Here is a 57,671-nt window from a genome sequence, read left to right as displayed (position 1 = left end):
GCTGCGGCACGGCAAGACCGGTCCCATGCAGTACGACCGACAAGCGTTCGCGACCGCGCCCGATGGCACCCGCTTGTTCTACGGGGTGCGCGGGCCGCGGCCCGACGTGCTGGAGTCCGGCGCGGCCGGTCCCACGTGGATCCTGAGCGACGGCATCGGCTGCGACGGGTTCGCGTGGCGTTATCTCCAGCCGCACCTCGCCGAGCGGCATCGCGTGGTGCACTGGCACTACCGCGCGCACGGGCGCAGTGGGTTGCCCGTCGATGCGGCGCGCATCGACATCCCCGCGCACGCGCGTGATCTGCTCGCGGTGATGGACGCAGCGGGGATCGAGAGCGCGATCCTCGCGGGCCACTCGATGGGCACGCAGGTGTCGCTCGAGGCGTATCGCCTGGCGCCCGATCGCGTGCGCGGGCTGGCGCTGCTGTGCGGCTCGTACGGGAAGATCACGACGACCTTCCACGGCAGCGACGTGCTGAAGACCGTCCTGCCGTCGATCATCGACGTCGTCGAGAGGAACCAGGGCCTCGCGCGCGCGGTGTGGGGGCGCATCCCGCCGGCGCTGGCGTTCCGCTTCGCGCAGCTGGCGCGCGAGGTGGACGCGCTCGCGATCCGCGAGGAGGACTTCCGGTTCTACATGGAGCACGTCGCGTCGATGGAGCCGGGCATCTTCTTCGCGATGCTGCGCCTGGCGGGCGAGCACACCGCGGAGGACGTGCTCGAGCGCATCCACGTGCCGGCGCTGGTCGTCGCGGCGGAGCGCGACACGTTCACGCCGAACGCGCTCGCGCAGCACATGGCGGACGTGATCCCGGGCGCCGAGTTCTTCCTGCTGCGTGGCGCGAGCCACGCGGCGCCGGTCGAGCAGCCCGTCGCGGTCGAGGTGCGGATCGCGAAGTGGCTCGCGGATCGGTTCGCGCCCCAGGCGAGCTCTCGGCGCGAAGTGGGCTGAGGCTCGAGGCCAGAAAGCACGAAACGGCGGCCGCGGGATGCGGCCGCCGTTTCTCGTTGGTGCGGTCGGGCGCTCAGAACTCGACGCGGAAGAGCTGCTGACCCATCAGGAGCAGCGAGCCGCTCGGCACCGGTGCGCTCCCGGTGATCCGCAGGAACGTGCCGTTCGAGCTGCCGACGTCGGTGATCAGCATCCGGCCGCCCTCCTCGTGGAGGCGGCAGTGCAGGCCCGAGACGTAGCCGTCGTCGGGGAACAGGATGTCGCCGCGCTCACGGCCCAGGTGCAGACCGCTCGTGGGGATCGCGTAGCAGTTGCCGGTCGTCTCGCGGCCGATGACGAGGCAGATGCGGCCGACGAGGCCGGCGCTCGGGCTGCCCATCACCTCGACGCCCTGCTGCGGCGGCGACGCCTTCAGGCGCTCGAAGCGGATGATCTCCTGGCCGATGCGGAAGACGGCGCCGTCGCGCAGCTCGCTCGGCGTGTCCGCGGCGATGCGGATGTAGACGCCGTTCAGGCTGCTCTCGTCGCGCACCGTGAGGCCGCTGGCGCCGAACGAGAACGTCGCGTGGCGCGGCGAGAGGTACGAGTCGCTCGCGAAGAGCCCGCCCGCTTCACGGCCGACGACCGTGATGTCGGAGAGCGGGAACGAGTCGCCCTCGCTGCCGTCGGGGCGGATGAGCACGAGCGAGCCGCGCTTCGGGCCCGACGAGACCGCGGGCGCGGCGGCGGGCGCGGCCATCGGCGGCGGCGCGGCCGACGCGCCCTGCAGCGGGTGGCCACAGGTCCCGCAGAACTTGAAGTTCTTGTTGTTCGAGCTGCCGCACTTCGGGCAGGTCACGGTGTCGGCGGCCGCAGCCGGCGCAGGCGCGGCTGCGGGCATCGGCGGCGCGGCCATCGCGGGCGCGGGCGCAGGCGAGATCGCGGGCGGCGGACCGAAGCCTCCGCTCGGAGGCGCGCCCACCGGCGCACCGAAGCCCGACGACGGAGCCGGCGACGCGACCGGCGGCGGCGGACCGAACCCACCCCCCGGCGGCGGACCGAACCCGCCCGGACGCGGCGCAGGCGAAGCCTGCGGCGCACCGAAGCCCCCGCTCGCGCCCCCCGATCCACCCTGGAAACCCGCCGGCGGCGTCGCCGCCGTGAAGCTCTTCGGCGCGTGCGCGGCGTCTCGCGGCAGCTCGGCACCACAGCCGAGGCAGAACTTGTAATGGTCCTGGTTCTCCTTGCCGCAACGGGGGCAGACGATCACCTCGGGCTCCTCGCGAAGAAAGAGGGCGTTTTCCACCCTCTTGGCCGCGTGCACGATAGCCGCGGTGCCTTTGTGGGGTCAAGCAAGCAGGAGCCTGGCGCGTCCTTGGCCCGCGCCCATGAAGCTCGTACACTCCTCGGCTCGAGGCGCGAGACCCGCAGCTCATGAGCAGCGCCCCCGCACACGAAGACGACGCCGCGCGCGGCGCGTCGTCCGTCAGCCACACGGGGGCGGACGCGAAGGTGCGCTCGCGGGCGCGTCGCGAGTCGCTGCGTCCGGACCCGGTGCTCGGCGCGACGCTCGCCGGGAAGTACCAGGTGCTCGAGCTCCTCGGCGAGGGCGCGATGGGGCGCGTGTACCGCGCCAAGCAGATCGCGCTCGACAAGGAGATCGCGGTGAAGGTGCTGCACCGGCACCTCACGGGCACCGAGCGCATCGAGATGCGCTTCCATCGCGAGGCGCGCGCGGCGAGCCGGCTCTCGCACCCGAACTCGCTGCACATCCACGACTTCGGGACGACCGACGACGGCACGCTCTACATCGCGATGGAGCTGCTCGACGGCGAGGATCTGCAGACGATCCTCGACCACGATCATCCGCTCTCGCCGGCGCGCATCGCGGCGCTGCTGGTGCCTGTGCTGCGCGCGCTCGAGGAGGCGCACCGCGCGGGGATCATCCACCGCGATCTGAAGCCCGAGAACGTCGTGGTGCAGCCCGATCGCAGCGGGCGCGAGCACGTGAAGGTGTGCGACTTCGGGATCGCGAAGATCCTCGATCAGGACGAAGGGCACGCGATCACCGTCGACGGGTTCGTGTGCGGGACGCCGCAGTACATGGCGCCCGAGCAGAGCCGCGGAGACGTGATCGATCACCGCAGCGACCTCTACGCGGCGGGCGTGGTGCTGTACCAGATGATCTGCGGGGTCGTTCCGTTCGCCGGCGAGAACGCGCTCGGCGTGCTGACGCGGCACCTCGTCGAGGCGCCGATCCCGCCGAGCGAGCGACGCCACGAGCTGGGCGTGCCGCCGGCGCTCGAGGCGATCTGTCTGCGCGCGCTGCAGAAGGACCCGGGTGATCGGTGGCAGAGCGCCGCCGACATGGCCGACGCGGTGGAGCGCGCGGTGCGCGAGCTCGGGACCGATGCGGACGCGCGGCTCGGCGAGGGGCCGTTCCGCCCGACCGCCGCGAAGCCCGCGCCGAAGAAGTCGGAGGCGCCGCCGCCGAACGAGCCCGTCGCGACGCGCGCGAGCGCGCTGCCGCGCACGTGGATGATGATGGCGCCCGCGTTGATCGCGGCGATCGCGCTCGTCGCGGTGCTGGGCTCGAGAGGATCGGAGGACGCGCCGAGGGCGCCCCGCGAGGCTGCAGCCACGCCCGCGCAGGTGAGCGTCGCAGCGCCGCCCACGACGGCGATCGAGGCGCCGTCGATCGAGCCCGCGCGCACCGACGACCCGCGGCTCGACGAGACGACGCACGAGACCCCGGCGCCGGTCTCGCCCCCTCCCCCGCGCGCCCGGCGCGAGCGCGCGACGACGAGCGCGATCGTCGACACCGGCGAGCCGGCCGCGGCGAGCGTCGAGGTCGCGCCGGCCGAGCCGTCGCGCACCATCGCGGAGATCGCGTTCGAGGAAGGGCGCCGCCGCTTCCTCGCGAACGACGTCCCGGGCGCGATCGCGCGCTTCGAAGAGGCCGCGCGCGCGGCGCCGAGCGACGCCGACGTGCAGAAGCAGCTCGGTCGCGTGTACATGCGCGCGGGCGACGTCGCGCGCAGCATCGCCGCGTATCGCCGCTATCTGGAGCTCGCGCCCGACGCCGCGGATCGCGCGGTCGTCGAGCGCATCATCGCCCAGCAGGGCGGCTGAGCTTCACGCGGTCTGTTCGACGCGCAGCAGCTGCTGGCCGAGGAACAGGTAGTCGCCGTGCGCGAGCTCGCGCTCGCCGCGCATCCGCACGTAGGTGCCGTTGCGCGATCCGAGATCGTGCAGCGCGTACGTGCCGTCCGGCGAGAGCTCGACCTTCGCGTGGCGCCCCGACATGTAGATGTCGTCGGGGAAGTTCATCTCGTTGTCCTCGCGGCCGATCTGCACCGAGGTGTCGCGCGCGCAGTAGACCATCCCGTCACCGCCGCCGCGCAGCACCTGCACGATGCGGAACGGGCTCGGGCGCTTCGGCGACGAGTAGAAGTACGTCTGATCGGGATCGGGGCCCGACGTGTCCTTCGGCGTCGCGTCGAGGCGGAAGACCTGCTCGCCGCAGAGGAACTGATCGCCCGGCGCGATCGGCACCGGCTGGCGCACGCGCACGAAGACGCCGTTGAGGCTGCCCTCGTCGCGCACGACGAGCTTGTCGCCGCGGTAGATGAAGTTCGCGTGGCGATCGCTCACGAACGGATCGTTCGGGAACGGGATCTGCGCGTTCGTGCGGCCGGTGACGTGCTCGGTGCCCTGCAGCAGGTACGAGAGGCCGTCGGCGCCGTCGGTGCCGCGGATCAGGATCAAGCGCGCCTTGCCCGGCGCCTGCATCGTCCCGAAGAACTCGACCTTCTTGTCGAGCAGCTCGTCGGGGACTGTCGCACCGCACGCGCCGCAGAACTTGTGCCCCGGCGGCACCGGCGACGAGCACTCCTTGCACACGTAGTAACGGTTCTGCTCCATCGGATCCTCCGACACGCCCGCAGCCGGGCTCGCCGCCTTGGCACTCGCACGGAACGAGAGATCGTTCCCACAGGAGGAGCAGAACGCCGCCCCCATCGGGTTGAACGTGTCGCAGCGGCCACACGCGATCCCGATGTCGTGCTCCATCGACTGCTCGCTCGCTCCCTCGGAACCCGAACGTTGTAGGCCGGATGCAGCGGCGGCGTCAACGAACACGGGGATCGCAGGAGCCGCCCAGCGCCTCGATCGCGCGGGCCGCGCCTGCCCGGACGCGGGGCTCGTCGTCGCGCGCGCACGCGTCGCTGAGCGCGACGTCGGCGCCCTCCCCGCCGAGGCGTCCGAGGGCGAGCGCGGCCTCCTCGCGCACGAACGCGAACGCGTCGTCGCGCAGGGCGGTGATCAGCGCGGCGCGTGCGGCGTCGCCGCCGAGCGTGCCGAGCGCGCGGGCGGCGCGGGTGCGCATCGCCCAGTCGTCGCTCGACGCGAGCAAGGACGCGGTGCGCGCGCGGAGGGTCTCGGTGGGGTCGAGCTCGGCCTCGGCGAGCGCGTCGAGCGCGGCGCGTCGGACCGTGGCGGCGCCGTCGTCGAGCGCGTCGGCGAGCACGGTCGCGGCGGTCGTGTCGTCGGCGTGCGCGAGCACGCGCGCGGCCTCGGCGCGCACGCTGGCGTCGTCGGCGCGCGCGCAGGTCGAGAGATCGGGGACCAGCTGCGCGAGCAGGCGCTCGAGCGAGCGCGCCGCGGAGGCGCGCGCGGCCTCGGGCCAGGTGTCGAGGTCGCGCGTGAGCTCCCCGAGCCCGAGCGGAGCGGGGCCCGCGGCGAGCACCGAGAGCGTCGCGGCGACGCGCGGCGCGGGCCCGCTCGAGAGCGCCTCGCGCAGCACGGAGACGAGCGTGGGCGCGAGCGCGTCCAGATCGGGCGGCGGGAGCGTCTCGTCGGCGCGCGCGAGGCGCAGCGCGAGATCGGCGGGGCCTTCTCCGGGAGCCGGCAGCGGGAGCGCGTCGGGCGCGCGCGCGGAGGTGCGCAGCGAGGCCGCCGCGGCGCGACGCACGCGGCCGTCCCCCGGGAAGAGCGCGGTCACGCGCGCCGCGCGTGCGACCGGCGTGTCGTGCGCGGCGAGCGCAGCGAGCGCGGCGGGCGCGACCCCGGGGTGCGCTTCGCGCGCGAGCGCGACGAGCGGCGCGATCGCGTCACGATCCCCGAGCCAGCCGAGCGCGAGCGCGGCGCTGGCGCGGGGCTGCCGCGGATCTTCGACGATGCGGCGCAGCGCCGGTGCGCTCGCGACGTCGCGCGTCGCGCCGAGGCCCAGCGCGGCCCAGCCGCGGACCTGGGAATCGTCGTCGGCGAGCCGCGCGCGCAGGACCTCGATCGCGGCGCGTCCTCCGGTCCGCGCGAGCGCGAGCGTCGCGGCAGCGCGGATCGCGGGCGCCTCGGCGGTGGCGAGGGTCGCGAGGCGGGGCACCAGCGCGGCCGACGGAATCGCGGCGACGCCGAGCAGCGCCTGCACGCGCACGTCGAGCGACTCGGCGGTCTCGGCGACCCCGAGCAGCGGCGCAGCCGCTGCGGGGTTGCCCAGCGGACCGAGGATCGCGAGCGCGATGCGACGCTGCGACGGATCGGCGTCGGCGAGCGCCTCGAGGAGCGGCTTGATCGCGCGCGCGCCCCAGCGACGAAGCGAGGCGCGCGCCTCGTCTCCCTCGGGACCGCTGCGGCGCGCGCGCACGACGAGCGGGCCGGTCATCGCGTCGTAGAGCTCGACGACCACGCGCCGGTAGATCGGGCGCTCCGGGTGCGCGAGCGCGAGCGGCAGGAGCTCTCGCTCGAGCGCCTCGAGCGTGCCGACGCCCACGTGGATCTGCAGTGACGCGCGGGCCGCGCGCGCGACGAGATCGTCGTCCGGCGCGCGCGCGAGCACGTCGCGGTACACGCGGTCCGCGTCCTCGTGCTCGCCGCGCGCGAGGTGCATCTCCGCGAGATCGAACGCGGTGTCGAAGAGCCGCGGATCGCGCTCGAGCGCGCGGCGGTAGCTCGCGATCGCACCATCGACGTCCTGTCCCGCGCGCAGCAGATCGCCGAGCCGACGGTGCGCGCTCGCGTCCTCGGGGCTGAGCTCGACCGCCTCCGCGGCGTACGCGCGCGCGTCGTCGTCGCGATAGAGCGCGAGCGCGTGCTCGGCCATGCGCGACAGGTGCGTCGCCGCGCGTCGCGGATCGATCTCGACGAGCCGGCGGAGCACCTCGATCGCGCCCGCGCGATCACCCGCCTGCGAGCGCACGCGCTCGAGCGCGGTGAGCGTCTCGATGTCGCCCGGCTCGAGCTCGGCGAGCCGCGCGAGCACACGCTGCGAGCCCTCGAGATCGCGACGCCGGCGATGGATCTCCGCGAGCATCCGACCGGCCTCGAGATCGGGCGGGTCACCCTGGAACGCGCGCCCGAGCGACTGCGCCATCGCGTCGACCTGACGGGTGCGCACCCAGAGCCCGACGATGCGCTCGCGCGCCTCGCGACGCGCGGCGCGATCGTCTCCCGCGAGCGCGAGCACGCGCTGCCAGTGGGGCAGCGCTTCGGCGTCGCGCCCCGCGCGCTCCAGCGTCGTCGCGAGGCCGCGCACGATCTCGAGCCGATCGGGCGCGAGCCGCGCCGCCTCCGTGTGCTCGTCGATCGCGTCGGAGAGCAGATCGTGATCGGCCAGGATCCCGCCGAGCGTCGCGTGCGCGTCCGCGCGATCGCCGCCGAGCGTCAGGATGCGCCGCCACGTCGTCATCGCGCCTTCGCGATCACCGGCGTCGAACTGCTGCGAGCCGAGCGCGATCAGGTGGAGCGCGTCGCTGGGATCGAGGCGCACCAGCGCGGCGAGCTCGGCCTCGGCGCGCTGACGCTCACCCCAGCGCGCGTAGAGCTCCGCGAGCCGCTGGTGCAGCGCGGGATCGCGCGAGCGCCGCGATGCGGCCTCGAGCGTCGCGAGGGCCTCGTCGCGCCGCCCCGTCTCGCGCAGGAGCTCGGCGAGCTGCACGACGTGGCGCGGCTCGTCGGGCGCGCTGCGCACGAGCGCGCGGTACTCTTCGATGAGCTCGTCGATGCGCCCGGCGCGCGCGAGCACCTGCACGATACGCAGGCGCAGATCGACGTCGCGCGGACGCGCGCGCAGCGCGCGGCGGTACGCATCGAGCGCCTCGCCGTCGTGACCGAGCTCGTCGTGCACGCGTCCGAGCAGCGCGGCCGCTTCGGGGCCGCTGCGACGCGCGAGCGACGTCGCGAGCTCGTCGAGGCGATCGGCTCGGCGATACGCCTCGAGCCGCAGCTCGTCGGCCTCGGCGCGCGTGCCCGAAGCGCCGCCCGCGCTCGCCACGGCGCGATCGAGCGTCGCGATCGCGTCCGCGTCGCGCCCCGCGCCGAGCTGTGCGCGCGCGAGCTCGATCAGCACCGGCGCGCTCGCCCGTGCATCGCCGCGAAGGCCGCCCGCGACGCGCTCGTACTCGGCGATCGCGCGCTCGTGATCACCCCGCGCGAGCAGCGCGCGGGCGAGCTCCGTGCGCAGATAGAGGCTCCCTCCGGCGCCGCCCGCGAGCTGATCGAAGCGCCGCCGGGCCTCGTCGACGTCGCCGCGATCGAGCGCGAGCGTCGCGAGCTCGCGCGTGACGTCGTCGCGCGCAGGGCCGCGCGGCGTGCGCTCGAGCGCCGCTTCGTAGCGGGTCCGCGCGCCCTCGGTGTCGCCCGACTCCCGCAGCACGCGCGCGATCGCGATCGTCGCGAGCGGCTCGTCGGGGCGCAGCGTGGCGGCCTGCTCGTACTGCGCGCGCGCTTCGTCGAGGCGATGCGCACGGCGCGCGAGATGACCGAGCAGCATGCGCGCCCACCAGCCGTTCTCGCCGGTGGCGCGCGCCTCGAGCAGCTCGCGCAGCGCGCGATCGTTCCCGTCGCGCTCGCGGTGCAGCTCGATCAGGCGATCGAGCGCGAACCCGTCCGAGGGCTCCGACTCGAGCACGCGCAGATATCGCTCGAGCATCACCGCGCTGCGATCGCTCGGCGGCGCCACCTCGGGCGTGCGCGGCTCCGCGCGCGGGCGTCGCGCGCCGCCTCCGCCGCGCGGCCGCGTGGTCGTGCTCCCGCCGCCGCCGCGCTCGCGGATGAGCCCCCAGTCGTCCTGCGCGCGAGAGGACGCCGGGACCGTCAGCAGGAGGATCGCGAGGAGGAACGAGAACGGCCGACGCCGGCGCACCACGCGCTCAGTATGCGGCAGCGCACCCGGCGGTCGAAGCGCGAACGCTCGGTCGAGCCGGAGCGCTGCCCGCGCTTGGACGCTCTCTCAGCGGCAGAACCCGGTCATGCACGTCCCTGCCGGGCAGTCCGCGTCGACGCCACACGGCACGTGGCAGGTGAGCCCGGGACGCACGCCGTCCTCGGAGCAGCTCCCGGTGAAGAGCCCGTCGGCGGCGCTCGCCCCGACCGGCGCGCACTCCGCGTCGCTCGCGCACGCGCGCGCTGCGAGCGACGCCCGGAACCCCGTGCACGAGTAGTTGAAGCGGGGCACGCAGCGCAGCGTCTCGGCGTCGCACTCCAGGCCCGCGGGGCACGCGGCGCCGCCCTCGCAGCTCGGTACGCAGACGCGCTCGGTGGGCTCGGGGAACGAGCGCGTCAGGCAGCGCAGGCTCGGATCCACCGACGTGCAGTCCGCGTCCATGTTGCACGCCGTGCAGATCGCCCCGCCGCCGCCGTCGAACGCGACGCAGCTGCCGCGCGCGAGATCGCAGACGGGCGCCGGGGCGGGACAGATCCCGGTCGCCTCGAGGCACGCGAGGCAGCTGCCGGCGCGGCAGAACGGCGTCGGATCGCTGCAGGTCGTGGTCTCGCAGGGATCGGGCGGACCGCCGTCGACGGGCGGGCCCGCGTCCGTGGTGCTCGCGACGCAGACGCCCTGCGCAGAGCACATCTCGAGCGGCCCGCACGGGCGCGTCTCGCTGCACTGCGCGTAGCAGAAGCCCTGGAGGCAGACCTCGCCGGAGGGGCAGGCGACCGACCCGCCGTCGGCGTCTCCGCACTCGTAGCCCGCGTCTCGCGTCACGGGTGGAAACGAAGGAACCGACGACTCACAGCCCGCGAGCGCGGCGCACGCAGCGAGCATCCACGACCAAGAGCGCATCGCGCGCGAGCCTATCATGGCGACCCTCGCCGCCGAGCGGTGGCTCGCGTGCGCAATCCCGCGCCGACGCTCCCGAGCCGAGGAAAGGTGCGACGCATCCGCTGCTGCACTACCTTACTCGGCCCATGTCCGAGCACCTGATCGGCGCCGTCGTAGAGCGCTCCCCTGGTCCCCGATACTTCGAGTCGCTCCGCTTCGCCGAGATCGCGCCGCGCCGGCCGCTGCCGAAGCCCAGCGTGCTCGCGAAATGGCGCGCCGGCGCGCCCGAGCAGGCGCGCTTCACGCTGCGCCCGCCACCCGAGACGTGGCGCGGCACCGCGGGCGCGTTCCGCGACGCGCCGAACAAGTCCGAGGGCGCGCAGTGGATGGCGCGCGCGCACGACGCGCTCGCGGCCGACGCGCTCGTGCTGGTGACCGGCACGGATCTCACGCCGGGCCCGCGCGATCGCGAGCGGCTCGCGTCGTGGGCCGGTCACCTCGCGGGCGGCGGCAAGCGCCGCATCGTGTGGCAGCCCGGCGGGCTCTGGGACATCGAGGAGGCGGCGACGTTCGCGAACAGCCTCGGCGTCGTCTGCGCGTTCGATCCGCTCGAGAGCCCCGCGCCGACGGGCGAGATCGCGTACGCGCGAGTGCGCGCGATCGGCGCACGGTCGCGGCTCGGCGAGGGGCTGCTCTCGGCGATCGTCGAGGCGATCGCGGCGAGCGACGCGGCGACGATCTACCTCGCGATCGAGTCCGAGCTGGGCTTCAAGAAGGCGCGGCGCGTGTCCGAGCTGCTCGCCGATCTCCGCGACGAGAGCGGCGGCACCGGCGTGCTGCGGCGCGGCGGCGGCATCGTCATCGACCTCGGCGACGAGGAAGAGGACGAGGAAGAGGACGAGGACCTCGACGAAGACGAAGACGCCGACGAGGACGAGGACGCCGGCGAGGGCGACGACTTCGCGGACGAAGACGACGAAGACGACGAGGACGACGAGGACGACGAGGACGACGAGGACGACGAGGACGAGTGAGATACCGTGACGCCGTGCAAGCTCGAAGTGCAGCGTCAGGCTGCCGCGAGCTTCGGCACGAACGGGGTGCGCGTGCGCGCCACGCTCATGATGGCGCCGAGGAGCTTGCGCATCGCGGCGATGATCGCGAGCTTCTTCGGTTTGCCGGCGGCGACCAGGCGCGCGTAGAAAGCCTTCAGCCACGGGTTGTGGGTCACGGCGCGCAACGTCGGCATCCAGAGCTTGGCGCGCAGGTCGGCGTCGCCCATCGCGCAGGCGTGGCCTCGCAGCGGCTGGCGTTTGCCCGAGTGGTTCACGAGCGGAGCGACGCCGACGTACGCCGCGAGCGCGGCGGCGCTCTTGAAGCCGTCGAAGTCGATCGAGGCGATCATGCGCGCCGCGTGTTGTCTCCGATGCCGTCGATGGTCGTCAGCAGCTTGCCGACCTCATGCCGATCCAGGCTCTGGCTGATGTCTTCGTCGAGCTTCCTGATGCGCGCCCGGAGCGTCGCGATGTCCTCGCACGCGTAGCGGATCTGCAGCTCGTAGGGCGTGCCCTGGTGCCGGCCCACGCTGGTCTTGGCGGCCTCGCAGAGCGCCTTTGCGAGCTCGAGACCGATGACGTGGCGCCCGTCGTACTTCAGCTCGGCCAGGACCTTCGGGTCAGCTGCTCGGAACTTCTCGGCGGTCGGGCACACGACGAGCAGCGTAGTGGCCTTGGCCGATGCCACGTCGCGCACGTGGTCGGTGAGCTCCGGGAAGCTCAGGTCCAGCGCGCGATGGACCTGTCGCGCGCGGTCACCGAGGTCCTGCACCAGCCGGTCGCGCAGACGCATCAGCTCGCGCAGCTCGAGCGTCGCTGCATCGGGCATCGGCGTCGCGGCAGGCCGCTTCTGCTGCGCGAACCGCGCGATGCCGAGCGCATCCAGCGCGTCCGTCTTCGCGCGGCGCAGGTCCTCGGCCGCGAACCGCGACGTGCGCGTCGGGTTCAGCAGCGCGATCTGGAAGCCCGCCGCGTGGAGGAACGCGAACAGGTTCTGCCAGTAGTGCCCGGTCGCCTCCATCGCGACGAATGCGTCTGCCGCCTCACCGAGCATCGAGCGCAGTCGCTCGTAGCCCGATGCGTCCTGGGAGAACGGTATTGGCTTGCGCAGCGGCTTGCCCGTCTCGTCCACGATTGCGACGACGTGCTTCTCCGAACCGATGTCGATCCCGACGAATCTCATGTTCCTCTCGACCGTGATCGCGTGCCCGGGAGCCTCGGAGCCGAGCTTCGTGCCCATGCTTGTCCATGCGAGGACGGTGGACGAGCCACGCCTCTGGATACCGTTCGAGCAAAGAAACTCGGTCGAGGGCGCCAATCTCACTCACGGGGACGTTGCCCCAAGCGATGCCCGGCGACCCTCTCCCGAAACCGCGTGGCGGCCTGCTATCACGAACCAGCCGCCGATGACTGGGGTAGATACAAGCGACGCTCCGCTCGCCGCGCTCCTCGGCGCGCGTGCGCGCCGCGTGGACGTTCCGGAGCCCGACCTCGTCGCGCTCACGCTCGGCGCAGGCGAACTCCGCGTCGCGCTCGTCCTCTCGACCGATCCCGGATCGCCGGGCCTCGGATGCGTCCCCGAGCGCCCGCGCGGCCTTCCCGCGGAGGGCATCGCGAAACAGCTGCGCAACCTCGTCGAAGGTGCGCGCCTCGAGCGCGCGATCGACGCGGGCGGCGGCGCGATCGCGATCGATCTGCGACGCGGCCCCGAAGCGATCGCGCTGATCCACGAGTCGCTCGGCGATCGCTCGAACGTGCTGGTGCTCGATGCCGAGGGCGCGATCGTCGCGGCGCTCCATCCCGCGCGCCTCGAGCCCCGCGGGCTGCGCCTCGGCGAGCCCTGGTCACCGCCCGAGCCCAGCGATCGCGCCCGCGATCTCCCGGGCGATCTCGACGCGCTCCTCGCGCTCGGCACCGCCCTCCTCGAGGCGCGCCGCGACGCGCACGCGCGCGCTCGCCGCACCGCGCTCGATCGCGCGCTCCGCCGCGCGCACAAGCGCGCGCTCCGCCGCGCCGAAGCGACGCTCGGCGATCTCGATCGCGCGAACGACGTCCCTTCGCTGCGCGCTCGCGGCTCGGCGCTGCTCGCCGCACTGGCGACGATCCCGCGCGGCGCGACGCACGTCTCGCTCCCCGACTGGTCCGTCGATCCCCCGGGCACGCTCGAGATCGACATCGATCCCGCGATCGGCGCGCGCGCGACCGCGGACGCGCTCTTCACCCGCGCCCGCAAGCTCGAGGCCGGTGCCGCGATCGCCTCGGCCCGCCACGACGAAGCGATGACCGAGGCCACCACGATCGAGTCGATCCGCGCGCGCCTCGAGCTCGCCGACGACGCGCAGCTCGACGCGGTCGAGGCCGAGGCCGCGCGCCTGCGCATCACGCCCGCCGCGCCGAGCGCGAAGAAGAAACGCGAGCCCGAGTCGCGCTCGGCGTTCCGCCGCTACGAGGGCCACGGCGGCCGCGTCATCCTCGTCGGCAAGGGCGGCGCGGACAACGACGAGCTCACGTTCCGCGTCGCGTCACCGCACGATCTCTGGGTGCACGTCCGCGGCGTCCCCGGCTCGCACGTGATCGTTCCCCTGAAGCGCGGCGAGATCTGCCCGCCCGAGCTCCTCGTCGACGCGGCGCACCTCGCGGCCCACTTCTCGAGCGCGCGCGGCGAGCCGCAGGTCGAGATCCAGCACGCGCCCCGCAAGCACTTACGGAAGCCGAAGGGCGGCGCGCCCGGGAAGGTCATCGTCGCGAACGAGCGCGCCCTCGGGCTCCGCGTCGTGCCCGAGCGACTGGCGCGCCTGCTGGGCCGCGAGCCGAGCGACTGAGGCTTAAACCAGAACGCCCTGACGGCGATTGCCGTCAGGGCGCATGACGTCCAGGGCGGCGCACACGAAGCACGCGAGGCCGAAGACGCTCCGGATTTCAATCTGGGCCGGCGGCGACCCGTGCCGCCTGGGTCGGTCTGCGCGCCGGGCCCGTCACTTTCATGCGCGCCCGCGAGCGGGTCCGCGCTCGGCTGGGATCAGCCGTTGAGGAGGTTCGTCGAGCCCGCCTCCATCGAGGTGGTCTCGGGCGCCGAGCCCTTCTTGCCGCCGCGCTTCGACGCCTTCTTCTTGGCGCCGCCCTTCTTGGCCGCCTTCTTCGCCGGCGCCTTCTTGGCAGCCGCCTTCTTCGCGCCGCCCTTCTTGGCCGCCTTCTTCGCCGGCGCCTTCTTGGCCGCCTTCTTCGCGGGGGCCTTCTTGGCAGCCTTCTTCGCGCCGCCCTTCTTCGCGGCCTTCTTCGCGCCGCCCTTCTTCGCAGCCTTCTTCGTCGCCATCAGTCGACCTCCTTGACGGCCCCGTGGAGTGCCCTCGGGGTCCTTGTCCGCGGTCTCACGACCACCGACTTGACGTACCGTATTGTCACGTCACTCAGTGTGTCAAGCCGAACTGCCACATAAATTATATCTAACTTAGTGATCACAGACCCCTCATTTCACGATCAGTTTCGCATATTCCTGAATTTCCTCGGTTTTTTCGCATGGTCACGCACACCCGCGGAACTCCACGGGAAGCCGCGACCAGCCCGATCGGGCAGATCGCGGCTCGGGGTTGCAGCCCCGGCGGACGCGGGGCTAAGGTCCGCCGCGCGGGTCGGCCGCCCGGTCTCGAGGACCCGCACCCAGGGCTTCCAACACCAGCGCCGCGGTGACGCGGCAGGCGAGGACGACATGCGGGCGAAGACGTGGGGAACAGTGGCCGTGATGGCCCTCGGCCTGGTGCTCGGCACCGTCGCGGGATGCGGCGGCCGCGACGAGCGAGACATCGCGCGGATCAACGAGCTCGAAGGCCAGCTGCGCAGCGCCGAAGAGCAGCGCACGCAGATGGAAACGCGCATCACCGAGCTCGAGGCGCTCAACGCGCAGCTCGTCTCGCGCCTCGAGGCGCTCGGACAGGACGTCGAGGGCCTGCAGAGCGAGCGCAGCTCGCTGCAGTCGAGCCTCACCGAGACGCAGCGCGCCCTCGAAGAGCTGCGTGAGCGCGAGCGCCAGCAGCAGGCGCGCCTGGCGACGTTCCGGCAGATGCTCGAGCGCTTCCGCGCGATGATCGACTCGGGCCGGCTGCGCGTGCGGATCTTCCGCAACCGCATGGTCGTCGAGCTGCCCGACAACGTGCTCTTCGACTCCGGCGAGGCCGAGCTGCGCGAGCAGGGCCAGCAGACGCTCGCGGAGGTCGCGTCGGTGCTGCGCACGATCGAGGGCCGGCAGTTCCAGGTCGCCGGTCACACCGACAACGTGCCGATCCGATCGCGCCGCTTCCCGTCGAACTGGGAGCTCTCGACGGCGCGCGCGGTGAGCGTCGCGCGCTTCCTCATCGAGCAGGGCATCTCGGGCGAGCGCATCAGCGCGGCGGGCTACGCGGACACGCAGCCGGTCGACAGCAACGACACCGACGAGGGCCGCGCGCACAACCGCCGCATCGAGATCCAGCTCGTGCCGAACATCGACGAGCTGCCCGATCTCTCGGCGCTCACCGGCGAGACCGGCGGCGGCGGAGGCGGCACCTGAGCGATCGCGTCTGCGCGATCGACGTCGGGACGAACACGCTGCTCGGGCTGATCGTCGAGCGCGCGGGGTCGCTCCGCGTGCTCGACGATCTCGGTCACATCACGCGGCTCGGGCGCGGCGTCGACGCGCAGGGACGTCTCGCCGACGACGCGATGGATCGCGCGATGGGCGCGATGCGCGAGGTCGTGGAGCGCGCGCGTGCGATCCACGGCGTGCGCACGATCGTCGCGGTGGGCACGAGCGCGATGCGCGACGCGACGAACCGCGACGTGCTGATCGCGCGCGCGCAGCGCGAGCTCGGCGTGACGATCGAGGTGATCGACGGCGCGCGCGAGGCGCAGCTCACGTTCTGCGGCGCCCTTCCGCGCGTGCCGGAAGGCGAGAGCACGATCGTCGACGTCGGCGGTGGGAGCACCGAGATCGCATCGGGGCGCGGCGGCCGGCTCGCGCGCTCCGTGAGCCTCGACGTCGGCAGCGTGCGCCTGTTCGAGCGACACCTCCGCGCCGATCCGCCGTCGCGCGCCCAGATCGACGCGCTGCTCGCCGACGTCGATCGCGCGATCGACGCGGGCGACGCGCGCTTCTCGGGCTCGCTGATCGCGCTCGCCGGGACGGCGTGCACGGTCGCCGCGGTGGCGCGCGGGATCGAGCCGTTCGACGCGGGCGCGGTGCACGGCACGAGCCTCTCGCGCGACGCGCTGCACGACGTGGCGATGCGCCTCGCGGCCATGCGGATCGACGAGCGACGCGCGACGCCGGGGGTGCCTCCGGGGCGCGAGGACGTCGTGGCGGCGGGCGCGCTGCTGCTCGATCGGATCGCGATCCGCGCAGAGGTCTCGTCGATCGAGATCTCGAACGGCGGCGTGCGCTGGGGCCTCGCGCTGGAGCACCTCGCGCCCGGCGCGGGCGGGTGCTAGGGTCGCGCGATTTTCGCCGGGAGAACGCGATGACGACCCGAATCGTCGGCGTGATCGGAGGCAGCGGCCTCTACGAGATGGATGGGCTCGTCGATCGCGGCGAGCACCGTGTCAGCACGACGTTCGGCGATCCGTCCGACGTCGTGATCGCGGGAACGTTGGGCGAGACGCGCTTGCTGTTCCTGCCGCGCCACGGGCGCGGTCACCGCATCCCGCCGCACCGCATCAACTACCGCGCGAACCTCCTCGCGCTGAAGCAGCTCGGCGCCGAGCAGGTGATCAGCATCAGCGCCGTCGGCTCGATGCAGGAAGACATCCACCCCGGCGACGTGGTGCTCGTCGATCAGTTCATCGATCGCACGCGCAGCCGCCCGACCACGTACTTCGACGACGACGGAGTGGTCGCGCACGTCGAGTTCGCGGATCCGATCGACGCAGCGCTGCAGGACGCGCTCTATCGCGCCGCGCTCGAGGTCGGCGTCCGCGCGCGCCGCGGCGGCACCTACGTGTGCATCGAGGGCCCGCAGTTCTCGACGCGCGCCGAGAGCGATCTCTATCGGAGCTGGGGCACGACCGTCATCGGGATGACGAACCTCCCCGAGGCGCGCCTCGCGCGCGAGGCCGAGCTTCCCTACGCGACCGTCGCGCTCGTGACGGACTACGACTGCTGGCGTCGCGAGGAGGCCGCGGTGAGCGTCGATGCAGTGCTCGCCGTGCTCAAGAAGAACGTCGGGACCGCGCAGGCGATGCTGCGCGCGGTCGCGTCGAAGATCCCGGATCCCGCGCAGAGCCCCGCGACGAACGCGATGCGGCACGCGCTGATCACCCCGCCCTCGCACATCTCGGCAGCGGCCAAGGAGAAGCTCGCGGCCCTCATCGGCCGTCATCTTTCGTAGGCCCGATCGGCTTCCCGTGTTCTTCGTGCGCGCCGCGCGCGTCCTCGCAGCAGGAGGATCGCCGCGGCGCGGACTCGTGTGTGCCCCGTTCGTTCTCATGAGGAGTGAGCCCATGTCGTCGATGCTCGTGGTCGGCTCGGTCGCGCAGGACACCATCCACAACCACCTCGGCACGCACGAGCGCGTGCTCGGCGGCTCGGCGACGTTCGCGGCGCTCGCGGCGTCGTACTTCACGCCGGTGAAGCTGGTCGGCGTCGTCGGACGCGACTTCCCCGACTCGGGCGTGCAGCTGCTCCGCGACAAGGGCGTCGACGTGCGCGGCCTCGAGGTCGTCGAGGGCAAGACGTTCTTCTGGGAGGGCCGCTACTCGGACGACCTCACGAGCCGCGAGTCGCTGAAGACCGAGCTCGGCGTGTTCGCGTCGTTCCAGCCGAAGATCCCGGCCGAGCACCGGAAGACGCCGTACGTGATGCTCGGCAACATCGATCCCGAGCTGCAGGTCGCGGTGCTCGATCAGATCGACGCGCCGAAGCTGGTGATCGCGGACACGATGAACTTCTGGATCTCGGGCAAGCCGCTCGAGCTCGCCAAGATGCTGAAGCGCGTCGACCTGCTCGTGATCAACGAGGAGGAAGCGCGCCAGCTCGCGGGCGTGCACAACATCCTCAAGGCGGCGCGCGCGCTGCTCGCGATGGGACCGCGCATCGTCGTCATCAAGCGCGGCGAGTACGGCGCGCTGCTCTTCGAGGGCGACAGCGTCTTCAGCGCGCCGGCGTACCCGTGCGAAGAAGTGCTCGACCCGACGGGCGCGGGAGACTCGTTCGCGGGCGGCCTGCTCGGCTTCCTGGCGAAGGAGGATCGCGTCGACGGCGCGACGCTGCGCCGCGCGGTGATCCACGGCTCGGTGATGGCGTCGTTCCTCGTCGAGGGGATCTCGGTCGAGCGCCTCGTGCGCGTGACGCCCGCGGAGATCGCGACGCGCTACGCGGCGTTCGCGCGGCTCGCGCACTTCGCGACGCCGGCCGAGATCGGCACGCTCTGATCGAACGCAGTGCTACGGAATCCGTAGCGCTACGGATTCCGTAGCGCGCGCCGACAAAAAACGTTGCGCGCGCCACGAACCGCGCAGACCGCCCCGCTTTGTGGTTAGGATGGCGCCTCGCGCGTGCGCGCGACCACGAGGAGATTGGGGATGTCGAAGGGGCGGATTGGCTTGGCGATGATCGCGCTCGCCGGAGCGCTGAGCGTGGGCTGCGGAGACGACGACGGGACGTCGGGGGGGATGGACGGCGGTGGTCAGGCGGACGCGGGCTGCACGCCCATGACACCGCCGATGCTGCCCACCGAGGATCCTCCGACGGACGTCACGTGCACGGCGCCCGACGGCGGCACGCCGGGCATGGGCCCGTGCTGCTACGTCGACTCGCAGTCGGACGCGCAGGACGCGCCCGAGCTGCGGCTGCGCTACCTCGAGATCAGCGCGCCCGAGGGCTCGCAGCTGACCGGGCCGGTGCTGCTCGGCGTGCTCAACGGCGCGCTCGAGAAGGGCACGTTCGCGTGGCTGATCCGCGTCGAGGGCGCGGACGGAGACGGTGAGGTCACGGTGCGCACGGGCTTCGGCGTGAAGGCCGACGACGGCACGTACGCGTTCCCGACGGGCGACGGCAGCGACCCGCTCGGCGTCGACGACGTGGAGCGCTACGGCCCCGCGGAGATCCCGGGCACGATCACGGGCGAGCGCGTCGTCACGGAGCGCCACACCGGCTCGGTCGTGGTGCCGGTGCTCAACGAGGCCGAGACCGACGTGCAGCTCGAGCTCGAGCTGCGGAACATCCAGGTGATCGAGGGCGAGCTCAACAGCGAGCGCAGCTGCGTCGGCTGGCAGCAGGGCCGCGGTCGCTTCCAGACCGGCGCGATCCTCGACGGCTTCATCGAGGTCGCGTCGGCGCGCGAGGGCATGGTCGTGAGCGGCCCCGTGATGACGACGGTCTGCGCGGCGATCGCGGGCCTGCTGACCCAGGCGGACTACTGCGAGGTGAACCCGCAGAGCGCGTGGATGACGCAGCCGGACTCGCTCTGCGACGCGAGCGGCTGCACCGCGAACGCGAGCTGCGAAGAGGACGTGTGCGATCGCGGCGGCGACAGCACGACGGGCCTGCCCGCGTGCAACGCGTGGCGTCTCGTCGCGCAGTTCGCGGCGCAGGGCATCGAGATCACGAACTGACGATCGCGTGAGCGCGCGATGGAGCCCGCCCGGGTCACCCGGGCGGGCTTCGTCGTTCCGTCGAGCAACGCGGCGCGAGCGAGAGCGATGGCGGCACGTGGCGAGTAGGCTCGCGGCGGGAGGGCTCGATGTCGAAGGTCGTGATCGGGTCGGGGCTGTGCGTGGCGATGGTGCTGGTCGCGTGCGAGCCGGACTACGCGTGCGGCGATTTCGTGTGGAGCGAGGACCAAGGGCGCTGCGTGTGCCCGATGGGCACGACGGCGACCGACGTGGGCACGTGCGTGCTGAGCGATGGCGGGATGATCTTCCCGCCCGGGTGGGACGGAGCGGCGCCCGAGGCGTGCCCGGATGGCCGCCCGATGCGTGAGCTCTTCGAGGACGGCGACGGCGATGGACGCGGACGCGCGGGCAGCATCGCGCTGCGATGCGAGGGCGTGCCGATCGGCGACGACTGCGACGACGCGTGCGCCGAGTGCCACCCGGGCGCGATCGAGATCTGCGATGGCCGCGACAACGACTGCGCGAGCGGCGCGGACGACACGTTCGCGTGCGTGCGCGGCGCCGCGACCGAGTGCGAGACGAGCTGCGGCTCGACGGGCGTCGCCGCGTGCGGAGCCGATTGCGCGCTGCCAGCGAGCGCGACGTGCACGCCTCCGGCGGAGGCGTGCGACGGAGACGACGACGACTGCGACGGCGTGGTCGACGAAGGTGTGCTGGCGTTCGGCGAGCCGGTGGACTGGATCGCGCTCGCGGGCAACCACTTCCACGTCGAGCCCCGAGCGGATGGGCTGGTCGCGGTGTGGGCCGACCATGCGGGCGTGCACGCGCGCCTTCTGGATGCTGCCGGCGCGCCTGCGGGCGTGACGGTCGACCTCGCGTCCACGCTCGACACTGATCAGCTCGACACCGACGTCCGCGGCGCGGTCTTGTACGTCGCGTACTCGCGCGGCACCGAGGTCTACCTGCTCTCGGCCGAGCTTCCATCGTTGGCCGTGACCGCCGGGCCCCGACGGATCGCCACCCTCGCGACCCCGACGCACGGCCTGCAAGTCGAGCACACGTACACGACGATGGTCTTTCACGACGCCGCATCGGGGAGCGGCGTCCGCATGCGTTCGGGCACGAACATCGCGACCGACGCCTTCAGCGAGCGGACAGCAATCGCTCTCAGCACGCTCGACTACGAGGTCGTGGTCCCCGCGACGTCGATCGACCGGACGTACGTCGTCTACTCGGGCCGCGCTTCGGAGGCCGAGGACTACGAGATCTACGTACAGCCCGTCACCTCGCTCGGCGCTGAAGGAACGGCGCATCGCATCACCGACAACGCGCTGCACGACGATCGTCCGGTGGTGGCCGACGAAGGCGATCGACTCGCGATCGCGTGGCTGCAGCGGGCAACGACGGGATCCGGCACGTCGTCGCTGGAGGTCCATTCGATCGTGCCGACTGCGAGCAGTCCGTGGCCGGCGGGCGACGAGGTGACGATCGGCACCGTCGACGCGTTCGCCACGCACGACATCGTGCCGCGTGCCGGAGGCTGGCTCGCGATCGTCGCGCAGAGGCTCTCGACGACGTACTCGTCGTCCGTCGCGCTCCATCCGATCTCTCGCGATGCACGCGTCGCCGGCGCACCGCTCGAGCTCGAGTCGACGACCGTGCGCTCGCTGGGCATCGGGCGAGCAACAGTCATCGGAACGACACCGTGGGTGCCTCTCGGGCACGCGACCGAAGGTCGCGAGCCCGGATTCGACGCGCGTCCGATCCGCTGTCCGTGAACGCTCGTCCGGGTGTCGACGCGCACGACGGCCGGCTCTGACACTCCGGCCGCCGTTGATTCGCGTTCAACGACCCGCTTATCCTCGCTCGACGGTGGAACCGCGTGTTGCGCAATGTGCGCGAGCGTCGGGGAGGATGTTCCATGAAACGCCTTGGCTCGCTTAGCCGACCGCTGTTCGCGGTCATGCTGATCTTCACGGTGTTCGCATGCGGCGGCGGTGGCTGCTCCGGGTGCGAAGGATGCGGCGTCGCGCCGATCCCGGGTGGATTCCCGCTCAGCCAGCGCATTCCGAACTCCGCGCAGGTGCGGCTCTCGGAGAGCGGGATCCAGTTCATCGAAGACAACATCATGAGCATCGTCGGAACGCTGCTCATGGGAGGCCTCGAGTTCGACGTCCCGCAGATGTCGGGCAGCCAGTCGATCGGCGTCGGGAACGTCTCGTACACGCTCTGCACCTCGAACGACTGCGTCGCGCGCGGTGAGATCCAGGACCTCGATCTCACGCCTCAGAACGGGTCGAACCGCCTCTCCGCGCTGATCCAGGTCATCCTCGACAGCCGCGATTCGGCAGGAAATCGCCGCGCGATCCCAGTCCGACTGCGCGGATCCGGCGTGCTCTTCTGGCTCGACACGACGTGCCAGGCCGACATCGACACGAGGAACGGATCGCGCCCGCACATCGGATTCGCGGCCGACATCGACTTCGTGGAGGAAACGCGAGCGCCTCGCACGGGGTACACGCGCGTCGCGGTCGCCAGCGCCAACTTCGCCAGCGGCCAGGACATCGAGGACGACGACATCGACATCGGTGGCTGTGACGGTCTCGACGGCGGGATCATCAACGGCGTCATCGGCCTCGTGAAGGGCCAGCTCCTCGGCGCGCTCACCGGTCAGATCACGCCCGTTCTCACCGACGCGATCGACTCGCAGCTCTGCACGCGCGCCGGCGAGACCGGATGCCCGACGCCCGGCTCGCGCCCCGACGGCGCGGGTCCCGACGCGGTGTGCGTGTTCGAGTCCGCGCCGGATCAGTGCGTGCCGATCCTCCTCGGCACCGACGGTCGCGGGGATCTCGGCGCGGCGTTCCTCGGTGGGTTCTCGCCCGGAACCCACGCGCCCGGTCAGTTCGTGCTCGGTGCAGGCGGCGAAGGCGAAGCCGTCAACAACGGCATGTCGCTCTTCATGGTGGGCGGGTTCATGTCGATGGATCCGACGTTCACCACGTCGCCCGGACACAACCCGTGCGTGCCCGTCGTCGACCCGCCCTGCGTGCCCGGTGGCACGGGCGCGGACGGCTGCAGCATCGCGCGCGCCGAGGCGTTCCGCGGCAACGTGATCCCCGGCACCTCGACGCCGGCGCACGTCGGCATCGGCATCGCCGAGGACTTCCTCGACTACGCGGGCTACGGGATGTTCGACAGCGGCATGCTGTGCATCGGTGCGGGCACGCGCCTCAGCCAGCAGCTCTCGACCGGTCTCGTGTCGGGCCTCGTGCCCTCGCTCAACACGCTCACGTTCCCCGAGCGCGGCTCGCCCCTGACGCTCGCGATCCGCCCGCAGCTGCCGCCCGACTTCACGATCGGGACGAACGCGGGCGCGCCGCTGCTCACCGTGTTCCTCGAGCAGGTGCAGATCGACTGGTACGTGTGGAGCACCGAGCGCTACGTGCGCTTCATGACGTACCAGACGGATCTCACCATCGAGATCAATCTGGACGTCGAAGCGGGCGAGATCGTGCCGCGCATCGAGGGCGTCACCGCGACCAACTCGATGGTCTTCAACAACGAGCTGATCACCGAGCCGCCGGACAACGTCGCGCGCGCGGTCGAGAACGTGCTCGGCACGTTCGCGGGCATGCTCGGCGGCTCGATCGATCCGATCGCGCTCCCCGACATCATGGGCTTCGAGCTCGACGTGCCGGCGGAAGGCATTCGCGGCGTGGCCGACGGCGGTGAGTCGTTCCTCGGCATCTTCGCGAACCTGCGGCTCGCGGGCTCCGCGATCGTGTCGCCGGTCGAGACGAGCCTCGAGGTGTCGGACCTCGAGCTCGATCACGAGAGCATGGCGCTCGAGACGTGGGCCCAGGGCGACGGCAACAGCGTGTGGCTCCACTTCGGCGCGGAAGGCGCGCCGGGCGCCGAGTACGAGTACAGCTATCGCATCGACGGCATGACGTGGTCGCGGTGGACGAGCGATCCGCGCGTCCGCATCGACGACGACGTGCTGCTGCTCCAGGCGCGCCACGTGATCGAGGCGCGCGCTCGCATCCGCGGCGAGGGCGACTCGGTCGACCGCAGCCCGGCGCGCACCGAGCTCATCGTCGACGTCCTGCCGCCCGAGGTGCAGGTGTCGAGCGAGGGCACGGGCTTCGTCGTGCACGCGAGCGACCTCATCAGCGCGGAGGAGCAGCTCGAGTACCGCTTCCGCGTGCGCGACGGTGAGTGGAGCGCGTGGCAGTCGTCGCCGCGCTACGAGCCCGACTCGCTGCTGGTCGACGGCGGCATGCTCGGCATCGAGGTGCGTGACGAAGCGGGCAACGTGAGCTCCGCGACGTTCCCGCTCATCCGCGGCATTCCGAACCCGGTCGGCGGCGGCTGTGACTGCGGCGTCGCGGTCGGCGGCACCGACCGCAACGCGCCGCTCGCGCTCGTCGGCTCGCTGCTGCTGCTCGGCGCGATGGTGGTGCGCCGCCGTCGCGCGCTCGATGGCGCGAAGCTGCGTCGCGTCCTGACGATCGGGATGCTGATGCTCCCGCTCGTGCTCGGCGCGCAGGGCTGCGAGTGCGGCGACGGCGGTGGCGGCGCGCCCTGCGGTGACATGTGCATCGCGGCCGCGCCGCCGGGCCTCACCGCGGGTCAGATCTGCTGCGAAGAGACCAACATGTGCGCGAGCTACGACGTCGACGCGCTCTGCGATCCCGGGTTCACGTGCCCGATCGCGAACCTCGTCGTCGGCACGGGCTGCGAGGTCACGTGCAGCGAGTGCATGCGCAAGCCGCCGCTCCAGCAGGGCATGATCGGCACCGATCTCGATCTCGTCGTGAGCGAGAGCGGCGAGCAGTACGTCAGCGCGTACAGCGCGGGCGTGCCGACGAACCAGCGCTACGGCGATCTCGTGCTCGGCACGATCTCGACGAGCGGTGACGTCGAGTGGGAGATCGTCGACGGCGCCCCCGACCGCCCGGTCACCAACGATCCCGACGCTTGGCGCGAAGGCGTGAGCGCGCCCGGCGACGACGTCGGTCGCTGGACGTCGATCGCCGACTCCGGGTCGAGCCTCTACATCGCGTACTACGACGCGACGAACGGCGCGCTGAAGCTCGCGATCGGATCGCCCGGCGCGTGGGAGACCCACACCGTCGACGACACCGGCGACGCGGGTCGTTACGCGTCGCTCGTGCTGCTCGAGGGCGGCGCGCCGGCCGTCGCGTACCTCCGCGTCGAGGAGAACGCAGCGGGCTCGGGCCAGCCGCGCAGCACCGTGCGCGTCGCCGTCGCGAGCGACGCGAACCCGACGAGCGAGACGAGCTGGACGATCACCGAGGTCGCGGGCGCGGACGTCTTCTGCCGCCCCGACTTCTGCGGCACCGGCCAGGTCTGCCTCGAGAACGGCTCGTGCGTGGTCCCGACGAGCGACTGCGCGGAGGACTGCGGCGACAACCAGTGCTTCATGGGCACCTGCCAGGCCGCGCTGCCCGCGAACTACGTCGAGGATCTGCCGCCCGCGTACGGCCTCTACACCGCGCTCGCGCGCACGCCCTCGGGCGGGCTCGTGGTCGCGTGGTACGACCGCGGCCAGGGCAACCTCTACGCGTCGGAGCTGGCGAGCGTCGGCGGCACGTGGGGCGCGCCGATCCTCGTCGACGGCTACGCGCGCGGCGACGACTCGAGCTCGGGCGACAGCGGCATCGGCACGTCGATCTTCGTCGACGCGGCGGGCACCGTGCACGTCGCGTACGTCGACGGTGCCGAGGAAGCGCTGCGCTACGTCTCGATCGCGGGCGGCGTGCCCTCGGTGCCGCAGACGATCGACACCGGCACGAGCGACGGCACCACGCCGCACACCGACGGGCGCCACATCGTCGGCGACGACTCGTCGATCGTCGTGACCGACGGTGGCGAGATCCGCGTCACGTACCAGGACGCGACGGTGCAGCACCTCATGCTCGCGCGTCGCGCCGCGGGCGGCGGGGAGTGGACGATCTCGGTGCTCGACGACGAGAACCACACTGGGTTCTGGGCGGAGCAGGTCCTGATCGGCACCACGTCGTACGTCGCGACGTGGTGGCGCCAGGAGTCGCGCGCCGCGTCGGAGCAGGGCGTGCGCGTGCTGACCGTCGAGTGATCACGACGCACTGACGGAACGAAGAAGCGGCGAGCGCCCTCGAGAGAGGCGCTCGCCGCTTCGCGTTTCCGTCTGCGCTCCGGTCAGAGACTGTCCGCGTGCGCCGCACGCTCCCGTGCGGGCCTCGCGCAGGCGAGCACTCCAGCTGGGCTCAGGCCGCGGTGCGCGACGAGACGCCCGAGACCGGCTCGAGCTCGCCGTCGACCACACCACGACGCGCGTCGCCGACCGCCGAGATCAACGTCTCACGGCTCACGAGCCCCGCATCGAGCAGCGCCCGCATGTAGCCATCCGCGTAGCCGTGCGCGCGAGAGAGCTTCGCGTACGCACTGCCCTCGAAGCGCGCGCGCGTGACGTCCGCCACCAACGCACGAACGCGATCCAGGAGATCCTTCTCGCTCATCGCCGACCACCTCGTGCGGCGATGCATGCACGATACGGCGAGCGCCGGTCAAAAAACGCGCGAACGCGAGCGCACGCGCGCGATCTCGGGCTCCCAGCGCGCGAGCCGCGCCTTCATCACGCGCACCGCGTCGCGGCTCGAGTCGATCAGGACGAACCCGCGATCGTGCTTCGCCGCCGCTTCGCCCGTCGTCCCGCTCCCCGCGAAGAAGTCGAGCACGACGTCGCCCGGCGCGCTGTGCACGCGCACGATGCGCTCGAGGATCGCGAGCGGCTTCTGCGTGGGATAGCCCGTCTTCTCGCGTCCGTTGGTCGGCACGATCGTGTTCCACCACACGTCGGTCGGCGTCTTGCCGCGCGCGGCCTTCTCGGGACCGACGAGCTTCGGCGCCATGTACGGCACGCGATCGATCGCGTCGTGATCGAACACGTAGCGCTTCGGGTCGCGCGCGTACCAGAGCAGCACGTCGTGCTTCGCGGGCCAGCGCTTCTTGGTGCGCGCGCCGTAGTCGTAGGCCCACACGATCTCGTTCACGAACGACGCGCGTCCCAGCAATCCGTCGAGCGCGACCTTCACGTAGTGCGACTCGCGCGGATCGACGTGCACGAAGATCGATCCATCCTCGCTGAGACAGCGAAGCGATGCCTCCACGCGCGACATCAGCCACGGCACGTACTCGTCGCCGCGCTTGTCGTCGTAGCGCGCGACCTCGTCGAGCTTCTCGACGCGATACCGCGCGCCCTGGAAGCCGATGCGCTCGCCTTCTTCGTCGCGCGTCACGCGCAGCCGTCGGCGCGACTGCACGCGCCCGGTGTTGAACGGCGGATCGATGTACACGAGGCGCGCGCACGCATCGGGCAGCGTCGCGAGCGCGGCGAGGCTCTCGCCGTGCACGATGCGCCGCAGCGCCGCTTTCTTGCTCGCGATCCGACGCTTGCCGAGACTGCCCGCCATGCTCTGGAACGACCCCCAGCAGACCCGTTCGATCGTCGACTACGCCGAGGCCGAGCCGCGACGCGAGGTGCCCGATCGCCGCGCCGACGAGCGTCGCGCGACGCTCGGCGATCGACGCGTGTCGGCCCAGCGCACGCTCGAGTCCGTGCGCCGGATCTGACCTCGCGAAAAGTGAGTCCGGCTCACTTCGCTTCGTCTTCGGGCGACGCGCCCTCGCTCTTCGTCGCGCGCTTGCGCGCTGCCTTCTTCTTCGGCTTCGCCTCGTCGGCCGCGTCCTCCGCTTCGCTCGGAGGCGCGGCCGACGTCGTCTCGGGCTCTTCGCTCTTCGCGGCGCTCTTCTTCTTCGCCGTCTTCGGGGCCGGCGCGCTCGCTTCTTCGACGGGCGGCGTCTCCGCCGCGACCGTGGGCACGCCCTTCCGCTGCTCGACGACTTCGTTCCAGCCCTTCTTCACGTTCTCGACGAGCCACGCGACCACGTGCGCGTCCGCGCCCTCGGCGTTCGATGCCGTGCGCAGCGTCGTCTGCAGGGGCTCCTTCCGGCCCGGCGAGTAGTCGGTCGCGAACACCACGAACGGCGGGTGCGATCCCTCGTGCTCCTTGTGGGTGCGCACCACCACGATCTTCCGCACCGCGACCGCGCCCTTCGCGTCCTTCGTGAACACCGCGCGACGCACGACCTCGGCGCTCGCGCGCCGCGTCGCCTTCACGACCTCTTCCGCGACGTCGTCGAGGTACGCGGTGATCTGCGTCATCCCGACGCTGCCGACGTCGACGGTCTTGTCGGTGCGCTCGCGCAGGAGCACCGGATGGAGCGGCACTGCGGTGCGCGTCTCACCGATCGCGCGCCAGCCGCTCGACGGATCCCACCCGAGCGACATGCGTCGGATCGGAACGTCCCATCCGTCGCTCGAGAGGAAGTCGGAGACGCGCACCTCGACGACGATCTCGGGCCGCACGAAGCGACACAGCGTGCCTTCGCGGTTCGCGAGGCGGAACGAGCTCTTCGCCTCGATCGCGCTGAGCTTCGCGTGCCACTTCACGCGATCGTCCTCGGACAGGCCGGTGCCCACCGACCCGACGAGCTGGAAGCTCCCGTCCTCGCGCACCAGGCCGACCTGCAGCTCGCGCACCTGCTTCACGTTGCCGGTGATGCGCTCGCCGAACGCGAGCACGACGAGATCCACCGTGCTCGTCGGCTTGATCTTGTAGGTGAGGCCGCGATCGCTGCGCGCGACGACGCCCTCGAAGCGATCCGCGAGCACCCAGTCGCGATAGCGCTGCGCGACGACGTTCGGCTCGCCGCGCTGCGTGTGCACGACGGTGCAGCGCGCGCCCGCGTCCTCGCCGAGCAGCGAGAGCAAGCGCGTGTGCCGCGCCTCGTAGTTGCGCGAGAGCGCGTCCGCGCCGTCCTCCTCGACGAGATCGAACGCGTGGAACGAGAGCGCGCCTTCGAGCTTCGTGTCCGAGAGCGCAGTGTTCACGTGGTGCGATCGCGGCCGCTCGCTGCCGGACGCGCCGACGAGCTCGCCGGCGATCACGATCTGCGAGACCCCCTCGAGCTTCTTCGCGACCCCGCTCAGCACCGAGATGCCGTGCAGCACGCGCCCGTTGTACGCGACGAGCGCGACGTCGCCCTCGCGCTTCACGAGGAACCAGAGCTCTCCGTCGAGCTTGGGCGAGATGAAGAGCTGCTCACCGCTCGGCAGCGCGCGATCGACGATGTCGGGCTCGACCACGCGATAGCGCTTCGCGACCTGGCGCTTGTAGCGCTTGAGCCGCGAGAGGAGATCCTGATCGAGCAGCGCGCCGACGCCGGCCTTGCGCCCGCTCCCGTAGGGCTCGCTCACCGCGGCCCACGACTTCCACGCCTCGGCGCTCATGCGCCCTCCTTCGGCAGCGCGACGTCCTTCGCGGGCGCGGCGACGCGCTTGATCTCGAGGTTCGAGAGGTGGAGCACGAGCTTGTAGCGCTCGCCCTCGACGCGTCCTTCGAGGAACCCGCGGAACGGCGTGCCGTTCGTCTGGAAGATCAGCGGGAGCGCGGCCTTCGGTCCCGCGCCGACCACGAGCAGCTTCTGCTCGCGATCGAGGTGCGCCGCGATGTCGTGGAGGAAGTCGAAGGTGAGGCCGTTCACGTGGCGCAGCTGCACCTTCCGCACGAGCGCGAAGCGGCGCACCACCTGATCGGCGGGCATCAGTCGCCCCGACCACAGGATCGGCGGCTGCTCCTCGCCGACCGTCGCCTCGACGTCGACGAAGTCCGCGCGCGACTTCTCGGCGCCGTCGGGCGCGCTCACGATCTGCAGCACACGCGCGGCGTAGAGCACGTTGCCCTCGGGCCCGACCCACACGCGCGTCGCATTGCCGAGCCGGCGACCGACCTGCTCGAGATCGATCTCGGGATCGCCCTCGACCAGCGCCTTGGACAGCGCCTCGGGCGAGCCCACCTGCTTCACGAGCGCGTCGAAGCTCGTCTTCTCGGTGCTCTTGATCAGGCGCTCGAGCTTGAGCGGCGCGCCGTGGCCCTTGCTCACCCAGCGCACGCGCTCGCCGCGAGCGGGCGACACGAGCTCGATCTGCGCGTCGCGCTTCTTCGCATCTGCGATCGAAATCAGCCTCGGCATCGCCCTTCCCTCACATCATCGAGAAGTCGAGATCGTCCGAGAGCTCGTCGCTCTCTTCGCCCGAGGGCTCGATCGCGAGCGGGAGCGCCTCGCGCTCGAGCATCTCGAACCCCGTCGGCTGCGCCACCATCGCGAAGTAGCCCTCGTCGTTCTTCAGCACGAAGAGCACGTCCTGATCGAAGCCGTCGCGGTAGCAGAACGGCACCTCGACGATCCCGCCCTTCGCGAGCACGTCCTCGAGCTTCGGCGAGATCGCCTCGGCATCGAGCTGGTAGATCGCGCTCGTGACGTGATCGAGCACGCGCTTGGGGTCGACCACGCTCGCGTCCTGCGCGACACCGAGCGTCGACGGATGCAGCTCGAGCGCCTGTCCGGCTTCGTCCACCGGGAGGCGTCCGTCCTGCTCGACCGCGTCCCAGCGCTCGTCGATCCACACGTGCGCGGTGCCACCCGTGGGCACGAGCGCGGTCCCGTCGGCCGTCAGGTACGCCTGCGCGCACGCGCGGTTCTGCTCGTCGACGACGACCCGCTGCTTGCGCCCGTAGAGCTTGTCGCGCTCGACCTTCGCGAACGCGAAGGCGCTCTCTTCGTCCCCGAGACGCAACACGATCGAACGCGCCATGATCGCTCCTCGTCCCGCCCCGCAGGCGGGGACCGGCATCCTATCGCGATACGCTCGCGGCGGCGCGCATGCTCCGTCCGTGCGCGACGAGCGCGTCGAGCAGGAGGCGCATCGCGCTCGTGACGTGCGCGTCGGCGCGGCGCACCACCGCGATCGAGTCTTCGTAGGCCGGAAGCGCATCGTCGAGCGCGACCAGGCGTCCTTCGGCGACGCGATGGCTCGCGACGCGACGCGGCAGCACGCCGACGCCCGTGCCGTCGAGGATGAGGCTCTTCACGAGCTCCATGCTCGAGCACGGCAGCGGGCGCGACGCGCGCACATCGCGCTTCTCGAGCGCGACGAGCAGCCACTGCACCTGCTTCAGCGCCGGCACGTACAGGAGCGGGTGCGAGCGCAGCAGCGCGAGCGGCTCACGACGCGCGGTGCGACGCAGCGCCGACGTCACCACGAGCTCGACGCGATCCTCGAAGAGCGTCTGCACGACGTGCTCGGGATGCGGCTCGGGGTTCACGACGATGCCCACGTCGACGACACGATCGAGCACCGCGCGCTGCACGTCGCGCGAGTTGCCGTTCCACAGCGCGAGCTCGATCCCCGGATGACGCGCGAGGAACGGCGCCATGAGGCCGGGCAGGAAGTACGCGCCGAGGCTCTCGTGGCACCCGACCGTGAAGCGCCCGCGGGGCTCCTTCTCGAGCCCTTCGATCTCGGTGCGCGCATCGGCGAGCGAGCGCATCACCTGTCGCGCGTGGCGCAGCAGCGCGTCACCGCTCGACGTGGTGCGCACGCCGCGGCTCGTGCGCACGAACAGCGTCGTGCCGAGCTCCTCCTCGAGCTTGCGCAGCGCGACGGTGAGCGAGGGCTGGCTGATGCGGAGCGCGCGGGACGCGGCAGTGAGGCTCCCGAGCTCCGCGATGCACACGAAGTAGCGCAGCGCGGCCGGCGTCAGCGCGTCGGGCGACATAGACGCATTCTATGACGCCGGCGGACGCGATAGGACGCGATCAGTTCGTCAGCTGCGGCGTGTCGTCGGCGCGGGAGCCGAAGATCGCATCCCAGTTCGCGCGATACGCGGAGCTCGCGACCTGCGCGGGGCCGCTCTTCGGCGCGTAGTGGGTCTCGACGTCGAAGAGCGGCGTGCCCGCGCGCTGCCTGAGCGACACGAGCTCGCCCTGGATCGGCTGACCCTCGCGCACCGGATGGATCGCGCCGGCCTCGATGCGATCCTCGCGCTTGCGCAGCACGCGCCAGCCGCGACCGTCGTCCGTCGGAGAGTGCACGAGGACGACATCCTCGCGGCGCGGAGCCTCGGGCTTCGGAGCCGCGGTCTTCTTCTCGTCGCGCGAGTCCATCGAGCGCGATTCTAGGGCGACGTCGCGGCACCGCAACGTCGCCCTACCCGCGGCTCAGGTGACGTCCTGGCAGCTCGCGTCGCAGGTCGCGGTGCTCGGCGGCTCGCACTCTTCCTGCGGGGCGTCGACGGTTCCGTCGCCGCACGTCGGACCGGTGGCGGCCGCGTCCTGGCAGGTCGCGTCGCACACGGTGCAGGTCGCCGTGCCGTACGCGCAGCGCTCCGTCGTGGTGTTCCCGTCGTCGCAGTCTTCCTGCGGCGCGTCGGTGTCGCCGTCGCCGCAGCGCGGCGCGGTCGTGCGCTCGATCTCGTGCTCGCACGTCGCGTCGCAGATCATGCACGGCGGCGTCGAGCCGTACGGGCACTCGGCCTCGGTGACGGTGTTGCCGTCGTCGCAGGCCTCGGTGCCCTCTTCGGTCCCGTTGCCGCAGGTCATCGCGACGGCCGCGTCGCTCCCCGCGTCGTCCATCGCCGCGTCGCTCCCGGCGTCGTCCATCGCCGCATCGTCCATCGCCGCGTCGGTGCCCGCGTCGTCGCCGCCCGCGTCGCTCCCGGCGTCCATGCCGCCACCGCCCGCGTCGGCCGCGCCGGCGTCGACACCGGCATCGCCTTCCACGATCCGACTGCGATCGAAGTCGACGATCAGCTGGCATCCCTGCAGCGCGAGGCCGACCAGCAGCGCCGCGATGATGCGCGCCCGCGCGTTCACTCCAAGCATCCTCTCGATCCTCCGCACAAGAGAAGCAGGTCAGAACTCGATGCGCGCCGCCGCGCCGCCCGACGTCGGCGAGGCCCACGGGGCGAGCGTGAAGCGCGGTCCCTCGTCGCGACGCGCCGTCTCCGGCGGCGTCTCGCTCTCGGGCTGCGGGCGATCGACCGCGTAGAGCACGATCGCCGTCACGCCCGCCGCGATCGCGACGCCGAACGACAGATCCGCGATCAGCGCGAAGGTCTCGCCGCGATCGGCCGCGTCAGCGGTGGGCATCGCGTCGAAGTCGCTCTGCTCCGAGAGCGCGAGGAACCCGAAGATCGTGCCGGTCACGAGCCCCACGCCCGCGATCGCCGTGGTGACCCACACCCCCGCGCTCGGGCCGGTGTCCGCCGGCGGCGGAGGCTCGGCAGCGCCCTCGGCCTCGCCCTCGGCGGTCGCTTCCTCGACGCCGCCCTCGCCGAACGCATCGCCCTCGCCCTGCAGGCCTTCGCCTTCCGCGCTCGCCTCGACGAGCGTGAGCGCGAGCTCGTTCATGCCGCCCGCCGCGACGTTCACGGTCTCCGTGATCGGCTGGTACCCCGCGAGCGTGAGCGTGATCGTGTGCTCACCCGCGGGCACCTCGAGGTCGGCCGGCGCCGTGCGTCCGGTGTCGGTCCCGTCGAGCGCGATCGCCGCGCCGGCAGGCGTGCAGACGACGCGGATCGTGCCCGTCGCGGCCGGCGCGGCGGGCTCCTGCGAGGCGGTCACGCCGTTCGGATCCATCGCCGCGATGCGCTGCTCGATCGTGGCGCGATCCGGTGCGTCGGGTCGCTCGCGCAGGTAGCGACGCAGCGTGCGCGCGGCATCGAGCGGCTGCCCGAGGCCCTCCTGCGCCGACGCGACACCGAGGAGCACGACCGGGTTCGGCACCTCTCGGTACGCGCCCTCGAACGCCGCCTGCGCTTCCGCGAAACGTCCCGCCTCGAAGTGCGCCTGGCCCTCTCCGTAGAGCTCACGCGCGCGCTGGCGCTGCTCCGCGGTGGGCGCCGCCGCTTGCTGGGCCGACGCGAGGCCCGGGGCCATCAGCGCCGGAGCGAGCCCGACGGCGATCGCGAGGAGAGCTGGAAGGAAGCTGCAGAGTCGAGACATTCGTGCGTTTTCCTTGGAACCGTCGGGGCTCAACGTAGGCGAGAGCCCGTTCGGTGGTCAATCGAGCCACCCGTGTCGCGCGCGCAGCGCTCTGCGCGCTGCGTGCCTCGTTCGTGCGACGCGCGCGTGAACGTCGCGTGAACGAAGTCGTCGGGCAAGCCGATCACGGCGCGGAGAGGTCGACGTCGAGCGTGAAGCGCCCCTGGTTGCCCGTCGCGTACCCGTCGACGAACACGAAGTAGTTCCCGGGGTCGAGCACTACCTCGATCATCGAGTGGCGGTTGTCGCCCGCGTCGTCGTTGCACGCGACCTCGGTGTTCGCGTCGATGCAGTCGCTGCGCACGTAGATCGCGCCGTCGAAGTCGGTCTGCTCCGAGCTGATGCGCACGCGCTGCCGGCGGCGCAGCTGCAGGCGGTAGACGAGGTCGGGGCTCTGCGCGTTCCCGGCGCACGTCGCCTGGAAGCGATCGGTGCTGCCCGTCGTGTCGCCGGTGATCTGGCGACCCGGGCGGATCTGCGGCGCCGAGCGGCACGACTGATCGAGCGCGCCGAGATCGTCGAGCTGCAGCGAGATCTGCGCGCTGCCGAACGCATCCGCGTTCTGCCCGTCGACGACGAGGAAGTACGTGCCCGGCTGCACGGTCTGATCGATCGGCGCCCCCGCGCTCCCGTCGACGCAGAAGAGCTCGCTGGTCTGCGTGCCGCACGCGCTCTGCAGGTAGACGACGGGCGCGAACTCCTGATCGAGGAAGCGCGCGCGGATCCGCGTGCGCGACCGGACGTCGAGGCGGTACACGACGTCGGGCGCGCCCTGGCCGCCGCAGCTGCCCGCGAGATCGTCGGCCGCGGTGAACGTGTCGGCGATCAGGTCCTGCCCCGCGACGTGCGCGCCCGGCGACGCGCAGGTGTCGCTCGCGGCGCCGGTGCCGGTGGCAGGCGCGAGCTCCGCCATGAGCGAGTAGTCGCCCGTCGCGCCGGTCGCGTAGCCGTCCGCGAAGACGTAGTAGCGACCGGGATCGACGGTCGCGGTGATCAGCGAGTGGCGCGTGTCGCGGAAGTCGTCGTTGCACGCGATCTCGGTGCTCGCGTCGGCGCAGTCGCGGCGCACGTGGAGCGCACCGTCGTACGTGCTCTGCATGCGGACGCGCATGCGCGAGCGCTGCGCGACGTCGATCGCGTAGACCTGATCGCCCGAGCGCGTCTGGCCCGCGCACGTGCCCTGGAAGTAGTCGGCGCGCGCCGCGGTCGTGCCCGCGACCGGCTGGCCCGGCGAGAGCGTCGTCGCGCCGCCGCACATCTCCGCGACCGACTGCATCGCGGTCGTCGTCAGGGTCACCTCGTACTCGCCCGCCGCGGTGCCGAAGCCGTCGACGACGAGGAAGTAGAGGCCCGGCTCGAGCGTCGCGCCGATCTCCGAGCGCGACGTGCTCGGCGCATCGTCGTTGCACGCGATCTCGCTGCGCGACTCGCCACACGCGCCGAGGAGGTAGAGCGAGCCGTCGAACACCGAGTTCATCACGGCGCTCACCATCGAGCGCTGATCGAGCGTGAACGAGTAGACGTGCTCGGGCGCGTTGCCGCCGCCGAGGCACGTGCCGGTGATCACCGAGTCGCCGCTCGTCGTGTCGCCGCGCGCCGCGGTGCCGGCGGTGATCGGGTACGGCTCCTCGCACGTGCCGGGGCCTCCGTGCGGCGGGCGCGAGACGATCGCGCCGGGCTCTTCGCCGCCCGGGAAGTCGCCCGCGGGACGCGCGCCGCCCGACCACGCGCTCGCGATCCACGTCCCGCTGCCGCGCACCATCCGCACGACGACCTCGAACTCGCCTGCGTAAGGAGGGCACACCTGCGCCGCGGCCTGCGGGTCCTGCGTGCGATCGCGACCGAGCTCGTTGCCCGACGCGTCGCGCACGACGACGTCGAGATCGCGCACCCCTTCCTGCGCGAGCGCGACGACCGTGTAGCAATCGCCCGCGCGCATCGGCATGCGGATGGTCGTCTCGGCGCCTTCGGAGAGCGAGCCCTGGCTGATCTCGCCGCTCTGCACGAGGCCCATCGCGGCCATCGTGTTGTGCACGGTGACGAAGCGCGGATCGATCTGCGTCGAGCCTCCACCGCAGCTCGCGATCGCGAGGATGGTCGAGATCTGCGCGGTGAGCCGAGCGATTGGTGTCCCCGCGCGCGAGCGTGCCTTCATGGCCCCTCCGTGATGAGGCCGACCGTACCACGCCGCGCGCGGAGGGCCCGCGCCGCGCGCTCAGCGCGGGGGCTCGCGACGTCCCTTGCTCGCCTCGGCGGGCGCGCCGCAGTGCGGGCAGTTGAGCAGCTCCATCGGGAAGGGCCCGCTGCAGTACGCGCAGAAGACGCGCCCGGCGATGCTGTTCGGGTCGATCAGCTTGAGCTCGGGGTAGTTCTGCTCGAGCTCCGAGGTGCTCATCCGATCGTTCTCGGCGGCGGGCGACCAGATCACCTCGAGCGCGACCATCTGGTTCGGGAGGATCGCGCCGCGATCACTGAGCGCGTTCCGGATCTGGCTCGCGTCGGGGACCATGAAGCCCTGCACCGGACGGCGCGTCGCGAGGATGATCGTGACGACGACGGTGCCCTGGCCCTCGTGCGCGTGGGCCGTCATCTCGGGGCCCTGCTGCTGCTGCATCCCGCCCTGATGGCCGCGCACGAGCTCGTGCTGGAAGCGCGAGCGCGCGTCGTTCGCCCACTGCTGGAACGCGCCCTGGGCCTGCTGGGGCTGCATGCCGCCGCCGTCCTTCGTCGCGGCGTAGAGCCAGCTCATCTCGTGTCGTCGCAGCGCGAGCACGGACTCGGACAGCAGCTGCGCGAGGCCGCTCGGGCTGCGCGTGTCGCCGGTCTGCGCGAGGCGCATCAGGTGCTGCTGCAGCTGCGCGCGAGCGCGCCAGTCGAGGCCCAGCTGGATCTGCGAGAGGTACATCGCGTTCGGGCCCGAGTAGCCGCCCGCTCCACCGCCCGGCATGCCCATCGGCATGAACGGCGCGCCGCCACCCCCGCCACCGGCGGCGCGACGACGCTGGTTGACGATCGCGATCGTGATGAACAGGCCGAGGAACATCAGCAGGCAGCACGCGCCCCCGCAGCCCATGCCGCCGCCACCGCCACCGTAGCTGCCGCCGTACCCACCGCCGCCGTAGCTCCCGCCGTACCCGCCACCGCCGTAGCTGCCGCCGCCGTAGCTGCCGCCCCCGCCGCCGCCCCAGTCGGAGCCACCACCACCACCGCCGCTGCCGCCGCCGCCGCCGCCGCTCCAGTCGCCGCCGCCGAAGCTGCCACCGGTGCCCTGCGCGTCGACGCGCGCGGGACCGGCGATCGCGATCACGAGCGCGAAGAGCAGCGTGAGCAGGAACGAGCGCAGCGCGGATCGCGAAGGCGACATGCGCGGAAGTATCGCCGCGCACCCATCACCGTCGCAACCCGCGCTGCGGGAGCAGCTCGGTCCGCTCGCGGCACGGCGCCCGCACGGAAGCGTGCAGAGCGCCCGAACCGAACGGCCCCGAGCGGGCGAGCCGATTGGACGCTCAGTCGATCGACTCGAGGTCCGCGCCGCCGGCGTAGCCGTAGCTCACGTACGCGTCGAAGCCCGACACGATCAGGCTCACTTCCTCGGTCGCGCGCAGCGTGTGGTAGCCGTCGTTCTGCACGCCGTCCTCGACCTCGACGTTCGGCGGGCCGATCACGTCGGGGTACGAGAGCTGGCAGCGGTAGACGAACCACTCCGGCGGCGGGTCGTCCATCATCCGCTCGATGCCGTCGGCGGCCGCGGCCTCGCACTCGAACTCGGTGAGCGGTCGCTCGTCGAGAAGGATCTGCGCGGTCGCAGGCGCGACGATCGTCACGAAGTCGAACGCGTACAGATCGGGCGTCAGGAACACGTAGTCGCGCCGGTACTGATCGACCGGAGGCACGCCGACGATCGACGGGTCGCCGCCCGGATAGCGCGAGTCGATGCCGATCGACTCCTGGCTCGACTGCACCTGCAGCACCGCGATCGCCTGCGACGAACGGATCTCGAAGTCGTGCGTCGTCTCGATCACGAGGCTCTCGTTCTCCGCGAGCTCGTACGAGAGGAAGCCGCCGAAGCCGTCGTCCAGCGTCGTGTCGATCGTGGTGACGCCCTCCGCGACGGCGACGATGCGCACCGACTCCGGCTCGGCGAAGTCACCGACCGAGCTGCCGTCGATCAGCGCCGCGCTCAGCGCGCGCGAGCGGCGCGGCGTGAGCCCGATGAAGAAGTGCCGGCCCAGCGCGTCGTCCGCGAAGAGCTGCTCCTCGACGTGATCGCCGCAGCACTGGCGGTTCAGCAGCGTCTCGTAGCGCGGCGCGTCGCTCGCTTCGGTCCCGACGAAGACCGCGACCGGACGCTCGGGGCTCGCGACGATGCGCGTGCCCGTGAAGTCCGCGTTGAAGCCCTGGGTCTCGAGGTTCACGACGTCGAACTCGCCGAGGTCGAGCTCGATGACGTCGCCCGCGACGTAGTTGTCGTCTTCGCCGAGCCCGACGACGTTGCGCACCTGGGGCCCGAGCGTGATCTCGACGTGCGTGTCCGGCTGCGTGCCGACGATCGTCAAGAACGCGCGGAGATCCTCGTCGGTGCGGCTCGGATCGAAGTCCTCGTCGGGGTTCGTCGAGTCCGCGATCGTCTGCGGCCAGCCGACGACCGTGTAGCGCTCGCCGATGCCCGACGTGGGCAGCAGGAGCGACGCGTCGTTCGAGAAGACGCCGACGTTGTCGAGCGGGTTGAACTGGTACGCGACGATCGGGAGCGACGAGCGCACGCGGTACGCGTGCGCGGTGAGCGCCGAGTGCGTCCCGTCGTTCATCCCGTTCGTGCCGGGCGCGTTGCGGCAGCGGCAGTCGGTCGCACCGGGAGTGCCCACGGGATCGCCGCCCGAGCACCAGCACGCCTCGATCGCCGACTGACACTCCGTGTCGGCCGCGCAGGGCACCATCGAGCTCGATCCGTCGAGCTCGCGGCGCGGCAGCTCGAACACCTCGAGATCACCCGGCAGCACACGCTGCTCCGCCACGATCACGGGGACGGTCGCGCCGCCGAACGCGCCGGTGTCGATCTCCACGATCACGTCCGCCGCGTAGTTCCCCGGGTTCGACACGACGACCGCGTACTGCTGCGCCGACGCGTCGCGACCGGCGCCGAGCGACGCGTTGTCGAGATCGGTCGCGTAGAACTCGCACCCGAGATAGCTGCGGCGCGTGAGCGCGAGCTCGCAGAGGTTGCGGCACGAGCCGAGGTCGCAGACCTCGCCGTTGTCGATGTCGCACTCGTCGACGAGGTCCCACCCGCTGCCGTCGTCGCGGCACACGACCGCGTTGCCCTGCTCGTCGCAGCCGCCGCTGTTCGGGCGGCACGTCACGCACCAGAGGCCGTCCGCGCAGGTCTTTCCCTGCTCGGCGCAGTCCTCGATGACCGGGCGGAGGAACTCGCCGTCGGCCTCGCACGAGTAGTGGACGTCACCGAGGCACGCCTCGGACGTCTCGGACAAGCAGACGAAGCCGCCGTCGATGATCGGGTTGTTGCCCCCGTCGGGGCGATCGGGGTCGCTCCTGCCCTGGGTGCACGAGCACAACGAGGCGATGGCGACCGCCGCGCACGCGGCGGTCAGCGAACGGACGAACACCATGTCGTTCCTCATCGGGGCCGATCAGCGCTGCACGATGAACGTGTTGCGCGCCGAGTGGCTCCAGTAGCGATCGCTCAGCTGGGCGTAGCTGAGCTCGTCGAAGTCGAACCCCGGGATGCTGGCCGCGCGCACCTGCCAGTAGATGGCGCCGTCCGGCACGTCGAAGAGCTCCGGGATCGTCGAGAGGTCCGGCATCGGCGCCTCGGTGACGGAGCCGGGCACGAACATCTCCCACGCGAGGTTCCCGTCCTCGCTGAAGATCAGCAGCCAGTAGAGGTCCGGCGCAGGGCCCCCCTCGGCGCGCCAGCGCAGGATGCGGTCCGCAGGCAGGCTCTGCCCCACGCTCGGTGCGACGGCCATCGGCACCCCGAGGAAGTCGGGCATCGGCACCGTCTCGTCGACCGCCGTGACGCCGTTGACCACCGCGTACGTGAAGGGCTCGCCATCGGCGTCGCCGGTGAACCAGCCCGCCGTGATCCGGTAGCGGCCATCCGCGATCGTGCCCGAGAGAGCAGGCTGGCTGACGAAGCGGAAGTCGCGCGCCGCGTCGTACCGGCGCAGCGTGTCGAAGTCCTGCGCGCCGACCTGACGGCGGATGAGCCCCTCACCGCCGAGATCGAGGAACGCCTGCACGCGGAAGCGATTCGGCCCGACCGGCGTGCTCGCCGGCAGCACGCCGAGATCGACGTCGACGTAGTGATCGAGCGGGATGTCCATCACGATGTCGACGCCGCTCACCGTGTCGCCCGGGCCCGCGAGCACGCTGCGCGCGACGCCCATCACGTACGGGATGAAGCGCCCTCCGGTGCGACGCTCCTGCAGGCCCGCGAGCGCGTAGACCGCCATGCCGCGCGGATACGCGAGGATGCGATACGGGTATCCGAGGTGCTGCGTCCCGTCGTCGGGGAGCACCTCGATCACGCGCTGGTGCGCGCCGCCGCCCGCCGGATCGGGGTTCGCGAGGCCGATCTCGCGCACCGTCGTGTAGACGTACGCGACGCGCTCCCAGCCCTCGCGCGGCTCGGGGATGTTCGCCCACGGGTTCGGGCCGTACTCGTTGGGCCCGCGCCAGATCAGATCACCCTCGACGAACGAGAGGTTGCGGCCACGTCCGCCGGTCGGCGGCGGCGGCTCGCCGTCCGCGCGGCAGCGCTCCGGCAGCGTGAGCGGGTCCCACATGCGCAGGAAGACCGTCACGTCCGACGCGTCGAACGCGACCACCGACGTGCGCTGGTAGCAGTCCTTCGCGACGTGCACCGTCAGCGGGCCGACGAGGTCGGGCCCCGAGAACGTGATCTGCCCGAGCGCGTTCGTGAGCCCCTGGTGCGGCGTGTCGAGGTCCTGGCCGACGATCACGAACGCGCCCTCGAGCGGCGCGTCGCTGAGCCAGTCGACGACCGTCACGTTGAGCGAGCCCGAGATCGTGCCGCCGCCGAGCCCGCCGTTCAGCGGGTCCGACGTGTCGTAGTACTCGAACGCGTCCTCCGCGGTGTCCATGTGGCCATCCGCGGCGCGGAGCACCGTGACGTCGACCTCACCCGCCGACGACGCGGGCGTGCGGCACGTGATGCGCGTCTCCGAGACGACCGTCACGTTCGTGCACGGCATGCGGCCGAACACGACGGAGTCGCCCGTCGCGAACGTCGTCCCGCTGCCCGTGATCGTCACGAAGGTCCCGCCCGCGATGGATCCGCGCGATGGGTCGACGTAGAGCGCGTCGTAGACGTAGCCGTCCTCGAGCACGACCGTCTCGTCGCCGACCTGCACCTCGACGTCGGCGGGACCGACGTCGCCCGCCGGCACGATCACCGCGAGGCGGCGCGAGTCGATCAGCTGGTGGTCCGCGGGCTGCACCGCGCGCCCGCCGATCGTCACCTGCGCATCGTCGGTGAACCCGGTGCCGCGGAGGATCACCTGATTGCCGCCGACGAACGGACCGTGCGACGGCACGACGCGATCGAGCGACAGCGACGTGTTGGCGATCGCGCTGTCCGAGAAGGTGGGGACGCCCGAGTCGATCGGTACGGTCGCGTCGATCCCGGCGGCGTCCGGCAGAGCGATGGCACCCGGGCGGTCGCAGCCCACGGCGAGCGACGTGGCGGCCACGAGCGCGATAAGAAGCAAGCGTCCCGACATTCGAGCTCCTACGCAGGTCGAACGCAGACCAGCCCCAGCCGACTGGGTGGGCGAGCACTGCGAGACGGAACAAGTGGTGAACGGCGGAAGAGGGCCCGCGGGCGATGAGTGGCCGCGCCGGGCTCGTCCCGTCGCGTCACGCGCGTCGTCAGGCCTTTCTTGGCCATTCCCGGAGTATCGAGGTATGTCGAACCAAGTCAAGGCAGCCTCTCCGACCGTGTCCGTCTTCCGATGAAGCTCCTACGGCTCGTCCTCAGCGATCTGCACCTCGGCACCGGAGTGCGTCGCGGAGAGCTCAATGCGTTCGAGGACTTCCGCCACGACGACGAGTTCGCGGACCTCCTCGCGCACCACGACCGCGAGGTCGGCGAGCACGGCGAGCTCGAGCTCATCCTCAACGGCGACGTCTTCGATCTCCTCAAGGTGAAGATCGACGGCCGCTGGCCCACCGAGATCACCGACGAGATCGCCACCGAGAAGCTCCGGCAGTGCCTCGACGGACATCCGCGCTTCGTGCACGCGCTGCGCGCGCTGCTCGCGAAGAAGGGGCGGCGTCTCGTCTTCCTTCCCGGCAATCACGACCTCGACATGGTGTTGCCCGGCCCGCAGGAGCTGTTCCGCCGGTACGTCGCCCCGGGCCCGCTGGGCGAGCGCGTCCGCTTCGTGACCTCGACGGACACCTATCATTTGCCGGAAGGCATCCAGATCCGTCACGGACACCAGCTCGAGCGCATCCACCGCGTCGACTACGCGCGCCTCACGCGGAAGCTGCGCGACGGCCGCGAGATCCTCGATCTGCCCTGGGGCAGCCTCTGGATCCTCGACGTGATGAACCCCGCGAAGGAGCAGCGCAGCTACGTCGATCGCATCCAGCCGCTCGGGCGCTTCCTGCTCGGCGCGTTCGTCTTCGACACGATGTTCGTGCTGCGCTTCCTCTACCACTCGAGTCTCTACTTCCTCCGGCGCCGGGTGTTCGACATCGGCGCGTGGGTCGAGCGCATCCGCCGGCTCCCGCAGATGCTGCGCGAGGACATCATCGCGCTCGGCGGCTTCGACGAGGTCGTGCACCGCGAGCTCAAGAAGCTGCGCGGCGTGCGCTGCTTGATCATCGGGCACAGCCACGGGCCTCGATACCTGCAGATGCCGGGCGGCAAGCTCCTCGTGAACACCGGCACGTGGATGAAGATGATCAACCTCGACGTGAGCCACCTCGGGCAGGACAGCGGGCTCACGTACTGCACCATCGACTACTCGGAGGACGGCGATCCCCGCATCTCGCTCGTGAAGTGGCACGGGATGCGGAAGCCGTACGAGGTGATCCCGTATGCCGACTGATCACGTTCGCGCGACGTGCGCGCTGGTGCTCGCAGGGGCGCTCTCGATCGCATGCGAGGAGCGCGATCCAGCGCCCTTCGCGCCGGAGCGCGACGGCGCCATCGAGCGACCCGACGGTGGTCCGCTCGTCATCACGCGCCGCGACGCCGGTCAGCGCGACGCCGGGATCGACGCGGGCGCGTTCGACGGCGGCGATCTCGGCGACGCGGGCGTCGGCCTCCCCGTGGTCGACGGTGTGATCGGCGAGCGCGAGTACGAGCTCGGCATCGACGACGTCACGAGCTCGACGCCGCCGACCGGCCTGCCCGATCAGCTCACGCGCCTGCTCGTGGTCCGCACCGCGACGCGCCTGTGGATCGGCATCGAGGGCAACGTCGGTCCCGGGCGCGGCATGATGCTCCTGCTCGACGCCGCGTACGGCGGCGAGGACGGCGTGACGCTCACCGCGGGCAGCCTCGCCGACAACGTCGGCACGCTCGACCGCGCGCTCAGCAGCGCGGTCCTCTTCAGCGCGGAGGACTCGTTCCGCCCCGAGTACGCGTGGGGCGCGCTCGCCGAGGTGCCCTTCACGATCGACGGCTCGGAAGACGACGTCGGCTGGCGCGAGATCACGACCGCCGACGACTTCGCCGACCTGCCGAGCGGCAATCGCACGGTGTGCTCGGAGGACGCGTGCGAGACGTCGATCCCGATCGGCGGGACCGGCATCCTCCGCGCGGGCACCATCGCGATCGCGGTGCGCACGATCGACGCGAACGGCCTGCTCTCGAGCCAGACCCTGCCGCTCGACGAGCCCGGCGCGCCCGAGTCGATCTCCAACGTGCTCCGCGTGTTCCCGCCCGAGTGAGCAGTCTGTTAGCTTCGCGCGCGTGGATCGCGACTCCTTCCTTCTCGTCGTCAACCCACGCGCGGGCGCCGGTCGGGCCGAGAAGCGCCTCCCCGCGCTGAGCGACGCGCTGCACGCGGCGGGCGCGAAGTTCGAGGTCGCGCGCACCGCGGGGCCGCGCCACGCGACCGAGATCGTGCGCGATGCGCTCGGGCGCGGCGTGCGCGGCATCGGCGTCGTCGGCGGCGACGGGACGCTCAACGAAGCGGTCAACGGGTTCTTCGACGGCGACGGGCGCGTCATCGATCCCGACGCGTGGATCGGCCCGCTCTCGTGCGGCACCGGCGGCGACTTCCGCAAGACGATCGGCAGCCCCGACGTCGGCGCCGGCGGGCGCGGCATGGACGCGCTCGCGAGCCGCTTCGTCGCCGCGACGCCGCGGCCGCTCGACGTCGGCTGGCTCGAGATGCTCGATCACGACGGCGCGCCCGCGCGCCGCGCGTTCCTCAACATCGCGAGCTTCGGCGTCGGCGGGCTCGTCGATCGCCTGGTGAACGAGACCCCGAAGTGGATGGGCGGCACGCCCGCGTTCTTCCTCGGCACGGTGCGCGCGCTCGCGCGCTATCGCAGCCAGCGAGTGCGCGTGAGGCTCGACGACGGAGCCGCGCGCGAGACGAAGATCGTGAACATGGCGGTCGCGAACGGACGCTTCTTCGGCGGTGGCATGCAGATCGCGCCGCGCGCCGAGATCGACGACGGGCTCTTCGACGTCGTCGGGCTCGAGATGGACGTGAGCGCGAGCTTCGGCCTCACGTCGCGCATCTACCGAGGGCGCCATCTCGATCGTCCCGGCGTGAGCTTCGAGCGCGCGCGTCGCGTGCGCGCCGAGCCGGTGAGCGAGGGCGATCACGTGCTGCTCGACGTCGACGGCGAAGCGCCGGGCCGCCTGCCCGCGACGTTCTCGGTGCGCGCGAGCGCGATCCACCTGCGCGGATGACTGCAGGAGTGCTCGTCCCGGAGGTTCCGGACGGGAGCGCGCGTCTCGCGCGCGGACGGAAGGGAGCTCCGGGCGAGCCGATGATGACGCGAGCGCTCCGCGCGGTGCTGCTCGGCGGTGCGGGCGGCGCGTGCATCGCGGTCGCGGGCTCGCCGATCGAGCTCGTCGCGCTCGCGTTCCTCGGGCCCGCGCTGCTGATGCTCGCGATCGACGATCGCGAGATCACGCCTCGCGTCGCGCTGCTCGCCGGCGCGTCGTGTGGCTTCGTGTGCAATGCGATCACGACGTCGTGGATCGTCCCGCTGCTCGAGGAGTACGCCGCGTTCCCGCTGGTCGCGGGCATCGCGGTCGGCGCGCTGATGTGGATCGGCCAGGCGCTCCCCTTCGCGGTCGCGGCGTGGCTCGCTGCGCCGCTCATCGCGCGCGGGATCGCGGGATGGATCGCGCTGCCGATCACGCTGACGATCGCGGGCTCGATCGCGCCGATGCTCTTCCCGTGGCGGCTCGGCGTCTCGCAGATGCCGGGCGTCACCTTCGTGCAGCTCGCGGAGCTCGGGGGGCCGCCGCTGATCGATCTCGCGCTCGCGCTCGGATCCTGCGCCGCGATGCACGCGCTGCGTCGCCGCGACGCGCGCGTCGCGATCGTGGCGGCGCTGGTGATCGCGACGCCGTACGCCTACGGCGCGTGGCGCATCGACGCGATCCAAGCGCAGCGCGAGGCCGCGCCGAGCCTGCGCGTCGGCGTGGTCCAGCCGAACCTCGGGGTGCGCGAGAAGCACGACCCGTTTCTGCGCGACGCGCACCTGCGCCTGCATCGCGACATGACGCGCGAGCTCGAGGCGCAGGGCGTCGAGCTCGTGCTCTGGCCCGAGAGCTCGTACCCGTCGTACCTGCCGCACGATCCCGGCCGCGACGTGCGCGCGATCGGACGCATCCTCACCGACGGAGTGCGCGGCCCGATCCTCTTCGGCGCGCTCACCGAGGCCCCGGGGCGTCGCTACAACTCGGTGATCGGTCTCGCGCGCGAGGGCCGCGTCACCGGCATCTACGACAAGGTGAACCTGCTCGCGTTCGGCGAGTACGTGCCGCTCTGGGACTTCCTCCCGCCGCTGCAGCGCGTGGTGCGACGAGGCTTCACCCACGGCGTCGCGGAGGGCGTCGTGCCGATCGCGGGCGCGCGCGTCGGGGTGCTCAACTGCTACGAGGATCTCCTCGTCGAGCACGCGCGCCTGACCGCGGCGCGGGGCCCGTCGTTCCTCGCGAACTTCACGAACGACGCGTGGTTCGGCGACACGAGCGCGCCGCACCTGCACCACATGCTCGCGCGCCTGCGCGCGGTCGAGACGCGCCGCGATCTCGTGCGCGCGGTCAACACCGGCATCAGCGGCCTCGTGCTCGCGACCGGCGAGGACGCGGGCCGCACCGCGCCGTTCGTGCGCACGTCGTTCGTCGCCGAGGTGCGCCTGCTCGACGGCGCGCCGACCCCGTGGGTGCGCTTCGGCGACCTCGTCACGCCCGCGCTGCTCGGCGTGTACCTCGCGATGGCCCTCGCGCGTCGGCGCGGCGCGCCACGTTGACGTCTCGGCCCGCCCCGCGTGCGCCGCGGCGCAGCGGGAGCGCCTCACGAACGACACCACGCGCGGCCGCGACGCGCCAGACGAGCCTCGACCGGCGCTCCTCGGACACACGCGACGCGCCGCACGAGCCCCGACCGGCGCTCCGCGTACCCGCACGACGCGCCGCACGAGCCCCGACCGGCGCTCCGCGGACACGCGCGACGCCCCGCACGAGCCTCGACCGGCGCTCCCCGGACGCGCGCGGAGCCCCACACGAGCCTCGACCGGCGCTCCGCGGACACGCGCGACGCCCCACACGAGCCTCGACCGGCGCTCCGCCGGACCCACCCCCTCGCGCCTCCCGCCGAGACCTCTACTCCTTCGTGCCCTGCCCCACGAAGTAGTCTTCGCGATCCCGGAACAGCGCGTTGAACGTCGTCAGCGAGCCGTAACACGCGGTGATGTACTGCTGGAGCTGGACCTTCTCGTCGTCGGCGAGGCCCTTGCTCGAGTTCACCTTCTGCTCGAGCACGCGCAGCTTGTCGCGGAGCATCACGATCTTGTGGAAGAACTGATCGAGCGGGACGCTCTTCGGCTGCGTCCCGTCCTTGCCCGGCTTGAGGATCATCTCGCCGCCGCGCCATCGATCGCCCATCGCGACGTCGCCGACCCCCAGCTCCTCGAGGAGCACCTCGCGCAGCACCCGGCGGAACTCGTCCTGGTCCATGTCGATGTCGATCTCCTGCGGCAGCGGCTTCTTCGGCTCGCTCGCGCGCGCTTCTTCTTCGCGCATCCGCCGCGGCGTGCCCGCCGCGACCTTGCGCTTCAGCGCTCCGTCGAACGACGTGCCGCGCTGCTTGAAGTGCGAGCACGTGTTGTCGTCGCGGAGCGGCGGCACCCAGCACCCGAGCCGACACTCGCCTTCCTGCGCGCCGTCCTCCGTCTCGCGGTACGAGATGAAGAACGAGCAGCTGCCACAGCGTCCGGCGAGATCGCGCTCCATGCGGGGACGCCAAGATAGCACCCACCCGCGCACGCGCGTACGCTCCCTTCTCGCATGAAGGTCACGCCGTTCAACCAGCCTCCGCCCGCGCTGGGCAACCAGTACGACGAGGATCGCCCGCTCCGCTCGCTGCTCGCCCGCATCGTCCCCCGCGACGCGCTCCTCTCGATCGAGCCCGCGCTGCGCGACCTGGGCGAGCTCGCCGGCGGCGAGCTCTACCGGATGCAGCTCGACGATCGCGAGAACGACCCGAAGCTCGTCCACTGGGACGCGTGGGGCAACCGCATCGATCACATCGAGGTCTCGCCGCTGTGGAAGCGCGCCGAGCGCATCGCCGCGGAGAAGGGCCTGGTCGCGACCGCCTACGAGCGTCGGCTCGGCGCGCTCTCGCGCGTGCACCAGTTCTCGCTCGTGCACCTCTTCGGGCCCGCGACGGACATCTACGCGTGCCCGCTCGCGATGACCGACGGCGCGGCGCGCACGCTGCTCGAGTCGGGCAACGCGGTGCTCGCGGAGCGCGCGGTGCCGCGCCTCACGTCGCGCGATCCCGATCGCTTCTGGACGAGCGGCCAGTGGATGACCGAGTCGACCGGCGGATCCGACGTCGGCCGCAGCGAGACCGTCGCGACGAAGGACGAGAGCGGCCAGTGGCGCCTCTGGGGCCGCAAGTGGTTCACGTCCGCGACCACCGCGCAGATGTCGCTCACGCTCGCGCGCCCCGAGGGCAACGGACCCGGCGGTCGCGGCCTCGCGCTCTTCTACGTCGAGACGCGCGATCAGGACGGGCGCCTCCGCAACATCCTGGTGCACCGCCTCAAGGACAAGCTCGGCACGCGCAAGGTGCCGACCGCGGAGCTCACGCTCGACGGCACGCCCGCGACCCCGGTGATCGGGCTCGACAGCGGCACGAAGTACATCTCGCCGATGCTCAACGTCACGCGCACCTGGAACACGGTGATGGCCGTGGCCGGCATGCGGCGCGGCGTCGCGCTGGCGCGCGACTACGCGACGAAGCGCGTCGCGTTCGGCGCGCCGCTCTCGGAGAAGCCGCTCCACGTCGACACGCTCGCGGGCGTCGCGGCGGAGTACGAGGCGGCGCTCCAGCTCGCGTTCTTCGTGGTGCAGCTCCACGGGCGCATCGAGGCGCGCGAGGCGAGCGATCGCGACGTCCTGCTCGCGCGCCTGCTCACGCCGATCGCGAAGCTCGTCACCGGCAAGCAGGCGGTTGCGGTCGCGAGCGAGGTGCTCGAGAGCTTCGGAGGCGCGGGCTACGTCGAGGACACCGGGCTGCCGGTGCTGCTGCGCGACGCGCAGGTCCTGCCGATCTGGGAAGGCACGACGAACGTGCTCTCGCTCGACACGCTGCGCGCGCTCGGCCACGGGCCCGACGTGGCGGCGGCGCTCGAGCAGGAGATGGAGTCGCGCGTCGGGACGATCTCGGACACGTCGCTGCGCGAGGTCGCGGAGCGGGCGCGAGGCGCGGTGCGTCGTGCGCTGGGGTGGCTCGCGTCGACGTACTCGTCGAGCCCGCTCGACGTCGAGGGCGGCGCGCGCCGGTTCGCGCTGACCCTGGGGCGCTCGCTGGAGCTGCTCCTGCTGGCGCACCACGCCGACTGGTCGCTGAGGAACGAGCGCGACGCGCGGTCGCGCGCGGCGGCGCTGCGCTTCGCGCGCGCGCCGTTCGATCTCGTCGAGGACACGCCGGTCGCGGATCTGCGCGCGCTGGCGAACGACGAGCCGCTCGCGGTGTGAGCGCGACGGACGGGGGCCGGTGCGAGCACGCACCGGCCTCGCGCGTCCCCGGTGGCGGCGCGTGCAGAGCAGGTTCGTGCAGGCGAGCCGCGGCCGCGTGAAGAGGTGGGACGGTCTCCGGCCGGGCACGCTCGACGCACGGCCGCGCACGCACTGACCGACCTCGCGCAAGCTCATGAAATCGCGTCGCTCATGGAGCTCGACGCGCATCCTCGGCGACCCCACGGAGGCCCACCCACCGCCGCCGCGAACCGTGGCGACGGAACGCGCCCCGTTCCCTGGTCGATCGCGATCCGCGGCTGTACCATCCAGACCGTTTCTCCGTCGCCGTGCAGGCTCACGGCACGTTCCACCGCCCCGGCGGATTTCGCGTGCACGACCGCGAAACCGGGTCATTCCTCTCGCCCAGCCGCGCGGAAGCCGCGCGCAGCGAGCGAAGAAGCAGAGCGAGGAAGGCTAGAGATGGCTCACGACTTCGGCGTCAACCAGGGACTCGTCGAGGAGCTCTACCTCAAGTACCGCGAGAACCCGGCCGCAGTGCCGGCCGAATGGCGCAAGTTCTTCGACACGCTCGACGAAGATCCCTTCCCGCCCCGCCGCTCGTCGGCGGGCGCCGTCGCGGCGCCGAGCTCGGTGGGCACGCTGCTCACGCCGAGCGCCGTCGGGACCCTCACCGCGCCCGCGACGAACGGCGCGCACGCCGCGAACGGACAAGCGGCGGCCGCGGCGCAGCCCGCGATGGCGGCGCGCTCGGCGTCGGATCGCCGCTCGTTCATCCCCGGCCCCGAGACCCGCGCCGCCACCGAGCTGCAGAGCCGCGTGTCCGCGATGGTCAACGCGTACCGCGTGCGCGGCCACCTCTTCGCCGACCTCGATCCGCTCGGCCTCGCGCCGAAGCCCGCGTTCGACATCGACCTGTCGGCGTTCGGCCTCGAGAACGTCGACCCCGAGACGACCTTCCAGGCGATGGGCCAGCAGCTCTCGCTGCGGCAGATCGTCGCGCGCCTCAAGGAGACCTACTGCCGCACGATCGGCACCGAGGTCACGCAGATCGAGGACCCCGAGGAGCGCAACTGGCTGCAGCACCGCATGGAGTCGACGCTCAACCACGTCGATCTCTCGCGCGAGCAGCAGCTGCGCCTGCTCGGCAAGCTCACCGAGGCCGAGGTCTGGGAGACCTTCATCGACACGACCTACGTGAAGACGAAGCGCTTCAGCCTCGAGGGCGGTGAGAGCACGATCCCGCTGCTCGAGCTGCTGATCGAGACGTCGGCCGCGCACGGCGCGGACGAGGTCGTCATCGGCATGGCGCACCGCGGCCGCCTCAACGTGCTCGTCAACGTGATGGAGCTGCCCGCGCACGACCTGCTCGCGGCGTTCGAGGACGCGCAGCCCGAGAAGTACAAGGGCCGCGGCGACGTGAAGTACCACCTCGGGTACTCGAGCGATCGCAAGTTCGCGGGCAAGAACGTCCACCTCACGCTGTCGTTCAACCCGAGCCACCTCGAGTTCGTGAACCCGGTGGTCGAGGGCCGCGTCCGCGCGAAGCAGGACCGCCGCGAGGACCACCACCGCAAGCGCGTCGTGCCGCTGCTGATCCACGGCGACGCGGCGTTCATCGGCCAGGGCGTGGTCGCCGAGACGCTCAACCTCGCGAACCTCCGCGGGTACACGACGGGCGGCACGATCCACGTCGTGATCAACAACCAGATCGGCTACACGACGGAGGTCGAGGACGCGCGCAGCACGCGCTACTGCACCGACCTCGTGCGCATGCTGCGCTGCCCGGTCTTCCACGTGAACGGCGAGGACCCCGAGGCGGTCGCGCAGGTCGCGAAGCTCGCGGCGGAGTACCGCCAGCGCTACGGCAAGGACGTCGTCGTCGACCTCTACTGCTACCGCAAGTACGGCCACAACGAGGGCGACGAGCCGCGCTTCACGCAGCCCGTGATGTACCGCGCGGTCGACTCGAAGAAGACGGTCCGCCAGGTCTACGTCGATCGCCTGCTCGAGCTCGGCAAGATCACGCCGAACGAGGCCGACGCGATCATGCAGGAGCGTCGCGAGCGTCTCTCGAAGGCGCTCCACGAGGTCCGCGAGACCAAGCGCACCTACGAGCCTTCCGCGTTCACCGGCGTGTGGACGGCGTACCAGGGCGGCCCCGACGCGAGCGCGCCCGACGCGCCGACCGCGGTGGCGAAGTCGACGCTGGTGCCGCTGCTCAACACGCTCGCGCACGTGCCCGACGGCTACCAGCTGATGCGCCAGGTCGCCGGGGTGCAGCAGCAGTATCGCGATGCCGCCGAGAAGGGGAGCGGCATCAAGTGGGGCGTCGCCGAGAACCTCGCCTACGCGACGCTGCTCGCGCAGGGCTACAACGTCCGGCTGACCGGGCAGGACTCGCGGCGCGGCACGTTCGCGCACCGCATGGCGGTCCTCCACGACACGAACACCGGCAACGAGTTCGTGCCGCTGCACCACCTCGGCGAGGGCCAGGGTCGCTTCGAGATCTACGACTCGCCGCTCAGCGAGCAGGGCGTGCTCGGCTTCGAGTACGGGTACTCGCTCGACTCGCCGGACGCGCTGGTGATCTGGGAAGCGCAGTTCGGTGACTTCGCGAACGGCGCGCAGGTCATCATCGACCAGTTCCTCGTGAGCGGCGAGGACAAGTGGCATCGCCTCAACGGGCTCGTGATGCTGCTGCCGCACGGCTTCGAGGGCGCGGGCCCGGAGCACTCGAGCGCGCGCCTCGAGCGCTTCCTCGCGCTCGCGGCCGAGGACAACATCCAGGTCGTCAACCTCACGAACGCGGCGCAGATCTTCCACGCGCTGCGCCGTCAGGTGGTGCGCCCCTGGCGCAAGCCGCTGATCGTGATGTCGCCGAAGAGCCTGTTCCGCGCGGCGGAGGCGACGTGCACGCTCGACGACCTCGCGACGGGCAGCTTCCAGCGCATCATCGGGGACGCGGAGATCGCGCCGAAGAAGGCGAAGCGCGTGATCCTCTGCTCGGGCAAGGTCTACTACGACCTCGCGCAGTACCGTCACAAGCTCGGCCGTGACGACGTCGCGATCATCCGCCTCGAGCAGCTCTACCCGCTGCGCCCCGAGGAGATCCGCGACGTGCTCAGCGTCTACGCGGACGGCACCGACCTCGTGTGGGTGCAGGAAGAGCCGTTCAACAGCGGCGCGTGGTACTTCCTGAACGCGCGCCTGCCCTCGATGATCGAGTACCGGCTGCCGCTGCGCTGCGTGTCGCGCGTCGAGTCGGCGAGCCCGGCGACCGGATCGGGCAAGGCGCACGCGCTCGAGCAGCAGCAGCTGATCGAGGAAGCGTTCGCGAACATCGGCGCGAAGACGGCGCGCGCGAGCACGCGTCCGCGCGCGTCGACCGCGAGCTGATCGCGCGCTCGAGGCGCACGAAAAAGCCCCCCTCGCCTCGCGGCGAGAGGGGCTTCGTCGTTCTGGGTGGCGCGCGAACGCGCGCGTCGAAACATCGGCTCGCCCGCCGGACCTACCGTCTGCGCGCTCCCGTCCGGGACCGGCGAACGAGCACTCCAGCGAGGACTCGAACATCGGCTCGCCCGCCGGTCCCTACCGTACGCGCGCGTCGCGCGCTTCCGTCCGGGACCGGCGAACGAGCACTCCGGCGATGGCTCAGCTCTTCACTTCGATGCGGCGCGCCTTCACGTTCTCGCGCTTCGGGAGGCGCACGGTGAGGATGCCGTCCTTGAGCGTCGCCTCGATCTTCTCGACGTCGACGGTGCGCGGCAGCTTGAACGAGCGCGAGAACGCGCCGACCCAGCGCTCGCGCAGGTAGTGGCCCTCCTCGCGCTCGCTCTTGCGCTCGCCGCTGAACGTCAGGACGTCGTTCTCGACGCCCACGCTGATCTCCTCGAGCTTCAGCCCGGGGAGCTCGGCCTGCACGAAGATCGCGTCGGCGTCCTCGAAGACGTCGACCGCGGGCGAGAAGGTCGAGCGCGTCGCCGCGGCACCGCGCGGGGCGAACGAAGAACGGAACAGCTCGTCCTGGAGGCGGCTCATCTCGGTGAAGGGATCCCAGCGGGTCAGCATCGGCGTACTCCTCCCTGCGCGAGACGGATCTCGCCCGTCCGCGCGTCGACACACGTGGTTGGCTCTGCCCTCGGTCGACGCCGCACTCGCGAGCTGTTCGCTCGGCCTCGGCGTCGCCTCGGGCGACGAGCCGCACGGTAAGCATGTCGATCGGGCGGTCAAGACAGGTCGCGCTCGCCGTCGTGCGCCGAACGTGGAACGCTTCGTGAAGCGCGTCGGTGCTCGGGCTCGTCCCGCTCCCCCATCGCTCCCCGGAGGGTGTCTGCATGAGGTTCGCGTTCCCGCCGCTCACACCCGTCGTCCGCGTGATCCTCGTGGTGCTCTTCGCGTCGTTCGTCGCGCAGAGCCTGCTGCAGGGCCTCATCGGGCTGCCGCTCTTCGACTGGCTCGCGCTCTCGCCCGAGCTCGACGTGCCGCTGGCGTGGCAGTGGGCGACGTATCCGCTGGTGGAGTACGTGGGCTCGAGCGCGGTGATCTCGCGCGCGATCGACCTGTTGCTCGTCTGGACGTTCGGCGCGATGGCGGAGTCGCACCTGGGGCGCAACCGCACGATCCAGCTCGTGGTCGTGTCGGTGATCGGTGGGGCGGTGCTGCCCCTCGTCTTCGGGCTGCTCTTCCGTGATTACGCGGTGCCGGCCGCGGGCGCGGGCGCGATCTCGTGGGCGATGATGGGCGCGTTCGCGGTGATCACGCGCGGCGCGCCGGTGAACTTCGTGTTCATGCCGGCGATGAGCGCGTGGCACGCGCTCGGCGTGTTCCTCGTCGTCACCGCGCTCCAGTCGATGTGGGCGCGCACGCCGACGCCGCTGCTCATCGCGCTCGGCGCGCTCGCGGCCGCGGTGCTCTTCGTGCGCTGGATCGAGCAGCGCCCGGCGAAGCCGACGAAAAAGGCGGGCGGCAACGGGCCGCGGCGGCGCGGTGGCGCGTCGCACCTGCAGGTCATCCCCGGCGGTCAGTCGAGCGAGGACGAGCGTCCGCGCTGGCTCAACTGACCGCGACGTGAGCTAGGATGCGCGGCCGATGGGCCGCGTCTGGGCGATCGCGATCAACACGTTCCGCGAGGCGGTGCGCGATCGCGTGCTCTACGGCGTGCTCGGGTTCGCGACCGCGCTCCTGCTCTTCACGCTCGCGCTCGCGGAGCTCTCGCTCGATCAGCAGGAGCGCGTGGTGCGCGACCTCGGCCTCGCGTCGATCTCGCTCTTCTCCGTGGTGGTCGCGATCTTCCTGGGCTCGTCGCTGCTCTACAAGGAGATCGAGCGCAAGACGCTCTACGTGATCCTCCCCAAGCCGATCCGACGACACGAGTTCTTGATCGGCAAGTACGCGGGGATCGCGCTCACCGCGATCGTGTTCGTCGCGATCATGGGCGCGATGCAGCTCTGGCTCGCTGCGATCCAGGCGGGCGCGTCGGCGATGTGGCTCGTGGTCGAGCCCGTGGTGCTCGGCATCGCGCTCGGGCTCGCGCTGTGGAAGGCGAAGGATCGCACGAGCGTGCTCGTGCCGTTCTCGCTCGTCGCGCTCGCGGCGTCGGCGGGCGTCGCGCAGAGCGCGGGCGTCGCGGTCGGACCGACGCTCGCGGCGCTCACGCTCGACGTGGGCGAGGTGCTCGTCGTGGCGGCGGTGGCGCTCTTCTTCTCGAGCTTCTCGACGCCGTTCCTCACGGGCGTGCTGACCGTCGGGGTGTGGCTCGTCGGTCGCTCCGCCGACGAGATGGCGACGATGCGCAGCAACGTGCTGCCCGAGAGCGTGCGCGATCTGCTGCACGGGCTCGCGTGGGTGGTGCCCAACCTGAACCTCTTCGTGCCGCCGCATCGCGCGCTCACCGAGCACGTCGAGGGCTCGGGCGGACCCGTCGAGTACGTCGCGTCGGCGATGGGCTACGGCGTGCTCTACGCGGCGATCCTGATCGTGATGGCGTGCGTGGTGTTCCGGAGGCGCGACTTCCTTTGACCGCGCCGGCGCGCGAAGACGGGCGCTGGGCGCGGCGCATCGCACGCGCGGTCGGGATCGCGGGCGTGCTGCTGCTGGTGCTCGCCGTGCGCGTGGTGACCGCGTCGCGCGCCGAGCTCGTCGAGGCGGATCGACTGCGCGAGCGCGGCGACGTCGATGCCTCGGTCGCGCACTACCGTCGCGCAGCGCGGTGGTACGCGCCGGGCAATCCGTACTCGACCGACGCGCTCGATCGCCTCGCGGAGATCGCGCGAGGCGCAGAGGCCGCGGGGGATCGCGATCTCGCGCTCGCGGCGTGGCGCTCGGTGCGCGGTGCGATCCTCGGCGCGCGGAGCTTCTACGTGCCTCACGCGGAGCGCCTCGAGCGCGCCGACGAGCACATCGCGACGCTGATGGCCGCGCTGCCGCCGCCCCCGGTCGACGCCGGTCGGAGCGAGGCGGAGCGACGCGCCGCGCACCTCGAGCTGTTGCGCGACGTCCCGCGTCCTTCGCCGTTCTGGGGATTGGTCGCGCTGCTCGGCCTCGCGACGTGGATCGTGGCCGCGCTCGCGTTCGTGACCCGCGCGATCGACGAGGAAGATCGGCTCGTCGCCGCCCAAGCGCGCGTGTGGGGAACGGTGTGGATCCTCGGGTTCGGCTCGTTCCTGCTCGGGCTCGCGCTCGCTTGAGAAAACAAAGGCGCGCGCGTGAGGAATGTTGCTCGCCCCGTCGCGGCGTTGCTACATGGAGCCCGGCCCATCGTGGGCCTCACCGGAGGAGCCGCACCGTGGACAACATCAAGGTGCGCGGAGGCACGCCGCTGCGCGGCACGCTCCGCGTGAGCGGTGCGAAGAACGCCGCGCTGCCCATCCTCTGCTCCGCGCTGCTCGCCGATGGCGAGCACGTCTTCCGCAACGTCCCCGACCTGCGCGACATCGTCACGACGGCGAAGCTGCTCGAGCACATGGGGCTCGAGGTCGACGTGAATCCCCCGGTCGTCACCGTGCGCGCGAAGCCGGTGCTCGAGCCCGACGCGCCGTACGAGCTCGTGAAGCAGATGCGCGCGTCGGTGCTCGTCCTTGGCCCGCTGGTCGCGCGCTACGGCCGTGCGCGCGTGTCGCTGCCGGGCGGATGCGCGATCGGTGCGCGCCCGATCGATCAGCACCTCAAGGGCCTCGAGGCGATGGGCGCCGAGATCGATCTCTCGCACGGCTACGTGAACGTCACGGTGCCGAGCGGACGCCTCAAGGGCGCGGAGATCCACCTCGACATCCCGACCGTCACGGGCACCGAGAACCTCATGTGCGCGGCCGTGCTCGCGAAGGGCCGCACGCGCCTCGCGAACGCGGCGCGCGAGCCCGAGGTCGAAGAGCTCGCGTGCGTGCTCAACAAGATGGGCGCGAGCGTCGAGGGGGCGGGCACCGACGTGATCACGATCGAGGGCAAGGACGAGCTCCACCCGGTCGATCACGCGATCATCGCGGACCGCATCGAGGCGGGCACGTACATGGTCGGGGCCGCCGTCACCGGCGGGAACGTGCTGCTCGAGGGGATCACGTTCGATCACATCGAGGCGCTCTGCGCGAAGATGCGATCGGCGGGCATCGTCGTGGAGCGCGAGGCGGGCGGGATCCGCGTGGTGGGCAGGCCGCCGTTCAAGCCGGTCGACGTCACGACCGAGCCGCACCCCGGGTTCCCGACCGACATGCAGGCGCAGTTCATGTTGCTGATGTGCATGGCGAACGGCTCGAGCGTCATCACCGAGACGATCTTCGAGAACCGCTTCATGCACGTGCCCGAGCTGGTGCGCATGGGCGCGCGGATCGACATCCGTGGGCGCTCGGCGTTCGTGCACGGGCCCTCGAAGCTGCAGGGCGCGCGCGTGATGGCGACCGATCTGCGCGCGAGCGCGTCGCTCGTGCTCGCCGGGCTCGTCGCCGATGGTGAGACCGAGGTGCTGCGCGTCTATCACATCGATCGCGGCTACGAGCGCATCGAAGAGAAGCTGCGCGCGCTCGGCGCCGACATCGAGAGGGTCAAGGGCAGTGCCTGAGAAGCGTCCGACGCTGCGCGCCCTGGGCGGCCGCGGCGTCACCATCGCGGTCCCGAAGGGCCGCATCCTGAAGCCGCTCGCCGATCTGCTCGAGAAGGTCGGCGTGCGTCGCGAGGCGCTGCTCGCCGACGATCGCACGCTGATGCGCGAGGATCGCGAGGCGGGCGTGTCGTTCCTCCTGCTCAAGCCGGACGACGTGCCGACCTACGTCGAGTACGGCGCCGCGGATCTCGGCGTCGTCGGTCGCGACGTGCTGCTCGAGCGCGAGTACGACCTCTACGCGCCCGTCGATCTCGGGATCGGCCGCTGCCGCATGATGGTCGCGGGGCTGCCCGACCGCCCTGCCCCGCCGCGTACGCTGCGCGTCGCGACGAAGTTCCCGAACATCGCGGCCGCGCACTACGCGCGTCGTGGGATCCCGGTCGAGATCATCTTCGTGCAGGGCTCGGTCGAGCTCGCGCCGATCACGGGGCTCGCCGACGTCATCGTCGATCTCGTCGAGAGCGGCGAGACGCTGCGTCAGAACGGGCTCGTGACGTTCGAGACCATCTGCGACGTGTCCTCGGTGGTCGTCGCGAACCGCGCCGCGCTCAAGCTCAAGCGCGACGCGATCGCGCCGATCCTCGCGGCGCTCGAGCCCGCGCGCGCCGCGACGACGGACGCGCGGACCGCGAGCCCCGGCACGCGCCGAGCCTCGCGATCCGCGGGCTGACTCCGTCACTCCTCGCCGTCGGGCTCCGACTCGCTCTCCGCGTCCGCGGCGTCCTCGGACGACTGCGCGCGACGCGGCGAGCGCACGTCCTGCGTCAGCGTGGTGGGGCCGG

General features: G+C 71.7%; 46 protein-coding genes (1 of these 46 cut by a window edge). 23 read left to right on the top strand and 23 right to left on the bottom strand.

Going from position 1 to position 57,671, the window contains the following annotated elements; translation table 11 throughout:
• Window positions 1-25: 25 nt before the first annotated feature.
• The gene (locus DB32_RS13490) at window positions 26-952 is read left to right on the top strand and encodes an alpha/beta fold hydrolase (protein WP_053232871.1); all 927 of its coding nucleotides are present in this window, start codon (window positions 26-28) and stop codon (window positions 950-952) included.
• A 73-nt stretch (window positions 953-1,025) separates the two neighbouring features.
• Here the strand turns inward: DB32_RS13490 and DB32_RS13485 are convergent, their stop codons facing one another.
• A complete protein-coding gene (locus DB32_RS13485; RefSeq protein WP_053238795.1) occupies window positions 1,026-2,201 on the bottom strand; it encodes an FHA domain-containing protein in 1,176 nt (391 codons plus the stop codon).
• A gap of 164 nt (window positions 2,202-2,365) precedes the next feature.
• Here DB32_RS13485 and DB32_RS13480 point away from each other — a divergent pair, with 164 nt between their 5' ends.
• Window positions 2,366-4,063, top strand: coding sequence for a serine/threonine-protein kinase (locus tag DB32_RS13480; RefSeq protein ID WP_053232870.1), 1,698 nt, complete (start codon window positions 2,366-2,368; stop codon window positions 4,061-4,063).
• Between the two features lie 3 nt (window positions 4,064-4,066).
• On the opposite strand, the gene DB32_RS13475 is transcribed toward DB32_RS13480, so the two are convergent.
• From DB32_RS13475 to DB32_RS13465, 3 genes are all read right to left on the bottom strand, one after another.
• Complete coding sequence (locus tag DB32_RS13475; protein WP_053232869.1) at window positions 4,067-5,002, bottom strand: FHA domain-containing protein; 936 nt, start codon at window positions 5,000-5,002, stop codon at window positions 4,067-4,069.
• A gap of 58 nt (window positions 5,003-5,060) precedes the next feature.
• Window positions 5,061-9,071 carry a HEAT repeat domain-containing protein gene (locus tag DB32_RS13470; RefSeq protein WP_157069017.1) on the bottom strand — a complete coding sequence of 1,337 codons (4,011 nt, stop codon included), beginning with the start codon at window positions 9,069-9,071 and terminating at the stop codon, window positions 5,061-5,063.
• A gap of 87 nt (window positions 9,072-9,158) precedes the next feature.
• Window positions 9,159-9,992: a hypothetical protein gene (locus DB32_RS13465; protein ID WP_053232867.1), complete on the bottom strand. Its 834-nt coding sequence runs from the start codon at window positions 9,990-9,992 to the stop codon at window positions 9,159-9,161.
• Between the two features lie 125 nt (window positions 9,993-10,117).
• On the opposite strand from DB32_RS13465, the gene DB32_RS46685 reads away from it, so the two are divergent.
• Window positions 10,118-11,005: a hypothetical protein gene (locus tag DB32_RS46685; RefSeq protein WP_157069016.1), complete on the top strand. Its 888-nt coding sequence runs from the start codon at window positions 10,118-10,120 to the stop codon at window positions 11,003-11,005.
• Window positions 11,006-11,040: 35 nt separating this feature from the next.
• Here the strand turns inward: DB32_RS46685 and DB32_RS13455 are convergent, their stop codons facing one another.
• Window positions 11,041-11,376: a transposase gene (locus tag DB32_RS13455; RefSeq protein WP_053232866.1), complete on the bottom strand. Its 336-nt coding sequence runs from the start codon at window positions 11,374-11,376 to the stop codon at window positions 11,041-11,043.
• Window positions 11,373-12,209: an IS110 family RNA-guided transposase gene (locus DB32_RS13450; RefSeq protein WP_169791437.1), complete on the bottom strand. Its 837-nt coding sequence runs from the start codon at window positions 12,207-12,209 to the stop codon at window positions 11,373-11,375. The genes DB32_RS13455 and DB32_RS13450 overlap by 4 nt, the downstream gene beginning before the upstream one ends.
• Between DB32_RS13450 and DB32_RS13445 the strand changes: the two genes are divergently transcribed.
• Window positions 12,187-13,848, top strand: coding sequence for an NFACT RNA binding domain-containing protein (locus DB32_RS13445; RefSeq protein WP_083457361.1), 1,662 nt, complete (start codon window positions 12,187-12,189; stop codon window positions 13,846-13,848). The two genes, DB32_RS13450 and DB32_RS13445, sit on opposite strands and share 23 nt — an antisense overlap.
• A 197-nt stretch (window positions 13,849-14,045) precedes the next feature.
• Here the strand turns inward: DB32_RS13445 and DB32_RS13440 are convergent, their stop codons facing one another.
• Window positions 14,046-14,339: a hypothetical protein gene (locus tag DB32_RS13440; RefSeq protein ID WP_157069015.1), complete on the bottom strand. Its 294-nt coding sequence runs from the start codon at window positions 14,337-14,339 to the stop codon at window positions 14,046-14,048.
• Between the two features lie 426 nt (window positions 14,340-14,765).
• Here DB32_RS13440 and DB32_RS13435 point away from each other — a divergent pair, with 426 nt between their 5' ends.
• The 7 genes from DB32_RS13435 to DB32_RS13405 all read left to right on the top strand — a co-directional run bounded on the left by DB32_RS13435 (window position 14,766) and on the right by DB32_RS13405 (window position 25,730).
• A complete protein-coding gene (locus tag DB32_RS13435; protein ID WP_169791436.1) occupies window positions 14,766-15,569 on the top strand; it encodes an OmpA/MotB family protein in 804 nt (267 codons plus the stop codon).
• The gene (locus DB32_RS13430) at window positions 15,566-16,486 is read left to right on the top strand and encodes a Ppx/GppA phosphatase family protein (RefSeq protein WP_075097516.1); all 921 of its coding nucleotides are present in this window, start codon (window positions 15,566-15,568) and stop codon (window positions 16,484-16,486) included. The genes DB32_RS13435 and DB32_RS13430 overlap by 4 nt, the downstream gene beginning before the upstream one ends.
• Before the next feature lie 29 nt (window positions 16,487-16,515).
• A complete protein-coding gene (gene mtnP, locus DB32_RS13425; RefSeq protein ID WP_053232861.1) occupies window positions 16,516-17,382 on the top strand; it encodes an S-methyl-5'-thioadenosine phosphorylase in 867 nt (288 codons plus the stop codon).
• Window positions 17,383-17,494: 112 nt separating this feature from the next.
• Window positions 17,495-18,424, top strand: a complete 930-nt coding sequence (locus DB32_RS13420) for a PfkB family carbohydrate kinase (RefSeq protein WP_053232860.1) — start codon at window positions 17,495-17,497, stop codon at window positions 18,422-18,424.
• Window positions 18,425-18,574: 150 nt separating this feature from the next.
• Window positions 18,575-19,606 carry a hypothetical protein gene (locus DB32_RS13415; RefSeq protein ID WP_157069014.1) on the top strand — a complete coding sequence of 344 codons (1,032 nt, stop codon included), beginning with the start codon at window positions 18,575-18,577 and terminating at the stop codon, window positions 19,604-19,606.
• A 128-nt stretch (window positions 19,607-19,734) separates the two neighbouring features.
• The gene (locus tag DB32_RS13410; RefSeq protein WP_053232858.1) at window positions 19,735-21,384 is read left to right on the top strand and encodes a putative metal-binding motif-containing protein; all 1,650 of its coding nucleotides are present in this window, start codon (window positions 19,735-19,737) and stop codon (window positions 21,382-21,384) included.
• 185 nt (window positions 21,385-21,569) lie between these two features.
• Entirely contained in the window at window positions 21,570-25,730 is a 4,161-nt protein-coding gene (locus DB32_RS13405) for a hypothetical protein (protein ID WP_053232857.1), read from the top strand.
• Between the two features lie 151 nt (window positions 25,731-25,881).
• Here the strand turns inward: DB32_RS13405 and DB32_RS13400 are convergent, their stop codons facing one another.
• On the bottom strand, window positions 25,882-26,133 hold the full coding sequence (locus DB32_RS13400) for a hypothetical protein (RefSeq protein ID WP_157069013.1): 252 nt from the start codon (window positions 26,131-26,133) through the stop codon (window positions 25,882-25,884).
• A 48-nt stretch (window positions 26,134-26,181) separates the two neighbouring features.
• On the bottom strand, window positions 26,182-27,087 hold the full coding sequence (locus tag DB32_RS13395) for a DNA-methyltransferase (protein WP_205627050.1): 906 nt from the start codon (window positions 27,085-27,087) through the stop codon (window positions 26,182-26,184).
• Between DB32_RS13395 and DB32_RS46680 the strand changes: the two genes are divergently transcribed.
• Window positions 27,086-27,247: a hypothetical protein gene (locus tag DB32_RS46680; RefSeq protein ID WP_157069012.1), complete on the top strand. Its 162-nt coding sequence runs from the start codon at window positions 27,086-27,088 to the stop codon at window positions 27,245-27,247. The two genes, DB32_RS13395 and DB32_RS46680, sit on opposite strands and share 2 nt — an antisense overlap.
• Before the next feature lie 22 nt (window positions 27,248-27,269).
• Here DB32_RS46680 and DB32_RS13390 read toward each other — a convergent pair whose 3' ends face one another.
• The 11 genes from DB32_RS13390 to DB32_RS13340 all read right to left on the bottom strand — a co-directional run bounded on the left by DB32_RS13390 (window position 27,270) and on the right by DB32_RS13340 (window position 41,295).
• A complete protein-coding gene (locus tag DB32_RS13390) occupies window positions 27,270-28,967 on the bottom strand; it encodes an ATP dependent DNA ligase (RefSeq protein ID WP_053232855.1) in 1,698 nt (565 codons plus the stop codon).
• Window positions 28,964-29,710 carry a hypothetical protein gene (locus DB32_RS13385; RefSeq protein ID WP_053232854.1) on the bottom strand — a complete coding sequence of 249 codons (747 nt, stop codon included), beginning with the start codon at window positions 29,708-29,710 and terminating at the stop codon, window positions 28,964-28,966. Before DB32_RS13385 ends, DB32_RS13390 begins: the two co-directional genes overlap by 4 nt.
• A 10-nt stretch (window positions 29,711-29,720) precedes the next feature.
• Window positions 29,721-30,332 (bottom strand): hypothetical protein, encoded by a 612-nt coding sequence (locus tag DB32_RS13380; protein ID WP_053232853.1) that lies wholly within the window; start codon window positions 30,330-30,332, stop codon window positions 29,721-29,723.
• A 40-nt stretch (window positions 30,333-30,372) separates the two neighbouring features.
• Window positions 30,373-31,296, bottom strand: coding sequence for a LysR family transcriptional regulator (locus DB32_RS13375; protein WP_053232852.1), 924 nt, complete (start codon window positions 31,294-31,296; stop codon window positions 30,373-30,375).
• 40 nt (window positions 31,297-31,336) lie between these two features.
• On the bottom strand, window positions 31,337-31,684 hold the full coding sequence (locus tag DB32_RS13370) for a hypothetical protein (RefSeq protein ID WP_053232851.1): 348 nt from the start codon (window positions 31,682-31,684) through the stop codon (window positions 31,337-31,339).
• A gap of 54 nt (window positions 31,685-31,738) precedes the next feature.
• On the bottom strand, window positions 31,739-32,401 hold the full coding sequence (locus DB32_RS13365) for a hypothetical protein (protein WP_157069011.1): 663 nt from the start codon (window positions 32,399-32,401) through the stop codon (window positions 31,739-31,741).
• Window positions 32,402-32,431: 30 nt separating this feature from the next.
• Window positions 32,432-33,523 (bottom strand): PEGA domain-containing protein, encoded by a 1,092-nt coding sequence (locus tag DB32_RS13360; RefSeq protein WP_083457359.1) that lies wholly within the window; start codon window positions 33,521-33,523, stop codon window positions 32,432-32,434.
• A 163-nt stretch (window positions 33,524-33,686) separates the two neighbouring features.
• The gene (locus DB32_RS13355) at window positions 33,687-35,717 is read right to left on the bottom strand and encodes a hypothetical protein (protein ID WP_053232848.1); all 2,031 of its coding nucleotides are present in this window, start codon (window positions 35,715-35,717) and stop codon (window positions 33,687-33,689) included.
• 60 nt (window positions 35,718-35,777) lie between these two features.
• Window positions 35,778-36,926 carry a DUF1517 domain-containing protein gene (locus DB32_RS49950; RefSeq protein ID WP_053232847.1) on the bottom strand — a complete coding sequence of 383 codons (1,149 nt, stop codon included), beginning with the start codon at window positions 36,924-36,926 and terminating at the stop codon, window positions 35,778-35,780.
• A gap of 142 nt (window positions 36,927-37,068) precedes the next feature.
• The gene (locus DB32_RS13345; protein ID WP_053232846.1) at window positions 37,069-39,189 is read right to left on the bottom strand and encodes an IgGFc-binding protein; all 2,121 of its coding nucleotides are present in this window, start codon (window positions 39,187-39,189) and stop codon (window positions 37,069-37,071) included.
• A gap of 21 nt (window positions 39,190-39,210) precedes the next feature.
• On the bottom strand, window positions 39,211-41,295 hold the full coding sequence (locus DB32_RS13340) for an IPT/TIG domain-containing protein (protein ID WP_053232844.1): 2,085 nt from the start codon (window positions 41,293-41,295) through the stop codon (window positions 39,211-39,213).
• 261 nt (window positions 41,296-41,556) lie between these two features.
• On the opposite strand from DB32_RS13340, the gene DB32_RS13335 reads away from it, so the two are divergent.
• From DB32_RS13335 to lnt, 4 genes are all read left to right on the top strand, one after another.
• A complete protein-coding gene (locus DB32_RS13335) occupies window positions 41,557-42,660 on the top strand; it encodes a metallophosphoesterase (RefSeq protein ID WP_053232843.1) in 1,104 nt (367 codons plus the stop codon).
• Window positions 42,650-43,507 (top strand): hypothetical protein, encoded by an 858-nt coding sequence (locus DB32_RS48175; RefSeq protein ID WP_053232841.1) that lies wholly within the window; start codon window positions 42,650-42,652, stop codon window positions 43,505-43,507. The genes DB32_RS13335 and DB32_RS48175 overlap by 11 nt, the downstream gene beginning before the upstream one ends.
• 22 nt (window positions 43,508-43,529) lie before the next feature.
• Window positions 43,530-44,483: a diacylglycerol/lipid kinase family protein gene (locus DB32_RS13325; RefSeq protein ID WP_053232839.1), complete on the top strand. Its 954-nt coding sequence runs from the start codon at window positions 43,530-43,532 to the stop codon at window positions 44,481-44,483.
• 83 nt (window positions 44,484-44,566) lie between these two features.
• On the top strand, window positions 44,567-46,060 hold the full coding sequence (lnt, locus tag DB32_RS13320; protein ID WP_169791435.1) for an apolipoprotein N-acyltransferase: 1,494 nt from the start codon (window positions 44,567-44,569) through the stop codon (window positions 46,058-46,060).
• 352 nt (window positions 46,061-46,412) lie between these two features.
• Here the strand turns inward: lnt and DB32_RS13315 are convergent, their stop codons facing one another.
• Entirely contained in the window at window positions 46,413-47,042 is a 630-nt protein-coding gene (locus tag DB32_RS13315) for a hypothetical protein (RefSeq protein ID WP_053232835.1), read from the bottom strand.
• A gap of 54 nt (window positions 47,043-47,096) precedes the next feature.
• Between DB32_RS13315 and DB32_RS13310 the strand changes: the two genes are divergently transcribed.
• Both DB32_RS13310 and DB32_RS13305 read left to right on the top strand, forming a co-directional pair.
• Window positions 47,097-48,794 (top strand): acyl-CoA dehydrogenase family protein, encoded by a 1,698-nt coding sequence (locus DB32_RS13310; RefSeq protein WP_053232833.1) that lies wholly within the window; start codon window positions 47,097-47,099, stop codon window positions 48,792-48,794.
• A 462-nt stretch (window positions 48,795-49,256) separates the two neighbouring features.
• Window positions 49,257-52,193, top strand: coding sequence for a 2-oxoglutarate dehydrogenase E1 component (locus DB32_RS13305; protein ID WP_053232832.1), 2,937 nt, complete (start codon window positions 49,257-49,259; stop codon window positions 52,191-52,193).
• A 255-nt stretch (window positions 52,194-52,448) separates the two neighbouring features.
• Here DB32_RS13305 and DB32_RS13300 read toward each other — a convergent pair whose 3' ends face one another.
• Entirely contained in the window at window positions 52,449-52,865 is a 417-nt protein-coding gene (locus DB32_RS13300; protein ID WP_053232829.1) for an Hsp20/alpha crystallin family protein, read from the bottom strand.
• A 266-nt stretch (window positions 52,866-53,131) separates the two neighbouring features.
• Between DB32_RS13300 and DB32_RS13295 the strand changes: the two genes are divergently transcribed.
• The 5 genes from DB32_RS13295 (at window position 53,132) to hisG (ending at window position 57,559) form a co-directional block, all read left to right on the top strand.
• Window positions 53,132-53,857 (top strand): rhomboid family intramembrane serine protease, encoded by a 726-nt coding sequence (locus DB32_RS13295; protein ID WP_053232827.1) that lies wholly within the window; start codon window positions 53,132-53,134, stop codon window positions 53,855-53,857.
• 28 nt (window positions 53,858-53,885) lie between these two features.
• Window positions 53,886-54,815, top strand: a complete 930-nt coding sequence (locus tag DB32_RS13290) for an ABC transporter permease (protein ID WP_053232825.1) — start codon at window positions 53,886-53,888, stop codon at window positions 54,813-54,815.
• Window positions 54,812-55,483 (top strand): hypothetical protein, encoded by a 672-nt coding sequence (locus DB32_RS13285; protein ID WP_053232824.1) that lies wholly within the window; start codon window positions 54,812-54,814, stop codon window positions 55,481-55,483. Before DB32_RS13290 ends, DB32_RS13285 begins: the two co-directional genes overlap by 4 nt.
• A 98-nt stretch (window positions 55,484-55,581) precedes the next feature.
• Window positions 55,582-56,847, top strand: a complete 1,266-nt coding sequence (gene murA / locus DB32_RS13280; protein ID WP_053232822.1) for a UDP-N-acetylglucosamine 1-carboxyvinyltransferase — start codon at window positions 55,582-55,584, stop codon at window positions 56,845-56,847.
• 22 nt (window positions 56,848-56,869) lie between these two features.
• Window positions 56,870-57,559, top strand: a complete 690-nt coding sequence (gene hisG / locus DB32_RS13275; protein WP_053238793.1) for an ATP phosphoribosyltransferase — start codon at window positions 56,870-56,872, stop codon at window positions 57,557-57,559.
• Between the two features lie 5 nt (window positions 57,560-57,564).
• Here hisG and DB32_RS13270 read toward each other — a convergent pair whose 3' ends face one another.
• Window positions 57,565-57,671: the final stretch of a ComEA family DNA-binding protein gene (locus DB32_RS13270; protein ID WP_240481195.1), read on the bottom strand. It continues 406 nt past the right edge of the window; the window shows 107 of its 513 coding nt (coding positions 407-513); the start codon falls outside the window, past its right edge — the gene reads right to left on this strand; its stop codon occupies window positions 57,565-57,567.

The sequence above is a fragment of the Sandaracinus amylolyticus genome (genome assembly GCF_000737325.1).
Lineage (GTDB): Bacteria > Myxococcota_A > Polyangia > Polyangiales > Sandaracinaceae > Sandaracinus > Sandaracinus amylolyticus.
Note: the sequence above shows the minus strand (reverse complement) of the source record. Positions and strands in the feature narration are given on the sequence as shown.

What these genes read in the sequence shown, in the direction of transcription:
- DB32_RS13480 (WP_053232870.1), top strand. Translation starts at nt 2,366, where the DNA reads ATGAGCAGCGCCCCCGCACACGAAGACGACGCCGCGCGCGGCGCGTCG.
- DB32_RS13370 (WP_053232851.1), bottom strand. Translation starts at nt 31,684, where the DNA reads ATGGACTCGCGCGACGAGAAGAAGACCGCGGCTCCGAAGCCCGAGGCT.
- DB32_RS13360 (WP_083457359.1), bottom strand. Translation starts at nt 33,523, where the DNA reads ATGTCTCGACTCTGCAGCTTCCTTCCAGCTCTCCTCGCGATCGCCGTC.
- DB32_RS13345 (WP_053232846.1), bottom strand. Translation starts at nt 39,189, where the DNA reads ATGGTGTTCGTCCGTTCGCTGACCGCCGCGTGCGCGGCGGTCGCCATC.
- DB32_RS13390 (WP_053232855.1), bottom strand. Translation starts at nt 28,967, where the DNA reads ATGAGCGCCGAGGCGTGGAAGTCGTGGGCCGCGGTGAGCGAGCCCTAC.
- DB32_RS13315 (WP_053232835.1), bottom strand. Translation starts at nt 47,042, where the DNA reads ATGGAGCGCGATCTCGCCGGACGCTGTGGCAGCTGCTCGTTCTTCATC.
- DB32_RS13435 (WP_169791436.1), top strand. Translation starts at nt 14,766, where the DNA reads ATGGCCCTCGGCCTGGTGCTCGGCACCGTCGCGGGATGCGGCGGCCGC.
- DB32_RS13455 (WP_053232866.1), bottom strand. Translation starts at nt 11,376, where the DNA reads ATGATCGCCTCGATCGACTTCGACGGCTTCAAGAGCGCCGCCGCGCTC.
- DB32_RS13295 (WP_053232827.1), top strand. Translation starts at nt 53,132, where the DNA reads ATGAGGTTCGCGTTCCCGCCGCTCACACCCGTCGTCCGCGTGATCCTC.
- DB32_RS13365 (WP_157069011.1), bottom strand. Translation starts at nt 32,401, where the DNA reads ATGCTTGGAGTGAACGCGCGGGCGCGCATCATCGCGGCGCTGCTGGTC.
- DB32_RS13450 (WP_169791437.1), bottom strand. Translation starts at nt 12,209, where the DNA reads ATGAGATTCGTCGGGATCGACATCGGTTCGGAGAAGCACGTCGTCGCA.
- DB32_RS13335 (WP_053232843.1), top strand. Translation starts at nt 41,557, where the DNA reads ATGAAGCTCCTACGGCTCGTCCTCAGCGATCTGCACCTCGGCACCGGA.
- DB32_RS13375 (WP_053232852.1), bottom strand. Translation starts at nt 31,296, where the DNA reads ATGTCGCCCGACGCGCTGACGCCGGCCGCGCTGCGCTACTTCGTGTGC.
- DB32_RS13420 (WP_053232860.1), top strand. Translation starts at nt 17,495, where the DNA reads ATGTCGTCGATGCTCGTGGTCGGCTCGGTCGCGCAGGACACCATCCAC.
- DB32_RS13475 (WP_053232869.1), bottom strand. Translation starts at nt 5,002, where the DNA reads ATGGAGCACGACATCGGGATCGCGTGTGGCCGCTGCGACACGTTCAAC.
- DB32_RS13465 (WP_053232867.1), bottom strand. Translation starts at nt 9,992, where the DNA reads ATGCGCTCTTGGTCGTGGATGCTCGCTGCGTGCGCCGCGCTCGCGGGC.
- DB32_RS13395 (WP_205627050.1), bottom strand. Translation starts at nt 27,087, where the DNA reads ATGGCGGGCAGTCTCGGCAAGCGTCGGATCGCGAGCAAGAAAGCGGCG.
- DB32_RS13405 (WP_053232857.1), top strand. Translation starts at nt 21,570, where the DNA reads ATGCTGATCTTCACGGTGTTCGCATGCGGCGGCGGTGGCTGCTCCGGG.
- DB32_RS13385 (WP_053232854.1), bottom strand. Translation starts at nt 29,710, where the DNA reads ATGCCGAGGCTGATTTCGATCGCAGATGCGAAGAAGCGCGACGCGCAG.
- DB32_RS13440 (WP_157069015.1), bottom strand. Translation starts at nt 14,339, where the DNA reads ATGGCGACGAAGAAGGCTGCGAAGAAGGGCGGCGCGAAGAAGGCCGCG.
- DB32_RS13490 (WP_053232871.1), top strand. Translation starts at nt 26, where the DNA reads ATGCAGTACGACCGACAAGCGTTCGCGACCGCGCCCGATGGCACCCGC.
- DB32_RS13290 (WP_053232825.1), top strand. Translation starts at nt 53,886, where the DNA reads ATGGGCCGCGTCTGGGCGATCGCGATCAACACGTTCCGCGAGGCGGTG.
- DB32_RS13400 (WP_157069013.1), bottom strand. Translation starts at nt 26,133, where the DNA reads ATGAGCGAGAAGGATCTCCTGGATCGCGTTCGTGCGTTGGTGGCGGAC.
- DB32_RS13355 (WP_053232848.1), bottom strand. Translation starts at nt 35,717, where the DNA reads ATGAAGGCACGCTCGCGCGCGGGGACACCAATCGCTCGGCTCACCGCG.
- DB32_RS13310 (WP_053232833.1), top strand. Translation starts at nt 47,097, where the DNA reads ATGAAGGTCACGCCGTTCAACCAGCCTCCGCCCGCGCTGGGCAACCAG.
- DB32_RS13300 (WP_053232829.1), bottom strand. Translation starts at nt 52,865, where the DNA reads ATGCTGACCCGCTGGGATCCCTTCACCGAGATGAGCCGCCTCCAGGAC.
- DB32_RS46680 (WP_157069012.1), top strand. Translation starts at nt 27,086, where the DNA reads ATGCTCTGGAACGACCCCCAGCAGACCCGTTCGATCGTCGACTACGCC.
- DB32_RS13415 (WP_157069014.1), top strand. Translation starts at nt 18,575, where the DNA reads ATGTCGAAGGGGCGGATTGGCTTGGCGATGATCGCGCTCGCCGGAGCG.
- DB32_RS46685 (WP_157069016.1), top strand. Translation starts at nt 10,118, where the DNA reads ATGTCCGAGCACCTGATCGGCGCCGTCGTAGAGCGCTCCCCTGGTCCC.
- DB32_RS49950 (WP_053232847.1), bottom strand. Translation starts at nt 36,926, where the DNA reads ATGTCGCCTTCGCGATCCGCGCTGCGCTCGTTCCTGCTCACGCTGCTC.
- DB32_RS13445 (WP_083457361.1), top strand. Translation starts at nt 12,187, where the DNA reads ATGTCGATCCCGACGAATCTCATGTTCCTCTCGACCGTGATCGCGTGC.
- DB32_RS13380 (WP_053232853.1), bottom strand. Translation starts at nt 30,332, where the DNA reads ATGGCGCGTTCGATCGTGTTGCGTCTCGGGGACGAAGAGAGCGCCTTC.
- mtnP (WP_053232861.1), top strand. Translation starts at nt 16,516, where the DNA reads ATGACGACCCGAATCGTCGGCGTGATCGGAGGCAGCGGCCTCTACGAG.
- DB32_RS13410 (WP_053232858.1), top strand. Translation starts at nt 19,735, where the DNA reads ATGTCGAAGGTCGTGATCGGGTCGGGGCTGTGCGTGGCGATGGTGCTG.
- DB32_RS48175 (WP_053232841.1), top strand. Translation starts at nt 42,650, where the DNA reads ATGCCGACTGATCACGTTCGCGCGACGTGCGCGCTGGTGCTCGCAGGG.
- DB32_RS13305 (WP_053232832.1), top strand. Translation starts at nt 49,257, where the DNA reads ATGGCTCACGACTTCGGCGTCAACCAGGGACTCGTCGAGGAGCTCTAC.
- lnt (WP_169791435.1), top strand. Translation starts at nt 44,567, where the DNA reads ATGACGCGAGCGCTCCGCGCGGTGCTGCTCGGCGGTGCGGGCGGCGCG.